The sequence below is a fragment of the Streptomyces sp. AB3(2024) genome (genome assembly GCF_041862025.1).
In the GTDB taxonomy this organism is placed as follows: Bacteria; Actinomycetota; Actinomycetes; order Streptomycetales; family Streptomycetaceae; genus Streptomyces.
Map to the genome: position 1 here is coordinate 1 of NZ_JBGWAB010000062.1, position 43724 is coordinate 43724.

Here is a 43724-nt window from a genome sequence, read left to right on the forward strand (position 1 = left end):
GACTGGGTTGATAGGCCAGATGTGGAAGCCCGGTAACGGGTGGAGCTGACTGGTACTAATAGGCCGAGGGCTTGTCCTCAGTTGCTCGCGTCCACTGTGTTAGTTCTGAAGCAACGAACGGTTGCTGGTTTCTAGAGCTAGAACACAACTACAGAGTGTGCTTGTTCGCTCGAAACCGATAGGGTTTCGGTGGTCATAGCGTTAGGGAAACGCCCGGTTACATTCCGAACCCGGAAGCTAAGCCTTTCAGCGCCGATGGTACTGCAGGGGGGACCCTGTGGGAGAGTAGGACGCCGCCGAACAATCTTTCAAAGGACCCTTGGTCCAGCGTTCAACGCTGGACCAAGGGTCTTTTTTGTTTTTCACCTCTTTACGCCGAAGCGCGGCCATGGGTTGGTTGCGCGAGAATGACTAGCGGTACCCCGAAGACAGGAGTCACACCCATGTCCAACTCTCCCGACGATCGTCCGGAGCGCGAGCCTCGTCGCAACGACGGCGGTGACAGGGGCGGCTACCGCGGGGGCCGTGACGACCGTGGCGGTGACCGTGGTGGCTTCCGCCGCGACGACCGCGGTGGCCGTCCGACCGGTGGTGGCGGCGGTTTCCGCCGTGACGACCGTGGCGGGCGCCCCGCCGGCGACCGTCCCAGCGGCGGCTTCCGTGGTCGCGACGACCGTGGCGGCGACCGTCCCAGCTACCCGCGCCGTGACGACGACCGTGGCGGCCGTCCGACCGGTGGTGGCGGCGGTTTCCGCCGTGACGACCGTGGCGGCGACCGTCCGTCGTACCCGCGTCGCGACGACCGTCCCAGCTACCCGCGCCGTGACGACGACCGTGGCGGCCGCCCCGTCAGCGGTGGCTTCCGTGGCGGTCGTGACGACCGTGGCGGCGACCGTCCGTCGTACCCGCGTCGTGATGATGACCGTGGTGGTCGTCCGACCGGTGGTGGCGGCGGTTTCCGCCGTGACGACCGTGGCGGTGACCGTCCCTCGTACCCGCGTCGTGACGACCGTGGCGGCGACCGCCCGTCGTACCCGCGTCGTGACGATGACCGTGGTGGTTTCCGCGGTGGCCGTGATGACCGTGGCGGCGACCGTCCGTCATACCCGCGTCGTGATGACGAGCGCGGTGGTTTCCGTGGCGGTCGTGACGACCGTGGCGGTGACCGTCCCTCGTACCCCCGTCGCGACGACCGTGGTGGCGACCGTCCGTCGTACCCGCGTCGTGACGACGACCGTGGTGGTCGTCCCACCGGTGGTGGCGGCGGTTTCCGCCGTGACGACCGTGGCGGCGACCGTCCCTCGTACCCCCGTCGTGACGACCGTGGCGGCGACCGCCCGTCGTACCCGCGTCGTGACGATGACCGTGGTGGTTTCCGCGGTGGCCGTGATGACCGTGGCGGCGACCGTCCGTCGTACCCGCGTCGTGATGACGAGCGCGGTGGTTTCCGTGGCGGTCGTGACGACCGTGGCGGTGACCGTCCCTCGTACCCCCGTCGCGACGACCGTGGTGGCGACCGTCCGTCGTACCCGCGTCGTGACGACGACCGTGGTGGTCGTCCCACCGGTGGTGGCGGCGGTTTCCGCCGTGACGACCGCGGTGGCGACCGTCCCTCGTACCCGCGTCGCGACGACCGCGGTGGCGACCGTCCCTCGTACCCGCGTCGCGACGACCGCGGTGGCGACCGTCCCTCGTACCCGCGTCGCGACGACCGTGGCGGCGACCGCCCGTCGTACCCGCGTCGTGACGACGAGCGCGGTGGTTTCCGTGGCGGTCGTGACGACCGTGGTGGCGACCGTCCCTCGTACCCCCGTCGCGACGACCGGGGCGGCGACCGGGGCGGCGACCGCGGTGGCGACCGTGGTGGGTTCCGTGGTGGTCGCGATGACCGTGGTGGCTACCGTGGTCGCGATGACCGTGGCGGCGACCGCGACTTCCGCGCCGACCGCGACCCGGTCAAGCGGCTTCCGATCGACGAGGACGTCACCGGGCACGAGATCGACGCCGACGTGCGTCAGGAGCTCCTGAGCCTGCCCAAGGGCCTGGCCGAGGAGGTCTCGCGCAACCTGGTCATGGTGGCCCGGCTCATCGACGAGGACCCCGAGCAGGCGTACGCGTACGCCCGCATCGCCCTGCGTCTGGCCTCCCGCGTCGCCGCCGTCCGTGAGGCCGCCGGCTTCGCCGCGTACGCCACGCAGAAGTACAGCGAGGCCCTCGCGGAGTTCCGCGCCTCCAAGCGGATGACCGGCTCCGTCGAGCTGTGGCCCGTCATGGCCGACTGCGAGCGCGGCCTCGGCCGTCCGGAGCGGGCCCTGGCCATGGCCGGCGAGCCCGAGGTGCAGAAGCTGGACAAGGCCGGCCAGGTCGAGATGCGCCTCGTCGCGGCCGGTGCCCGCCGGGACATGGGCGAGCTCGACGCCGCCATCGTGACCCTGCAGAGCCCGGAGCTGGCCTCCAACACCGTCCAGCCCTGGACGGCGCGCCTGCGCTACGCCTACGCCGACGCCCTGCTGGCCGCCGGCCGTGAGGACGAGGCCCGCGAGTGGTTCGCGAAGACCCTGGAGGCCGACAAGGACGGGGCGACCGACGCCTCGGACCGCCTGGCCGAGATCGACGGGGTCGAGTTCGTCGACGCCGCCGCCGCCGAGGAAGAGGAAGCGGACCTCGCTGACGACCTCGTCCTCGACGAGGACGACGACGAGGACGAGGCCGAGGTGGCCGCCGCCGAGCGGGCCACCGACCAGGCCGAGTACTACGACGAGGACGACGAGGAGTACGAGCCCCTCGACGAGGCCGACGTCGACGCGACCGACGAGATCGTGGTCGTCGAGGACGACGAGCGTGACAGGGCGTAAGCCGTGACGAAAGGGCGGCACCCCCTCGGGGGTGCCGCCCTTTCGCATGTCCGGAGCAGTGCGCTCCAGGTCGGTCAGTCCACGCTGCGCAGGACCAGGCCGGTGGCCGGCTTCGGGCCGAAGGAGGTCGACTTCCGGGGCATCGTGACGCCCTGGCGGGCCAGGTCCCGGACCACCGCCTCCCGTACGGGGTGCAGCAGGACGGCCGTGCCGCCGTGGCGTTCGGCCATGGCGACGGTGGCGGGGGCGTCGTGGATGTACGTGATCTGGTCGGGGGTGTCCGGGATCTGCCACAGGGCGTCGAGCAGGGTCGCGTGCAGCACGGTCGCGTCCAGCCGGCGCCAGGCCTCGGGCCGGTCGTGGCGGACGGTGCGCTCGATGAGGTCCGGGTCCGGGTCGGTGGCCAGGTGGAAGGTGCCGTCGCCGGTGAGCAGGAAGGCGTTGCCGCGTTCCGAGGCGTCGGCGAGGGCCTCCAGGGCCAGCGGGAGCGGGCCGTCGACCGGGCGGACCCGGAAGGAGCCGTCGAGGGCGGCCAGCGCGCGCGACAGCGGCAGGCGGCGCAGCATCCGGTGGATGGCGCGGACCTGGAGCGGGTAGCGGGCGGTGTCCACGAGCAGGACCAGGCCGAAGTCCCACGGGGTGGGCGAGCCGTGCTCCTGCTGGAGGCGCAGGTACGTGGCCCAGCGGTGGTGGCCGTCGGCGATCAGGGCCTGGCGGTGGCCGAGGTCGGCGGTGACGGCGGCCAGTTCGGCGGGGTCGGTGATGGCCCACAGGCTGTGGCAGAAGCCGTCCTCGGTGACGGTCGACAGCAGCGGGGGCCGGTTGGCGGCGGTGGCCTCGACGACCGCGGCCGCTCCCGTGCCGGGGCCGTCGCCCAGGTACGTGAGGAGGAGGGGTTCGAGGTTGGCCGACGTGGCGCGCATCAGGCCCGCCCGGTCGGTGACCACGTCCGGCATGACGTCCTCGTGGGGCAGGACGATGCCGGCCCCGGCGTCGGACAGGGCGAGGGCGCCGATGATGCCGCGCTGGAGGACCCCTGCCCTGCGCTGCTCGTAGACGTAGAGCGCGGGCCGCGGGTCGGCGCTGAGGATGCCCTCGGCGAGCCAGTCCCGGAGGGTGCGGGCGGCCTGTTCGTTGCGTGCGGCCGGGGTCTCGGCCTGCGGCAGGATCAGCCGCACGATGTTGTGCGGATCGGCGGATTCGAGGTAGTCGACTCCGTCGGGGCGCACGACCACGTCGTACGGCGGGGAGGTCACGGCGGCGAGGCTGCCGACGCGCTGCGGGACGTAGCGCAGTCCGTGGAAGGGGATCAGTCGCAGCCCGTGCTCCGCGTTGCCAGGTGTGGTCATTGGTGCATGGTAAGACCCGTCTCGCGATGCGGGATGATCGGGTGAGTGACCAGGACCGGCGCAAAATCGGACAAGATCGATCCAAAGAAGCCCTGGATGTACGCGGGGCGCGGAATCAGCGAATGAGGAGCGGCCAGATGACCCCGCAGAGCAGGACCACCCCCGCCGGCAGTCGGCGCGGTCTCCACCAGGCCTACGACACGGCTCTGCTGGACCTGGACGGGGTGGTGTACGCGGGCGGTCTGGCCGTCGCGCACGCCGTCGACTCCCTCGCCGCGGCCCGGGCCGCGGGGATGCACCTCGCGTACGTCACCAACAACGCGCTGCGCACCCCGGACGCCGTCGCCGGGCACCTGGGCGAACTCGGCATCCCGACGGATCCGGCCGAGGTGATCACCTCCGCGCAGGCGGTGGCCCGGTTGATCGCGGAGCAGGTGGAGCCGGGGTCGAAGGTGCTGGTGATCGGCGGCGAGGGGCTGCGGGTCGCGCTGCGCGAGCGGGGGCTGGTACCGGTGGACTCGGCCGAGGAGGAGGGGCTGGCGGCCGTCGTGCAGGGGTACGGGGGACCGGACCTGACGTGGGGGCGGTTCGCGGAGGCGGCGTACGCGGTCAACCGAGGGGTGCCGTGGTTCGCGTCGAACACCGACCTGACGATCCCGGGGGCGCGGGGGATCGCTCCGGGCAACGGGGCCGCGGTGGAGGTCGTACGGATCGCGACGGGAGCGGAGCCGCAGGTGGCGGGGAAGCCGCTGCCCCCGATGCACCGGGAGACGGTGCTGCGGACCGGGGCGGAGCGGCCGCTGGTGGTCGGGGACCGGCTGGACACCGACATCGAGGGTGCCTTCAACGGCGAGGTGGACTCGCTGCTGGTGCTGACCGGTGTGACGGACGCGGCGCAGCTGCTGCGGGCCGTGCCGAAGCACCGGCCGACGTACGTGGACCGGGACCTGCGCGGGCTGCTGACCGGGCAGCCGGAGGTGGAGCCGGCCGGGGAGGGGGCCGGGGAGGGTTTCCGCTGCGGTGGGTGGACGGCGGTCGCGTTGGACGACGTACTGGACCTGCGGGGCGAGGGGGAGCCCCTGGACGGGCTGCGGGCGCTGTGCGCGGCGGCGTGGACGCAGGCGGGCGAGGGCTCCTGCGCCCTGGACGCGGGGAAGGCCCTCGACCTGCTGGGGCTCCAGGGGTTCCAGGGGCTTGAGGGGGCGTAGGGCCGCAGCGCCGGGAGCGTTCGCCCGCTCGATCGGCCGTTCGATAAGATCTTGCGGTCGGAGGGTAGGCTAACCTAACCTCCGTGTTGGTTGAGAGTTCCCCCGAACAGAGCACGGCGCCGCCCGCGGCCGCCCGTTCGCGCCACGGCGCCCGTGCCGCCGGTCTGCTGGCCGCCCTCGTCGTACTGGCCCTGGTGGTGGTGGCGAGCATCGCCGTCGGCGCCAGGGCGATGCCCCTGGAACAGGTCTGGCACGGCCTCTTCCACTTCACCGGGACCACCGAGGACGTGGTCGTACGGGACCTGCGGATCCCGCGCACCCTCCTGGGGGTGATGGTCGGGCTGGCCCTCGGCCTGTCCGGCGCGGTGATGCAGGCGCTGACCCGCAATCCGCTGGCCGAGCCCGGCATCCTCGGGGTCAACGCGGGCGCCGCGGCGGCCGTCGTCTCGGCGATCAGCTTCCTCGGGGCGGACTCCCTGGACGAGTTCGTGTGGTGGGCCTTCCTCGGCGCCGCGCTCGTCTCGGTCCTCGTCTACGTGCTCGGCGGCAGCCGCAGCGCGACGCCGGTGCGGCTCGCGCTCGCGGGTACGGCGGCCAGCGCGGCGCTCGTCGGCTACATCAACTCGGTCCAGCTGATGGACAGCAAGGCCCTGGACAAGCTGCGCTTCTGGACGGTGGGTTCGCTCGCCTCCGCCACCATGGACACCGTCACGCAGGTGGCGCCGTTCCTGCTGGCCGGGGCCGTGCTCGCGCTCGCACTCGGCCGGCCGCTCAACGCGATGGCCCTGGGCGACGACACCGCGCGGGCGCTCGGCGCCCACCTGACCCGGACCCGCGTCGCGGCCATGGTCGCCATCACCCTGCTGTGCGGGGCCGCGACCGCCGCGTGCGGGCCGATCGTCTTCGTCGGGCTGATGATCCCGCACCTGGTGCGCCTGGTCACCGGGCCCGACATGCGCTGGGTGCTCGCGTACTCGGCGGTGCTGTCGCCCGTGCTGCTGCTGGGTGCCGACGTGGTCGGACGGGTCGTCACCCGGCCCGGCGAGCTCCAGGTCGGCATCGTCACCGCGCTCATCGGCGGTCCCGTCTTCATCTACCTGGTTCGGCGCAAGAGGATGGCCCAGCTGTGACCGCGACCCCCCTCGCCCCGGCGAACACGACCGCGCAGGCGCCCGCGAAGGGCGTCCGGCTGCGCGCGCTGCGCGGACCCGGCGGCGTCTCGCTGCGCGTCGAGGGCCGCGCCCTGGTGACCGGCGTGGTACTGGCCGCCGTGGCGCTGGCCCTGGCGGTCGTGCTCATCGGCACCGGCGACTTCGAGATCGCCCCGGCGGACGTCGTACGGACGCTGCTGGGCAACGGCACCCCCGCCGACGACTTCATCGTCAACGACCTGCGGCTGCCGCGCGTGCTGGTCGCGGTGCTGGTCGGCGCGGCCCTCGGGATGGCCGGGGCGGTCTTCCAGTCCGTCTCGCGCAATCCGCTCGGCTCCCCCGACCTGCTCGGCTTCGGGTACGGCTCGGCGGTCGGCGCGCTCGCCGTCATCATCCTGTTCAAGGGCGGTGCGGCCGAGGTCGCGGCCGGCGCGGTGGCGGGCGGGGTGCTCGCCGGCGCCGCCGTCTACCTGCTCGCGTACAAGCAGGGGGTCCACGGCTACCGGCTGGTGCTCGTCGGCATCGGTTCCTCCGCCGTCCTCGTCGCCGTCATCCAGTACCTGATCGCCAAGGCGCAGCTCGTCGACGCCACCCGGGCGATGGTCTGGCTGACCGGTTCGCTGGCCGGCCGCGACTGGTCCCAGGTCTGGCCGCTGCTGGCGACCTGCGCGCTGCTGTTCCCGCTGGTCCTCGGGCAGAACCGGGCCCTGCGGATGATCGAGATGGGCGACGACTCCGCGTACGCGCTGGGCGTGCCGGTGGAACGGACCCGGATGCTGCTGATGCTGGCGGCGGTCCTGCTGACCACCGCGGCGGCCGCCGCGGCCGGCCCGATCAGCTTCGTCGCGCTGGCCGCGCCCCAGCTGGCCCGGCGGCTGACGCGCTCGCCCGGCCCGAACCTGCTCACCGGCGCGCTGATGGGCGCCGTCCTGCTGCTGGCCTCCGACCTGGCCTCGCAGCGGGCCTTCGGCGCCGACCAGCTGCCGGTGGGCGTGCTGACCGGCCTGGTCGGCGGCGTCTACCTGCTCTGGCTGCTCGTCACCGAGCGCAAGGCGGGACGGATATGAGCGCGCGGGGCGCCAGGCTCCCCGCGCCCGGCAACGAGCCCGGCAAGGCGCCGGGCCACACGAGGAGTACCCAAGTGCAGCGGCTGACCGCGGAGAACGTCACCCTCGGCTACGACCAGCGGGTCATCGCCGAGAACCTGTCGGTGGAGATCCCCGACCACTCCTTCACCGTGATCGTCGGCCCCAACGCCTGCGGCAAGTCCACGCTGCTGCGGGCCCTGTCGCGGATGCTGAAGCCGTCCGCCGGGCGGGTGCTGCTGGACGGCCAGGCCATCTCCTCGATGCCGGCGAAGAAGGTGGCCAGGACGCTGGGGCTGCTCCCGCAGTCCTCGATCGCGCCCGACGGGATCACCGTCGCCGACCTGGTCTCGCGCGGCCGGTACCCGCACCAGGGGCTGCTGCGCCAGTGGTCGGAGCAGGACGAGCGGATCGTCGCCGAGTCGATGGCCTCGACCGGGGTCGCCGAACTGGCCGACCGGGCCGTGGACGAACTGTCGGGCGGGCAGCGCCAGCGGGTGTGGATCGCGATGGCGCTGGCCCAGCAGACGCCGCTGCTGCTCCTGGACGAGCCGACGACCTACCTGGACATCCAGCACCAGCTCGACGTGCTCGACCTGTGCGCGGAGCTCCACGAGAACCAGGGCCGGACCCTGGTGGCGGTGCTGCACGACCTCAACCACGCGGCCCGCTACGCCACCCACCTGATCGCCCTGCGCGGCGGCGTCGTCGTCGCCGAGGGCCCGCCCGCGGAGGTGGTCACCGCCGAGCTGGTGGAGGAGGTCTTCGGGGTGCGCTGCCAGATCATCGACGACCCGGAGACCGGGACGCCGCTGGTGGTCCCCGCCGCCCGGCAGGCCCGCGCCAGGGCGGCCGTCTGAGGCCACCGCCGGTCCGGTCCGGTGCCTCAGAGCATGTTCTTGAGCCGCAGCAGGTCCCGGAAGCCGGCCTCCAGACGGACCCGGCCCGAGGCCCAGGCCTTGGCGAACTTCAGTTCGCCGGCGACCAGCGCGAGCAGGTCGTCACCGGCCATCGCGAGCCGTATCTCGGCCTTGGCGCGCGGCGGCCCCGGGGCGACCGCGTCCACCCGGATCCGGCCGTTGTCGAGACGTCCGGAGAAGGTCTGGTCGAGGTCGGTGATGTGACAGCTCAGGGACCGGTCGAAGGCGGCCGCGCCGCGCACGCCGTCATCGGCCCGCGCCAGGTTGTCGGAGAGTCGGTCGAGTGCGTCGCGGCACTCCTGGATCGTAGCCATGGTGATCACGACCGTACCGCAGAGCCCTGCGTGGCCGGACCCGCGCTTCGGGGTAGCGTCGGGGCATGACCGACGACGTGTCCGGGGGCCTTCCGGACGTCCCCGAGGAGCCCGGGGCGGAGCCCGCCGCGGAGCCCGCGGGCCCCGCTCCGCTGGGCCTCGTACGCACCCGCACCGGCCACGCCGGGGTCGACGCGCACCTGGAGCGGCTGGCCGACGCCGACCACCTGCCTGCGGACGAGCACGCCGCGGTGTACGAGGATGTCCACGGGGGACTGCGCGAGGCGCTGACCGCGCTGGACGCACCGCCCGTCCCCGGACCTTACGAAAACAGGAGCTGAACCGAACGTGGCAGGAGTGGCACGCCGCCGCCTGGACGCCGAACTGGTACGCCGCAGCATGGCCCGCTCGCGAGAGCACGCGGCCCAGCTGATCGCCGCGGGACGGGTCACCGTGGGAGGCACCACCGCGACCAAACCGGCCACGCAGGTCGAGACCAGCGCGGCCCTCGTCGTCCTCAAGGACGACAGCGACCCCGACTACGTCTCCCGGGGCGGCCACAAGCTGGCCGGCGCCCTCACCGCGTTCCGTCCTCTGGGGCTGGAGGTCGAGGGCCGGCGGGCGCTGGACGCGGGGGCTTCGACCGGGGGCTTCACCGACGTGCTGCTGCGCGCGGGCGTGGCCCACGTCGTCGCCGTGGACGTCGGCTACGGGCAGCTCGCCTGGTCGCTGCAGAGCGATGAACGGGTCACCGTCAAGGACCGTACGAACGTCCGCGAGCTGACGGTCGAGCTGATCGACGGGATCCCCGTCGACCTGGTCGTCGGCGACCTGTCCTTCATCTCCATCGGGCTGGTGCTGCCGGCGCTGGTGCGCTGCACCGCGCCCGGCGCGGACCTGGTGCTGATGGTCAAGCCGCAGTTCGAGGTCGGCAAGGAGCGCCTGGGCAGCGGCGGCGTGGTGCGCAGCCCCGAGTTGCGGGCGGAGGCCGTGCGGGAGGTCGCGGCGCATGCCTGGAAGCTGGGGCTGGGCGTGCTCGGGGTGACGGCGAGCCCGCTGCCGGGGCCGTCGGGGAACGTCGAGTACTTTCTGTGGCTCCGGGCGGGGGCACCCGCGCTCGACCCGGGGGATGTCGATCGTGCAGTGGCGGAGGGGCCGCAGTGACAGACGCGTCAGCAGGTTCAGCAGGTTCGGCAGGTTCGGCAGGTTCGGCAGGTTCGGGGGGCCCGGGGGACCGGGAGGGGGAGGTGCGGACCGTCTTCCTGCTCGCGCACACCGGGCGGCCGGCGGCCATCCGCAGCGCGGAGCTGGTCGTGCTCGGTCTGCTGCGCTCGGGCCTGCGGGTCAGGGTGCTGGAGCAGGAGGCGCGGGACCTGCCGCTGCCGCCCGAGGTGGAGCTCGTCGCCGAGTGCACGCCGAAGGTGTTCGACGGGTGCGAGCTGCTGATCGTGCTGGGCGGGGACGGGACCCTGCTGCGCGGGGCGGAGTTCGCGCGCGGTTCGGGGGTGCCGATGCTGGGCGTCAACCTGGGCCGGGTGGGCTTCCTCGCCGAGGCCGAGCGCGACGACCTGGACAAGGTCGTGGACCGGGTGGTGTCGAAGTCGTACGAGGTCGAGGAGCGCATGACCCTCGACGTCCTCGTGCGGACCAACGGTGACGTGGTCCACCGGGACTGGGCGCTGAACGAGGCCGCCGTCCAGAAGGTCTCCGCGGAGCGGATGCTGGAGGTGGTCCTGGAGATCGACGGGCGCCCGGTGACCGGCTTCGGCTGCGACGGGATCGTCTGCGCGACGCCGACGGGCTCGACGGCGTACGCCTTCTCGGCGGGCGGGCCGGTGGTCTGGCCGGAGGTGGAGGCGCTGCTGATGGTGCCGATCAGCGCGCACGCCCTGTTCGCGAAGCCGCTGGTGACCTCGCCCACCTCGGTGCTGGCGGTGGAGGTCCAGAACGGCACGCCGCACGGGGCCCTGTGGTGCGACGGGCGCCGGACGCTGGAGCTGCCGTCGGGGGCGCGGGTCGAGGTGCGCCGGGGCACGGTGCCGGTGCGGCTCGCCCGGCTGCACCACGCGTCGTTCACGGACCGGCTGGTCGCGAAGTTCGCGTTGCCGGTGTCGGGCTGGCGGGGCGCCCCGCACGAGACCGGCTGATCATGTAATAGCACATGCGTTCGGAGATCTCCGGGCGGGTGACGTCACATGGCACCCGGGAAACCTCGGTATCGTCGTCCCGTGCTTGAGGAGATGCGGATACGGTCGCTCGGGGTCATCGACGACGCGGTGGTCGAGCTGTCGCCCGGTTTCACCGCGGTGACCGGCGAGACCGGCGCGGGCAAGACGATGGTCGTCACCAGCCTCGGGCTGCTGCTCGGCGGTCGCGCCGACCCCGCCCTGGTGCGGATCGGAGCCAAGGCGGCGGTCGTGGAAGGGCGCGTCGTGCTGCGCCCCGACGCGCCCGCTGCGCTGCGCGCGCAGGAGGCCGGCGCCGAACTCGACGAGGGTGCCCTGCTGATCAGCCGGACGGTGTCCGCCGAGGGGCGTTCGCGCGCCCACGTCGGCGGCCGCTCCGTCCCCGTCGGCCTGCTCGGCGAGCTCGCCGACGACCTGGTCGCCGTCCACGGACAGACCGACCAGCAGGGGCTGCTGAGGCCCGCCCGGCAGCGGCAGGCCCTCGACCGGTACGCCGGGGACGCCGTAGCCGTCCCCCTGGAGAAGTACGCGGGCGCCTACCGGCGGCTGCGGGCCGTCGCCGTCGAGCTGGACGAGATCACCACCCGGGCCCGGGAACGGGCCCAGGAGGCGGACCTGCTGCGGTTCGGCCTCGACGAGATCGCCGCCCTGGAACCCCTGCCCGGCGAGGACGCCGAGCTGGCCGCGGAGGCGGAGCGGCTCGGGCACGCCGAATCGCTGGCCTCCGCCGCGCAGGCGGCGCACGGGGCCCTCGCCGGGGACGTGGAGGACCCGGAGGGCGTCGACGCCAACACGCTCGTCGCCGGTGCCCACCGCGCCCTGGAATCCGTACGCTCCCACGACCCGGTGCTCGGCGCGCTCGCGGACCGGATCGGGGAGCTCGGCATCCTGTTGGCCGACGTGGCCGGGGAACTCGCCGGGTACGCCGACGACCTCGACGCCGACCCGCTGCGGCTCGCCGCCGTGGAGGAGCGGCGGGCGGCGCTGACCCAGCTGGTGCGCAAGTACGGGGACGCCGACGGCGGGCTGGGAGCCGTACTGGAGTGGGCCGAGCGGGGATCGAAGCGGCTGCTGGAACTGGACGGCGACGACGAGCGGATCGACGAGCTCACCGCCGAACGCGACGGGCTGCGCGGCGAACTGTCCGCCCTGGCCCAGGCCCTGACGGACGCCCGGACGGAGGCCGCCGCGCGGTTCGCCGCGGACGTGACCGCCGAGCTCGCCTCCCTCGCCATGCCGCACGCCCGGGTGACCTTCGACATCCGTCAGACGCAGGACGCCGAGGGCGTCGAGGTCGGCGGACGCCCGGTCGCGTACGGGCCCTCGGGCGCGGACGAGGTCGAACTGCTGCTGGCGCCGCACCCCGGCGCCCAGCCGCGGCCGATCGCCAAGGGCGCCTCGGGCGGTGAGCTGTCACGGGTCATGCTGGCGGTGGAGGTCGTCTTCGCCGGCTCCGACCCGGTGCCCACGTACCTCTTCGACGAGGTCGACGCGGGCGTCGGCGGCAAGGCGGCCGTCGAGGTCGGGCGACGGCTGGCGAAACTGGCCAAGTCCGCCCAGGTCGTCGTCGTCACCCACCTCCCGCAGGTGGCGGCCTTCGCGGACCGGCAGCTGCTCGTGGAGAAGACCGTCGACGGATCGGTGACCCGCTCCGGCGTGACCGTCCTGGAGGGCGAGGACCGCATCCGCGAGCTGTCGCGGATGCTCGCCGGCCAGGAGGACTCGCAGACGGCTCGGGCCCATGCGGAGGAACTCCTGGAGGCGGCGCGCGCGGACGCGTGAGCGGACGCGCCCCGCACGGGGACGGATGCCCACGGGGGCCCGGAACGCATGGCGTTCCGGGCCCCCGTCGGTGTCCGAAAGGGCATCGGGATGACGCGAAACTAGCCCGTGTGGGTGAGGCTGGGGGGCGTACGACGGTATCCCGCACGGGATCCGCACCCGTATGGTCCCGGAACGCGCGTGCGGACTGGCATCCTGGGCGACGTCTCTGACCCCTCACCCTGGAGCTTCGGCCCGTGAGCAGCTCCCCGGCCTCCCTTCCGGTCCCCGCACAGCCGTACGGGCGGTCCCCGCTGCGTACCGTCCAGGTCCTCGGCGGCGCCGGTGCGGGCAGCTGCGCGCACGTGCGGTCCCTCGCGACCGGGCTCGCCGCCCGGGGCGTGCGGGTGACCGTGTGCGCCCCCGTCGCGGCCGAAGGCGAGTACGACTTCACCGGCGCGGGCGCACAGTTCACCCCGGACGCGGTGAGCGCCCTGCGGGCCGCCTGCGCCGGGGCAGACGTGGTGCACGCGCACGGCCTGCGGGCCGGGATGCGGGCCGCGCTGGCGCTGTCCGGCGGCGGGCGGCGGGTACCACTCGTGGTGACCTGGCACGGGGGCGCCCCGGAGCCCGAGGGCGCGCTCGGGCGGCTGAGCCGGCTGCTGGAGCGGCGCGTGGCACGGGCCGCCGCCGTGGTGCTGGGCGCCTCCACCGACCAGGTCGACCTGGCGCGGCGGCGCGGGGCCCGCGACGCCCGGCTGGCCGCCCCGGCCGTACCCGTCGCGGCGGCCGTCTCCCCCGCCCCGGCCGGGGAACCGGCGGCCGAAGCCGGCAAGACCCGGGCGGAACTGGGCGCCGTGGAGCGGCCCCTGGTGATCGCCGTGGGCAGTCTCGTGGCACGCCGCGGCTACTCCCTGCTGCTCGACGCGGCCCGCGCCTGGCGCGTGCTGGACCCGCTCCCGCTGCTGGTGATCGCGGGGGAGGGGCCGCTGCGGGCCGAACTCGCCCGGCGGATCGAGGCGGAGGGCCTCCCCGTACGGCTGCTGGGCCGACGCCGGGACGCGGACCGGTTGCTGGCCGCGGCCGACGTGGCGGTGCTGCCGAGCCGCTGGGAGGGCCGCTCGCTGCTGGCCCAGGAGGCGCTGCGGGCCGGGGTGGCGCTGGTGGCCACGGAGGTCGGCGGGGTACCGGAGCTGGTCGGCGACGCGGCCGTACTGGTGCCGTACGGGGACCCCGGGGCGCTGGCCGGCGCGGTGGCCGGACTGCTGGACGACCCGGACAAGCGGGCGGAACTCGCCGCCGCGGGCCGGGCCCGGGCCGCGACCTGGCCCTCGGAGGACGACACGGTGGCCCAGGTCCTGTCGGTGTACGACGAGCTGATGGAACGGCTGCGGGGTTAGGCCGGGGTCAGGCCCGGGTCAGGCCGTCCCCCCGGGCCGGGCGCGCGGGGCGGGGCCGGGCAGGGCGGCCCGGGCCGGTCCGGGTGCGAGGTGCCTCAGGAAGGCGTGGCGTGGCGGCGGGCGCGGAGGGCGAGGCTGAGGGAGAGGACCGTCTCCGGGTCGTCGAGATCGGTGCCCAGCAGCTCCGAGATGCGGGCCAGGCGGTTGTACAGGGTCTGGCGGTTCAGGTGGAGCTCCCGGGCCGTCTCCGCCTTGCGGCCCGCGTGGGCCAGGTACGTCTCCAGGGTGGGGAGGAGGGGCGGCCGCGAGTTCGCGTCGTGGACCCGCAGCGGGCCGATCGCCCGGTCCACGAACGCCGCCAGGTCGGGGTGCTCGCGCAGCCGCCACAGCAGCAGGTCGATGTCGAGGCGTCGGGCGTCGTACCAGGGGCGGGCCGGCAGCCCGTGTGCGGCCGTGGCCGTCTCGGCGGCGTGCCGCAGCCCGGCCGAGGCCGCCGCCCAGCTGCCCGAGACGCCGACGACCACCGCCGGCGGGGCGCCGGCCCGGTCGAGGCCGGCCCGTTCCACCCCGGCCCGCAGTGCGGCCGCGACCCGGTCGGCGACCGCCGCGCGTTCCGACTCGGCGCGCAGCGAGACCAGCAGCGGGACCCGCCCCTCCACCGGGCGGACGCCCAGCAGCACCGGGACCCCGACCGACGACAGCTCCTCCAGGACCGCACGGGCCAGCACGGCCCAGTTCCCCGAGGCGCCCAGGTCGGTGGAGAGCCTCATGACGATCGGCAGCAGCGGGCCCGTCCCGGGCCGGAAGCCCAGGACCCGGGCCTGCGCCGGGGCGTCCTCCGCCGAGATGCGGCCCTCCGCCAGGTCCGTCAGGAAGTCGCCCCGGCCGCGCGCGGCCAGCTCCTCCTCCTGCCGGGCCTGCATGAGGACGACCGCCAGGACCCCGGCCGTGCGCTCCGCCGCCATCCGGTGGACCGGCAGCAGCGGGGCCGACACACCGGCCAGGACGACCCGGGCCCGCACCGACCCCGTGCCGTGGCCGCCGCCGGGCACGTCGACCACGACCGCGGTCGCCGAGGGTTCGGCCGCGCGCTGGCCGCGCAGGCCCTCCCACACCTGGAGGGGGTCGGCGGCGGCGTCCCCGGTGCCCGGCCCGGCGGCGTACAGCAGCTGGCCGTCCGCGGTCTCCAGGAAGACGGGGTTCGAGGTGAAGTCGGCCAGGACGCGCAGCACCTGCGGGATCCCGCCGCCCCCCAGCAGGGCCTCGGTGCAGCGCCGGTGGACCTCCTCGGCCCGCTGGAGCAGCGCGTAGTGCCCGTTGACGATCTCGGTGTGGACCTCTTCGGTGACGGCCACGAAGGGCACCTCGCGGTGCAGCTGCACCAGCGGCAGCCCCGCGGCCTTCGCGGTCTCCACGATGGTGGCCGGCAGCCGCGTGAACCGCGGGCCGAGTTCCACCACCAGCGCGGCGATGCCCCGGTCCGCGAGACGGCGTACGAAGGCGCGCTGTTCGGCGGGCCGGGTGCCCAGCCCCAGTCCGGTGGTCAGCAGCAGCTCCCCGCCCTTGAGCAGCGAGGCGATGTTGGGGACCTCGCCGGCGTGCACCCAGCGGACGGTCCGGCCCAGCCGGTCGGCGCAGGCCACCACCTCCGGGAGACCGCCGCGCAGTCCCGGCAGCTCCAGTGCCCGCTGAACCGTGATTCCGCCCTGGTTGTCCATATCGCGGACGCTACCAAAGGGTCATGCGGGCCTGATGTTGTGGTTGAAGCGGAAGACGTTGTCGGGGTCGTAGTGCCGCTTCACCGCGCCGAGACGGCGCAGGTTCTCCTCGCCGAGCCCGGCCGCCACCCGCTCCGCGCCCTCGTCGCCGGTGAAGTTGAGGTACACCGCCCCGCTGCTCCAGGGCCGTACGTCGGCCCGTACGTCCTTCACCCACTGCCGGCACCGCTCGTCGTCGGCCGGATCCTCCCAGATGGCGAACGGGTGCACCGCCCACGGCGAGTCCCGGTACGGCACGGGGAACCCGTCCGGCGCCTCGGCGATCGCCCCGCCCAGCGGGAACAGGATGTGCTGGGTGCCGGTGGGGACCGGCATGGAACCCGCCCGGGAGCAGAAGACGTCCACCGCCTCGTCGGGCAGGCCCGTCAGGTACTCGGCGGACCAGTAGTTCCGCAGGCCCGGAGGGTCGTCGAGCATGCACTGGAGGTCGGCGTACGGGAGGGCCGTGACGACCTCGGCCTCGTGCGGCACCGCCAGCAGGGGCGCGGCGAGCCGGCGCATGGCCTCCTCGGGGCCGGCGTAGGTCAGCAGGACCGCGCACAGCAGGCTGCCGACCAGGTGGGGCGGGACGAACGGTTCGGGAGGGGCGGTCAGGAAGATCACGGCGCCGCTCGCCTCGCGCGGCCCGGACGCGATGAGCTCCCGGTACGCGCCCGTGACCTCGGCGCCCCGCTCGGGTGCGTACAGCAGCATCGCGATCGACATCGCGGGCAGCTCGTGCAGCCGCAGGGTCAGCGAGGTGACGACCCCGAAGTTGCCGCCGCCGCCGTGCAGCGCCCAGAACAGCTCCGGGTGGTCGGCGGCGGTCGCCGTCACGCACGTGCCGTCGGCGGTGACCACGTCCGCCCCGACGAGGTTGTCCACCGCCAGCCCGAACGCCCGGTCCAGCCAGCCAGAGCCCCCGCCGAGCACGAATCCGCCGACGCCGGTGGTGGAGGCCCGGCCGCCGGTGGTGGCGAGGTCGTGCGGCTGGCAGGCCCGGTCCAGATGGCTCATGGTGGCGCCACCGCCGACCCGGACGGCCTTCGCCGCCGGATGCACCGTCACCTCGTGCATCCGGCGCAGGTCCACGACCAGCGCCCCGTCGCCCAGGGCCATGCCGGCCACGCTGTGGCCGCCGCCGCGGACCGCGACCGGCAGGTCCAGCTCACGGGCGAAGCGGACCGCCGTGACCACGTCCGCCTCGTCCTCGCACTGGGCGATGACGGCCGGACGCCGGTCGACCATGCCGTTGAACACCCTGCGGACCTCGTCGTACCCGCCGTCGTCCGGGGTGAAGACCGTGCCGGCCAGATCCTCGCGGAGCGCGGCAAGAGCCGTGCCCGCCTTCGAGAGGGGTGCCATGGCCACCCCCCCTTCCCGAGAGGGGCGTTGGACCCTTCCAGACTAGGCGGGCACGTACCGGGCCGCGCGTCAGCCCCCGTAGGCCCCGCTCGCCGTCAGCCGCAGGGCCGTGTCGATCAGCGGGACGTGGCTGAAGGCCTGCGGGAAGTTCCCGACCTGACGCTGGAGCTTGGGGTCCCACTCCTCGGCGAGGAGTCCCAGGTCGTTGCGCAGGGCCAGCAGCTTCTCGAACAGGCGGCGGGCCTCGTCGACCCGGCCGATCATCGCCAGGTCGTCCGCCATCCAGAACGAGCAGGCGAGGAAGGCGCCCTCGTCCCCCTCCAGGCCGTCGACACCGGCCTCCTCACCGGCGGTCGGGTAGCGCAGGATGAAGCCGTCCGGGGTCGAGAGCTCGCGCTGGATCGCCTCGATCGTGCCGATGACCCGCTTGTCGTCCGGGGGCAGGAAGCCCATCTGCGGGATCAGCAGCAGCGAGGCGTCCAGCTCCCGCGAGCCGTAGGACTGGGTGAAGGTGTTGCGTTCCGGGTCGTAGCCCTTCTCGCAGACGTCCGCGTGGATCTCGTCGCGCAGCTCGCGCCAGCGCTCCAGAGGTCCGTCCGCGTCCCCGCTCTCGATCAGCTTGATCGTGCGGTCCACCGCCACCCACGCCATCACCTTCGAGTGCACGAAGTGGCGGCGCGGGCCGCGCACCTCCCAGATGCCCTCGTCCGGCTCGTTCCAGTGGACCTCCAGGTAGCGGATCAGCTTCAGCTGGAGGACCGAGGCGTAGTCGTTGCGGGCCAGGCCGGTCATGTGGCCCAGGTGCAGGGCCTCGGTGACCTCGCCGTACACGTCCAGTTGCAGTTGGTGCGCGGCGCCGTTGCCGACGCGTACGGGGGCCGAGTTCTCGTACCCGGGCAGCCAGTCCAGCTCGGTCTCGCCCAGCTCCCGCTCGCCCGCGATCCCGTACATGATCTGCAGGTTCTCCGGGTCTCCGGCCACCGCGCGCAGCAGCCAGTCCCGCCAGGCCGAGGCCTCCTCGCGGTAGCCGGTGCGCAGCAGCGAGGACAGGGTGATCGCCGCGTCGCGCAGCCAGGTGTAGCGGTAGTCCCAGTTGCGGCTGCCGCCGATCTCCTCCGGGAGGGAGGTGGTCGGCGCGGCGACGATCCCGCCCGTGGGGGCGTACGTCAGCGCCTTGAGGGTGATCAGGGAGCGGATCACGGCCTCCCGGTAGGGGCCGTGGTACGTGCAGTGGTAGACCCACTCCCGCCAGAAGTCGCTGGTGGCCTCCAGGGCCGCCTCGGCGTCGGGCGTCTCCGGGGCCCCCTTGTGGGAGGGCTGCCAGCTGATGGCGAAGGCCACCCGGTCGCCGGGGCCGACGGTGAAGTCGGAGTACGTCGTCAGGTTCTTGCCGTACGTCTCCGTACCGGAGTCCAGCCATACGGAGTCGGGTCCGGCGACGGCCACGGTGCGCCCGTCGACCTTGTGCACCCAGGGCACGACCCGGCCGTAGCTGAAGCGCATCCGCAGGGCCGAACGCATCGGGACGCGTCCGCTGACCCCCTCCACGATGCGGATCAGCTGCGGCGCGTGGTCCTCGCGGGGCGGCATGAAGTCGATGACGCGGACGGTCCCCCGGGGGGTGTCCCACTCCGACTCCAGCACCAGCGAATCGCCCCGGTAGCGGCGGCGGGCTGCCCGCGGGGGCTCCGTGCCCGGCGCGAAGGCCGGACCGATGCGCCAGAACCCGTGTTCCTCGGTGCCCAGAATGCTCGCGAAGACGGCATGGGAGTCGAAGCGTGGCAGGCACAGCCAGTCCACCGCCCCGTCCCGGCAGACCAGCGCCGCGGTCTGCATGTCCCCGATCAGTGCGTAATCCTCGATGCGCCCGGACACGTTGCTCTCCAGTCGAACGGCCACGTCCGCCCCGTAGGGCGCTTGCAATGCGCTGTTGCGCGGTCTCCTGTGCGCAGGGATCCCCGCGTTGAGCCCTAGATTGCCGGAAGTGGCGAGGTTACGCCGTTTGCCGGGCTGCTCGGCGGCGATGTGCAGCGGTATCCGAGCAGGGTATGACGGCACCCTAGTGATCTCCTGAAGTCTTGGGACAATGTGACTCGGCTGAACGGGTGAGCTGGGGTAATGCGCAGGTCAGGGCGGTCGTGAGGCGGTAAGGAGGGCGCCGTGGGCGGTGCTCGCGCCGCGCGCCCGGAGGCAGACCCGTCGAGGCGCTGATAGGCTGGTACCCCGTGGACCGGTGGTCTGCCTGTGCGAATCAGGAGCCCCGAAACCGCAGCTTCGGCGCCCCCTGAGACCCTCCCGGGATCTCCGCGGAACGGCGCCGGACGCACCTCACCTCGCGACCACGGGAGCCCCCTCTTGGCGATGCCGCCCAAATCCATGACGACCAAGCACATCTTCGTCACCGGGGGTGTCGCTTCGTCCCTCGGCAAGGGGCTGACGGCCTCCAGCCTGGGTGCGCTGCTGAAGGCGCGCGGCCTGCGGGTCACGATGCAGAAGCTCGACCCGTACCTGAACGTCGACCCCGGCACGATGAACCCGTTCCAGCACGGCGAGGTGTTCGTCACCAACGACGGCGCCGAGACCGACCTGGACATCGGCCACTACGAGCGCTTCCTCGATGTCGACCTCGACGGCTCGGCCAACGTCACCACCGGCCAGGTCTACTCGCAGGTCATCGCCAAGGAGCGGCGCGGCGAGTACCTCGGTGACACCGTGCAGGTCATCCCGCACATCACCAACGAGATCAAGCACCGCATCCGCCGCATGGCGACCGCGGACGTCGACGTGGTGATCACCGAGGTCGGCGGAACCGTCGGCGACATCGAGTCGCTGCCGTTCCTGGAGACCGTCCGCCAGGTCCGCCACGAGGTCGGCCGCGACAACGTCTTCGTCGTGCACATCTCGCTGCTGCCCTACATCGGCCCGTCCGGCGAGCTGAAGACCAAGCCCACCCAGCACTCGGTCGCGGCCCTGCGCAACATCGGCATCCAGCCCGACGCCATCGTGCTGCGCGCCGACCGCGAGGTCCCGACCTCGATCAAGCGCAAGATCTCGCTGATGTGCGATGTCGACGAGGCGGCCGTGGTCGCCGCGATCGACGCCAAGTCGATCTACGACATCCCCAAGGTGCTGCACACCGAGGGCCTGGACGCGTACGTCGTGCGCAAGCTCGACCTGCCGTTCCGCGACGTCAACTGGACGGTGTGGGAGGACCTGCTGGACCGGGTCCACAACCCCGACCACGAGGTCAAGGTCGCGCTCGTCGGCAAGTACATCGACCTGCCCGACGCCTACCTGTCGGTGACCGAGGCGCTGCGCGCCGGCGGTTTCGCCAACCGGGCCCGCGTCCAGATCAAGTGGGTCACCTCCGACGACTGCAAGACCCCGGCCGGCGCGGCGGCGGTCCTGGGCGACGTGGACGCGATCTGCGTCCCCGGCGGCTTCGGCGACCGCGGTGTCAACGGCAAGGTCGGCGCGATCACCTACGCCCGCGAGAACAAGATCCCGCTGCTCGGTCTGTGCCTGGGCCTGCAGTGCGTGGTCATCGAGGCCGCGCGCAACCTGGCGGGCATCGAGGAGGCGAACTCCACCGAGTTCGACGCCTCCACCCCGCACCCGGTCATCTCGACCATGGAGGAGCAGCTGGCCTTCGTCGAGGGCGCCGGCGACCTGGGCGGCACCATGCGTCTGGGCATGTACACGGCCAAGCTGGCCGAGGGTTCCATCGTGCGCGAGGTCTACGGCGACGCGTACGTCGACGAGCGCCACCGCCACCGCTACGAGGTCAACAACGCCTACCGCGGCGAGCTGGAGAAGAAGGCCGGTCTGGTCTTCTCCGGCACCTCCCCGGACAACAAGCTCGTCGAGTACGTCGAGTACCCGCGCGAGGTCCACCCCTACCTGGTGGCCACCCAGGCCCACCCGGAGCTCCGCTCCCGCCCGACCCGGCCGCACCCGCTCTTCGCGGGCCTGGTCAAGGCCGCCGTGGAGCGCCAGCAGTCGGGCAAGTGACCTGACCGCCTGAGCGCATAACGTAGACAGCCGGGGTACGGGGATCCGTACCCCGGCCGTCGCGCGTTGTGGGAGGACAATCGGCATGGGCATCGCCATCAAGGACACGTCGGAGACCTGGGAGACCCTGTCCACCCGGCGGCCGTTCCAGGGGGCCAAGACGGCGGTGGACTCCGACGAGGTCCGCATGCCCGACGGATCGGTCGCACGCCGCGACTACCAGGTGCACCCCGGCTCGGTGTGCGTGCTGGCGCTGGACGAGGACGGGCGGGTGCTGGTCATCCGCCAGTACCGCCACCCGGTGCGCCACCGTCTGTGGGAACTGCCCGCGGGCCTGCTGGACGTCCCCGGCGAGAACCCGCTGCACGCGGCGCAGCGGGAGCTGTACGAGGAGGCGCACGTCAAGGCGGAGGACTGGCGGGTGCTGGCCGACTTCTTCGCCTCGCCCGGCGGCTCCGACGAGGCGATCCGGATCTTCGTGGCGCGGGGGGTCGCCGAAGCGGAGGGGGAGCGGTACGAGGAGTCCTCCTCGGAGGAGGCCGACATGGAGGTCGCCTGGGTGCCCCTCGCGGACCTGGTCCGGGGAATCCTGGCGGGCGAGCTCGGCAACCCGGGACTGGTGACGGGGGTCCTCGCGGCCTCCGCCGCCCTGGCCGGCGAGGGCGGCCTGGAGTCCCTGCGCCCGGCCCTGTCCCCGTGGCCGGCCCGCCCCTATACGGCGTAGCCGGCGCCGCCCCGCGCCGGCTGCGTGGCCGCCGCCCCGCGCCCGTACGGGCCGCCCGGCGCCGGGATCCGGCCCCCACGAAGGGGCAGGTCGGAAAATAGGCCCATCCGCTGATCCGATCGGGCGATCTGTCAGCCGCGCTCCCCACGGGTCGTCGCTCTGCGTGAACTACGCTCGCAACCCGAAGGCAGGGAGAGGAGCGGATCCGTGGCGGATTTCGTCGGGCGGCGGCGTGAGCTCAAGGAGCTGCGCGAGGACATCGCACGGACCGGGCTCGACACCCTCTCGGGCCGCAAGGCCAAGGCGCCCCGCGCGCGGGTGCTGCTCGTCGCGGGGCGGCCCGGGTCCGGGCGGACGGCCCTCGCCGAGGCGTTCGTGCGCGAGGTCGCCCCCCAGTACCCCGACGGTCTGCTCCGGGTACGGCTCACCACCCCCGGCGGGGAGACCGTCGCCACCGAGCGGGCGGTGCGGACCCTGCTGGAGGGTCTCGGACACGCCACCCCGCCCGGGGCCTGCGAGGACGATCTGAGCGCGGTCCTGCGGGAGGCGCTCGCCGGGCGGCGGGTGATCCTGCTCGTCGACGACGCCGCCGACCCGCACCAGGTCGACGCCCTGCTCCCGGACACCCCCGAGTGCCTGGTGGTGGTCACCGCCGAAGGGCCGCTCACCGGGATCCCGGACGTCCGCCCCTGCACCCTGGGCGGCCTGGAGACCCCCTCCGCGGTCGAGCTGCTCACCCGGCTCATCGGGGACACCCGTGTCACCGTCGACCCGCGCGCCGCCGAGGACCTCGCCGAGGAGTGCGGCGGGCAGCCCGCCGCGCTGGCCCTCGCCGGGGGCTGGCTCGCCGCGCACCCCAAGGCCGCCGTCGCCGACGTGGCCAAGCAGCTCCACGACATGCCCGCCGGCGCCGCCGGCCCGCTGGCCCGTTCCTTCCGGCTGGTCTACGAGTCCCTCCCGCAGCCCGCCCAGCGCACCCTGCGGCTGCTGCCGCTCGCGCCGGCCGGGATCCTCGACTCGCACACCGCCTCGGCCCTCGCCGGCTGCTCGGTGGCCGCGGCGCAGTCCACCCTGGAGGACTTCGCCGGGCTGGGCCTCGTACGGCACGCACCCGACGGCCTGTTCCTGCTGCCCGGTTGCCTCGCCCCCCTCATCCAGGCCCTGCTGGAGGCCAAGGAGCGCCCCGCCGAGGTGCAGCTGGCCCGGGCGCGGATGCTGGAGCGGACCGTACGGCTGCTGACCTCCTGCCGGGCCACGGCCGAGGAGGACGAGGACCTGCTGCGCGAGCGCCTCGACGGGCTGCCGCGCGCCCTGCGCTTCCCCGACCGGCGCTCCGCCGCCACCTGGCTGGACACCCGGCTGCCCGCGCTGACCGCCGCCGCCCACCTGGCGGTGGCCGACGGCGGACTGGACACGCTGGCCCGCAGGCTGGTCGCCGCGCTGGTGCGGGCGCTGGCCGAGCACCGCGGTACGGGGGCCGCCGCCCCCGAGCTCTACGGCCTGCACCGGCTGGTCCTGGACGTGGCCGAGCGGCGCGGCCTGCACCGGGAGCGGGCCGCCGCGCTGCTGAACCTGGCCGATCTGGACGCGGAGACCGGGCGGACCGAGGAGGCCCTGGAGCGGTACCGGTCCGCGCTGGACGCGGGAAAGGCCGCGGCCGACCCGTACGCGACGGGCCGCGCGATGGAATCCGTAGGCGGCGCGTACCAGGAGCTGGCGGACTGGCCGCGGGCCTCCGACTGGTTCGGCCGGGCCCTGTCCCACGCCCTCGCGCGCGGGGAGCGTGCGGACGAGGCCAGGCTGTACGGGAGGCTCGGCAACGTGCACACCTACGCCGGCCGGTACGGGGAGGCGCTGCGCAGCTGGCGGGCGGCTGCCGCGGGGTACCGCAGGCTGGCCGATGTCCCGGGCCAGGCAAAGGCGTTGAGCGAGATGGCGCGGGTCCAGGAGTACGCCGGACGGCCCTCGGAATCGCTGCACACCTGCCGCGACGCGATCGAGCTCGCGCGCCGGGCCGGGGACCTGCGGCTTCAGGCCGCGCTTCAGGTCCGGCTGGCCGACACGCTGGACCGGCTGGGTGACCCGGCGGCCGCCAGGCTGCACCGGTCCGCGGCCGACAGATTGCTGGGAGATGACCCCGCAGCCTGCGAAATCCGTAGTGCTTCCGACTGAGATTATTGGTTTGCAAGGCTAGACAGTGACTCATCCTTCATTAGACTGGGTTCACCGCGGCTTCCCGTGGTGCATCCCGTTGCGCGTTCTTGTGGGCGGGTATGTATGGAAGTGACCCGTAATATCCCCTGAGCCAAGGACCGTGATCGACGATGAAGGTCGGCATCCCCCGCGAGGTCAAGAACAACGAGTTCCGGGTCGCCATCACGCCCGCCGGCGTGCATGAGCTGGTCCGCAACGGCCACCAGGTCTTCATCGAGCAGAACGCCGGTGTGGGCTCCTCGATCACGGACGCCGAGTACGTCTCGGCCGGTGCCGAGATCCTCGGCACCGCCGACGAGGTCTGGGCGACCGCGGACCTGCTGCTGAAGGTCAAGGAGCCCATCGCGGAGGAGTACCACCGCCTCCGCAAGGACCAGACGCTCTTCACCTACCTGCACCTCGCGGCCTCCCGCGAGTGCACGGACGCCCTGCTGGAGTCCGGCACCACCGCCATCGCGTACGAGACGGTCGAGACGGCGAACCGCGCCCTCCCGCTGCTCGCCCCGATGTCCGAGGTCGCGGGCCGCCTGGCCCCGCAGGTCGGCGCCTACCACCTGATGCGCTCGGCCGGCGGCCGCGGCGTCCTGCCCGGCGGTGTCCCCGGCACCCACGCCGGCGAGTGCGTGGTCATCGGCGGCGGCGTCTCCGGCTGGAACGCCGCGCAGATCGCCATCGGCATGGGCTTCCACGTGACCCTGCTGGACCGCGACATCAACAAGCTCCGCGAGGCCGACAAGATCTTCGGTACGAAGATCAAGACGATCGTCTCCAACGCCTACGAGCTGGAGAAGGCCGTCGTCGAGGCCGACCTCGTCATCGGCGCGGTGCTGATCCCGGGTGCGAAGGCCCCGAAGCTGGTCACCAACGAGCTCGTCGCCAAGATGAAGCCCGGAAGTGTCCTTGTCGACATTGCGATCGACCAGGGCGGCTGCTTCGAGGACTCCCGCGCGACCACCCACGCCGAGCCGACCTTCCAGGTCCACAACTCGGTCTTCTACTGCGTCGCCAACATGCCGGGCGCGGTGCCGAACACCTCCACCTACGCGCTGACGAACGCGACCCTGCCCTACATCGTGCAGCTCGCGAACCTCGGCTGGGTCGAGGCGCTGCGTCGCGACCCGGCGCTCGCGCTGGGCCTCAACACCCATGACGGCCAGGTCGTTTACGGTCCGGTCGCCGAGGCCCACGGCCTGCAGACCCTTGAGCTGAGCACGCTGCTCGGCTGAGTCGTCAACGACTGACGTCAATCTCACGTATCCGGCCGGACCTTGCTCGCAAGGTCCGGCCGGAGGCGTTTGCGGGGCCGCCGCCGACCCGGCTCAACTCGCCTCGAACGTAACCCTTTAACCCTTTCGCACACCCGCGAAACTTCGCAGCGACAGCTCGCACGCCCTTGACAGAGTGGTGTTCGGTTGCCGACACATCGTGCCGGGTCCGGCGGATTGTGTTGCCGCTGGGCGGTGACACGCCATAGAGTCGCCAACCGTCGGCATGGTGCAACGCTGACCTATCGATAAGTGTCCTGGTCACGTCCGAGGAGGTAAGACGACTTGTGAATGAGTCGACATTTGCTCCTGGGGGTGGTCGAGCAACCGTGCCCGAGCGGGGCCAGGGTCCTGCCGGGCTCGAAGCTGTCGGCTCCGTCGCAGTCCGCACCTTCGCAAACCACCAGCACATGACGACGCCCCAAAAGAGCATGGACGGCCTAGACGTGAACTCCAGGGCCGGCGACCTGAGCGGCGCAAAGCCCACTGGTTTCGCCGACTACGACAACGTGCCCGAAGGGCACTTCTACGACCCCGACGCGGAGTACGAACCGGACCCCGAGTACGCGGCCACCCTCGCCCCCGACGCTGCCCGCCAGCGCCGTGAGCGGATCGGCCCGACCGGACGCCCGCTGCCGTACTTCCCGATCCCGGGTCCGCTGACCGACCACGGTCCCGCGAAGATCATCGCGATGTGCAACCAGAAGGGCGGCGTGGGAAAGACCACGTCGACCATCAACCTGGGTGCCGCGCTCGCCGAGTACGGGCGCCGCGTGCTGCTCGTCGACTTCGACCCGCAGGGCGCGCTGTCCGTGGGTCTCGGCGTGAATCCGATGGAACTCGACCTGACGGTCTACAACCTGCTCATGGAGCGGGGCATGTCGGCCGACGAGGTGCTGCTCAAGACGGCGGTCCCCAACATGGACCTGCTGCCGAGCAACATCGACCTGTCCGCCGCCGAAGTGCAGCTGGTCAGCGAGGTCGCGCGCGAGTCGACGCTGCAGCGGGCGCTCAAGCCCCTGATGGCCGACTACGACTACATCGTGATCGACTGTCAGCCCTCGCTCGGCCTGCTGACCGTGAACGCCCTGACGGCGGCTCACAAGGTCATCGTGCCGCTGGAATGCGAGTTCTTCGCCCTCCGCGGTGTCGCGCTGCTGACCGAGACGATCGAGAAGGTGCAGGAGCGGCTCAACCCGGAGCTGGAGCTCGACGGCATCCTCGCCACGATGTACGACTCCCGTACGGTGCACAGCCGCGAGGTGCTCGCGCGCGTCGTCGAAGCCTTCGACGACCACGTCTACCACACGGTCATCGGCCGCACGGTGCGCTTCCCGGAGACCACGGTCGCCGGTGAGCCGATCACCACGTACGCCTCCAACTCCGTCGGCGCCGCCGCCTACCGCCAGCTGGCCAGGGAGGTGCTCGCCCGGTGTCCCGCCGAGTGAGTCTGCCCGGAGCGGACGAACTGTTCCGTACGACCGGGGGGATGGCCCTCCAGTCGTCCTCGCCGCGGCGGGGCGCCGAGGAGGCGTCCGCGGCCGGAGGAACGGAGCACGCGGCACCGGCGGACGGCACGACGAGGACGACGGGCGACGCACGCGGCGGCCGGGAGGCCGGCGATCCGGCGGTGGGCGCGCAGCGCAGGCCGCAGGAAGGTTCTGCCACCGCCGCCGGGGCGTCCTCGCCCCGGCCCGGCAAGGGGCAGGGCCGGGGCGCGAACCGGCGGCCCAGCGGGCGCGAACGGCACGACGAGAAGATCACGGTCTACGTCTCCGCCGAGGAGCTCATGGACCTGGAGCACGCCCGGCTGGTGCTGCGCGGGGAGCACGGGCTCGCCGTCGACCGCGGGCGCATCGTGCGCGAGGCGGTGGCCGTGGTCCTCGCGGACCTGGAGTCCCGCGGCGATGCGAGCATCCTGGTCCGCCGCCTGCGCGGCCGCTGACCACCCGCGGCGCTGCCGGTACCGCCCGGCGTTCCCGCCCCGGGATTCCGGGTGGCCCGGGTGACGGCGGTCCTGCGGCGGCTCCGCCCCGACGGTGTTCCATCCCGTCGGCCGGCCCGGGGGCCGGACGCCCTCCGGGCGGTCGGCGATCCACCCCGGACCCCGGCGGCGCCGCAGCTGGCCATTGCGGGAACAGGCCTTCCACGGACCCTCCGGACACGGGCAGGCCCGCACGTCCGCCCCGGGCCCCGGCGGGCAGGCCCGCACGTCCGCCCCGGGCCCCGGCGGGCAGGCCCGCACCTCCGCCCGGACCGGGCGCATGCGTGCCCCGTGCAGCCGTACGTCCGCCCGGCGGGCGTGGCCCGTGGATCCGTCGTCCGCCCGGACCCGGCGTACCCGTACATCCGCCCGGACAGGGCCTAGGCTGCTCGTGGCCGACCGGCCGTCCTCCGTACCACCCTGGACCGCGATGCCCCCGAACCACCCCGCCGCCCGCCCCGCCCGCCGGAGCCTGGGGCGCGGCCCAGGAGCGGCCGAGGAGCCGCAGCCGGCGGAATCCGCCGAGGAGCCCGCTGGGGGCCCCGGGCGGGCCGCGGGCGGGGATGGGGCCGCAGGGGCCCCGGGGGCCGCTGACGGGCCCGCCACGCTCCCGGAGGGGCCCGGGCGGGACGGTGCGGACGGACCGCAGCGCCGGCCGGCCGCCGCCACGGCCGCCCCCGCGGGCGGCGACGGGCGGTTCACCCTGCGGCTCGCGAACTTCGAGGGCCCCTTCGACCTGCTGCTCCAGCTGATCTCCCGGCACAAGCTGGACGTGACCGAGGTCGCGCTGTCGAAGGTCACCGACGAGTTCATGGCGCACCTGCGCGCCATGGGCCCCGAAGGCGACCTCGACCAGACGACCGAGTTCCTCGTGGTCGCGGCCACCCTGCTCGACCTCAAGGCCGCCCGCCTGCTGCCCGCCGCCGAGGTGGAGGACGAGGCCGACCTCGCCCTGCTGGAGGCGCGGGACCTGCTCTTCGCCCGGCTGCTCCAGTACCGGGCGTACAAGCAGATCGCCGCGATCTTCGAGACCCGTGCCGAGGACGAGGGCAGGCGCTACCCCCGCACCGTCGGGCTGGAACCGCACCACGCCGAGCTGCTGCCCGACGTGGTCATCGCCATCGGCGCCGAGGGCTTCGCCCGCCTCGCGGTGCGCGCCATGCAGCCGAAGGCGAAGCCCGAGGTCTACGTCGACCACATCCACGCCCCCCTCGTCAGCGTGCGGGAACAGGCGGGGCTCGTCGTCCGCCTGCTCAAGGCGCGCGGCGAGGCCACCTTCCAGGAGCTGACCGAGGACGCCCCGGACACCCTGACGGTCGTCGCCCGCTTCCTGGCCCTCCTGGAGCTCTACCGGGAGAAGGCCGTGGTCCTCGACCAGGAGGACGCCCTGCTCACGCTCACGGTCCGGTGGAGCGGCGGGGACGGCGACGGGATGCCGACGGTGACCGACGAGTTCGACCAGGTCGTGGAGGTACGCGAATGACGACGACGCAGGAGCTGGACCTGAGGGGGGCCCTGGAGGCCGTCCTGATGGTGGTCGACGAGCCCGCGACGGTGGCGCACCTGGCCAAGGTGCTGGAGCGCGCCCCGCGCGAGGTCGCCGCGGCCCTCGCGGCACTGGCCGACGAGTACACGGCGCAGCGGCGCGGATTCGAGCTGCGGGAGGTCGCCGGGGGCTGGCGCTTCTACACCCGGCCCGCCTACGCCGCCGCCGTCGAGGCCTTCGTCCTGGACGGCCAGCAGGCCCGTCTCACCCAGGCGGCCCTGGAGACCCTGGCGGTCGTCGCGTACCGCCAGCCGGTCAGCCGCTCCCGGGTCTCGGCGGTCCGCGGGGTCAACTGTGACGGGGTCATGAGGACCCTCCTGCAGCGGGGTCTGGTGGCCGAGGCGGGCACGGAACCCGAAACAGGTGCGATCCTGTACAGGACGACGAACTACTTTCTGGAGCGGATGGGCCTGCGCGGCCTGGACGAGCTCCCGGAGCTCGCGCCCTTCCTCCCCGAGGCGGACGCGATCGAAGCAGAGACGCAAGAGGGTGTTCCGTCGTTCGATCCGGACGCACCGGATACCGATGAAGACGACAAGACGACGGAACTTTGATGCGAAGCAGCGGCAACGGCAACGGCGGCGGCAACAGGAACAGCGGCGGCGGTGGTGGTGGCGGACGCGGTAACTCCCGTGGCGGCTCCTCCTCCGGCGGTGGCTACCGCGGCGGCTCCTCCTCCGGCGGCGGTAACTCCCGCGGTGGCTCCTCCTCCGGCGGGGGTGGCTACCGAGGTGGCTCCTCCTCCGGCGGTGGCGGCTACCGCGGCGGCTCCTCCGGCGGTGGCTCCTCCTCCGGCGGTGGCGGCTACCGCGGCGGCTCCTCCTCCGGCGGGTCCCAGGGTGGCGGCTACGACCGCGACCGCGACCAGGCGCCCCAGCGCCCCCGCAACCCCCGCCCCGAGGAGCGCCGCTACGACGTCGGCCCCGAGGGCGAGCGCAACGGCCGCAGCGGCCCCCGTGCCGGTGGCGGCGGCGCCCGCGGCGCGGCGGCGCGCGGCGGTGCCAAGGGCGGCCCCAAGACCTCCAGGACGCCCGGTATCGGCGGGGCCGGCGGCCCGCGCAGCGGTCCCGGCAGCCGCAGCGGCCAGTCCCGCCCCCGCGAGCTGGACGCGCGCATCGAGGAGCGCGTGCGCGACCGGTACGCCGACAAGCCCGTGATCAAGACCCCGAAGACCTTCCCGGGTGCCGAGGAGGAGGGTGAGCGCCTCCAGAAGGTGCTCGCCCGGGCCGGCATGGGCTCGCGCCGGGCGTGCGAGGAGCTCATCGAGCAGGCGCGCGTCGAGGTCAACGGCGAGATCGTGCTGGAGCAGGGCAAGCGCGTCAAGCCGTCGGACGAGATCAAGGTGGACGGCCTGACCGTCGCCACCCAGTCGTACCTGTTCTTCGCGCTGAACAAGCCGGCCGGCGTCGTCTCCACCATGGAGGACCCGGACGGCCGCCAGTGCCTGGGCGACTACGTCACCAACCGTGAGACCCGTCTCTTCCACGTCGGCCGCCTCGACACCGAGACCGAGGGCATCATCCTGCTCACCAACCACGGTGAGCTGGCCCACCGCCTCACGCACCCGAAGTACGGCGTCAAGAAGACCTACGTCGCCGCGATCACCGGCCCGCTGCCGCGTGACATCGGCAAGAAGCTCAAGGACGGCATCGAGCTGGAGGACGGCTACGCGCGGGCCGACCACTTCCGCGTCGTCGACCAGCTCGGCAAGAACTACCTGGTCGAGGTGACCCTCCACGAGGGCCGCAAGCACATCGTCCGCCGCATGCTGGCCGAGGCCGGCTTCCCGGTGGAGAAGCTCGTGCGCACCTCGTTCGGCCCGATCGAGCTGGGCGACCAGAAGTCGGGCTGGCTGCGCCGCCTGACCAACACCGAGGTCGGCATGCTGATGCGCGAGGTCGGTCTGTAGGACCCCGTAGGACCCCGCAGTACACCGGAAGCCCGCGACGCCCCCAGGCGCCGCGGGCTTCCGTCTTGTCCGGGACCCCCGATCCTGTTTATAGTCAGAGTGACTATTAAAGGAAGTGGGGCAACAGCCATGGGGTGGAGTACCAGCTGGACCGAGGTGCTCGGCTTCGTCACCGGAGCCGTGTGCGTCGTCCTCGTGGCCCGGCAGCACATCGCCAACTGGCCGGTCGGCATCGCCAACAACGTCTTCTTCATCGTGCTCTTCGCGCAGTCCGGCCTCTACGCCGACGCCGGGCTGCAGGTCGTCTTCATCGCCCTCGCCGCGTACGGCTGGTGGTCCTGGACCCACGGGGGTGGACCAGGAACCGCCGGAGCCCTGCCGGTGCGCCGCACCACGGCCACCGAATGGGCCTGGCTGCTCGCGGCGGGGGCGGTGGGGGTCGCCGGGCTGACCCTGCTGCTGGGCGGGGTCAGTGACTCCACCGTCCCCTTCGCCGACGCCCTCACCACCGGGCTCTCGCTCATGGCCACCTACGGGCAGTGCCGCAAGCTCCTGGAGTCCTGGTGGCTGTGGATCGCCGCCGACCTCGTCTACATCCCGCTCTACGCCTACAAGGGCCTGTACCTGACCTCGGTCCTGTACGTCGGCTTCCTCGCCCTGTGCGTGGCCGGCCTGGTCGGCTGGCGGCGCACCCTCCCGGCGACCGGCGCCCGTACGGCAGTGGGGGCGGCGGCGTGAGCGGCGGCAAGCGCTACCGGCACGGGCTGGTGCTGGGCAAGTTCTACCCGCCGCACGCCGGACACCACCACCTGGTGCGCACCGCCCAGGACCAGTGCGAGCGGCTCACCGTGCTGGTGTGCGCCGCCTCCGTGGAGTCGGTGCCGCTCGCCGACCGGGTGGCCTGGATGCGCGAGGCGCACCCCGGCGCCGAGGTGGTCGGCGCGGTGGACGACGTCCCCGTGGACCTGCACGACCCGGCCGTCTGGGAGGCGCACATGGCGATCTTCCGCAGCGCGGTGGGCCGGCGCGTGGACGCCGTCTTCACCTCCGAGGCCTACGGGACCGAGCTCGCGCGGCGGTTCGGTGCCGAGGAGGTCTGCGTGGACCCGGCGCGCACCCTGTTCCCGGTCTCGGGGACGGCCGTGCGCGCGGACCCGGCCGGATGCTGGGAGTTCCTGGGACCGGCCGTACGGGCCGCCCTGACCCGGCGGGTGGTGGTCCTCGGCGCCGAGTCCACCGGGACCACCACCCTCTCCCGCGAACTGGCCGCGCACTACCGGCGGCGCGGCGGGGTGTGGGCGAAGACCGGCTGGGTCGCCGAGTACGGGCGCGAGTACAGCGAGGAGAAGCTCGCCGCCGCCCGCGCGGCGGACCCGGCCGCCTCCTGGACGGACGTGGCCTTCACCTCGCAGGAGTTCCCGGTGATCGCCCGCCGCCAGGACGCGGCGGAGGAACGGGCGGCCCGGCTGGGCTCGCCGGTGCTGTTCTGCGACACCGACTCCTTCGCGACCGGCATCTGGCACGAGCGGTACACGGGCGGGCGCAGCCGGGAGGTCGAGAAGATCGCCGAGCTGACCCGGCGTGACCTGTACCTGCTGACGGACGACGCCGGAGTGCCCTTCGAGGACGACGGGCTGCGCGACGGACCGCAGCTGAGACCGTGGATGACCGGCCGGTTCCGGCGGGAACTCGCGCGCACCGGAAGGCGTTTCCTGGTCGTGAGCGGGGACCGGCGCACCCGGCTGGAGACGGCCGTGGCAGCGGTCGACACCCTGCTGGAGGAAGGCTGGCAGTTCGCGGCCCCCCTCCCGGAGCGGCGATGAGCGCGGGCGCGGGTGACACCGGGAAGCCGGGGCCGGACGGGCCCGCGCCCTACGACCCGTACGCCTTCGAGCCGTTCGCGGTGACCGTCGACCTCGCCGTCCTCACCGTGCGCGGCGGCGTCCTGCACGTCCTGCTGATCCGGCGCGGGCAGGAACCGTACGCGGGCGCCTGGGCCCTGCCCGGCGGCTTCGTCCTGCCGCGCGAGTCCGCCGAGACCGCGGCCCGCCGAGAACTCGCCGAGGAGACGGGCCTGGCCCCCTCCCTGGTCGCCTCCCTCCACCTGGAACAGCTGCGCACCTACAGCGAACCCGACCGGGACCCCCGCATGCGGGTCGTCTCGGTGGCCTTCACCGCGCTGGTCCCCGACATGCCCGAACCGGCCGCGGAGGGCGGCGGGGACGCCGACCGGGCGAGCTGGGTCCCCGTCGGGGAGGTGACGGAGCCGGCCTTCGACCACGCGCGGATCCTGGCGGACGCGCGGGAGCGGGTGGGCTCCAAGCTGGAGTACACCTGCCTGGCCACCGCCTTCTGCCCGCCCGAGTTCACCCTCGGGGAGCTCCGGGCCGTGTACGAGACCGTCTGGGGCACCGCCCTGGACCGCCCCAACTTCCGCCGCAAGGTCCTCGCCACGCCCGGCTTCGTCGAGGCCGTCCCCGGCGCCGCCCGCCTGACCGGCGGCCGCGGAAAACCCGCCGCGCTCTACCGGGCGGGACCGGCGACCGCCCTGCACCCGCCCCTGCTCCGCCCCACGGAAGGCCCCGCCCGATGACCAGCCCGACGCCGCCCCGCCCGATAGCGGACAAGCGCCCCGCCACCGGCGCCCTGATCGGCCTCGCCCTCGGCGACGCCCTCGGCTTCCCGACCGAGTTCAACGACGTGCCGTCCATCCTGGCCAAGACCGGGCCGTGGCGGCAGATGGCCCTGCCCCGCCCCGCCGTCGTCACCGACGACACCCAGATGACCCTGGCGCTGGCCCGGGGCATGCGCACCGCCGCCGAACGCGGCCCGGTCGGTCCGCTGCGGCTCGCCCGGCCGGTCCGCGAGGAGTTCGTCGACTGGTACCACTCCCCGGAGAACAACCGGGCCCCCGGCCGCACCTGCATGGTGGCCTGCAGCCTCCTCGACCACCCGGAGCGGGACTGGCGCGACGCCAGCCAGACCGGCTCCAAGGGCTGCGGTGCGAACATGCGCGTGGTGCCGGTCGGGCTGGTCCCCGGCTGGACGGAGGAGGAACGTGCGGGCGCCGCCCAGCTCCAGTCCGCCCTCACCCACGGCCACCCCACCGCCCTCGCCGCCTCCGACCTGACGGCCCGCGCCGTGTACCTGCTCGCGCAGGGCACCGAGGTGACGGGCCTGGTCGGACGGCTGCGCTCGTACGCCCTGGAGAACCGCACCCGCTACCACGAGCGCTGGCTCGGCGACCTCTGGATGCGCACCGCCTGCGACGCCTCGCCGGAGTCCTTCATCGCCCGGGGCTGGGACGACTGCCTGGCCGTCCTGGACCGCCTAGCGGCGGCCCTGCGGGCCCCTTCCCCGGAAACCGACCCCTGCCTGGCCACCGGTGAGGGCTGGATCGCCGAGGAGGCCCTGGCCACCGCCCTGCACTGCTTTCTCCTCTTCCCCGACGAACCCCTCCTCGCGCTGCGCCGCGCCGCCTGCACGGCGGGCGACTCCGACTCGATCGCCTGCCTGGCCGGCGCCTTCGCGGGCGCCCACCTCGGCGCGGACGTCTGGCCCCGGGACTGGGAGGGCCGCATCGAGTACCGCGACGAGCTCCTGTCCTTCGGCACCCTCTGGGACGCGTGACCCGTGCTCGACGCGTTCGTGGTCCGGTGCCGCGAGCCGCTGGTGGGATGACCGGGCGGCGGGGTCCGGCTAGGCGGCCGAGGCGCGGCGGGTGCGGTGGAGGTAGTCCGTCACGCGGGCGAGGTCCGGCTCCGCGGGGAGCGGGGTCGTGGTGAGGGCCGTGTCGGTCTCCTCCGTGAGGCGGGCCATCCAGGCGTCGACCTCCTCCCAGGTCCGCTCGCCGCGCTTGACCGCGAGGAGGCCCTCGCGGTCCGGGCCCGCCCCGATCGTCAGGCGGCCGGTGCGCAGCAGGTCGCGGCAGGAGATCAGCAGGCGCAGCAGGTGCATGGCGTGCTTCCAGCGCGGGGCGCCGTGCCGGCGGACGTCCGCGAGGAGCTTGCCGTGCTGGGAGGCGGCGTAGCGGCTGAAGCTGGTGTGGGCCCGGCGGGAGAGGAACGCCCCGCGCAGGGAGAGGAGTTCCTCGCCGGCCGGGGTGAGCCGTTCGACCAGGGGGGAGTGCAGGCACTCCAGGATGTTCGGGTTGGCGCGCAGGGCCAGTTCGCAGAAGCGTTCCAGCTCCCAGGAGAACTCCTCCTCCCGGGGCCCCTCCACGTGCGTCGGCGGCTTCTCGAACCGCCAGAACAGCGGGGTGGGGGCGAGGAAGACACCGCGCCGGTCGGTGTCGCTCGCCTCCGTCGCCAGCCCGAAGGCACGGGAGCCCATCACGCAGGCGTAGATCGTGTGGTCCCGTACCAGGGTGAGGTCGTCCATCCGGGGAGGTTAGGCGCCCCGGGCCGCGCTAGGCGAGCGAGATTACACCGTCGGACGCCACGGTGATCTTCTTCTCCGGGAGCGGCCGGGTGGCCGGGCCCTTGGCCACCGCGCCGTCCGAGGCCTGGAACTCGCTGCCGTGGCACGGGCAGTGCATCAGGCCGTTCTCGGGCTTGTTCACGAGGCAGCCCTGGTGCGTGCACACCGCGGAGAAGCAGCGGAAGGACCCGGCCGTCGGCTGGGTCACCACCAGCTTCTGCTCCTTGAGCACGACGCCACCGCCGACCGGGATCTCCGACGAGGACTTCATCAGGACCTTGCCCGCGGCGGAGCCGGAGGCCTCGCCGGGGGACTGCGCGGCGTTCGGCGCGCTGCCGGAGTCCTGGGCGGGCTTCTCCGTGCCGCCGCCGCCACCGCCGCAGGCGGCGAGCGTGCTGCCGGCGAGGGCGGCCGCGCCCGCCGCCAGTACCGTGCGGCGGGCGGCGGACGCGGTGTCGCTCATCGGATGGGTGTCGGTCATGGGGACTCCTCGATGGGGGGCCGGGATGGCGAGCAGCATCCTGGCGCGTGCCGGGCTCCGGGAGAAGCCCGCCACACCCTGCGGTTCCGCTCCACCCCGCACTACTGCCGCGGGCGAAGGTCCGCAGGGCCGTCCGGGACGCGTACCACCTCCCACACGCGTACCGCGGCGTCCCGGTTCAACGGCCCGTACACGTGGGGGTAGCGGCCGTCGGAACCGGACTCCCGGCGGACCTCGGCGGTCAGGGCCGCCTCGTCGAGCTCCACGGCGAGCAGGGTGCCGGGCGTGTTCCGGTAGCGGGCCTCCACGATGGCGAGGGCGGTCGGGCGGTCCGCAGAACAGTGCACGAATCCCTCCGAGGCCAGCGAGGGCGGGGCGTACGGGAGCTCGGGCGCGGCGCTCCAGTCGGCGAGCGGGACGATGTGGAAGATCATGCCGGTGGTTCTACCGCAGGGGGCGCCGAAGGGCGTGCGTCAGGTGGCGACATGCCCTGATACGGGTGACATTGTCCGTGTCTTCAAGTCGGGTGTGACGCCTGCGCGCGGCCCGGTCCCTCTGCGAAAGGCGTGACCATGGCGGGCAATGACCTCGGCTCCCTGCTCGGCGGACTCCTCGGCGGTGGCGGTCAGGGCGGTCAGGGCGGCGGCGCGGGCGACATCCTCGGCGCGCTGCTCGGGGCCCTCGGCGGCGGCAACGGCCATGCCGGTGGCGGCGGCGGGAACAACCCCCTCGGCGGGCTCATGGACATGCTGACCAGGTCCGGCCTCGCCGACCAGGCACAGTCCTGGCTCGGTACCGGGGAGAACCAGCCCGTCAGCGGCTCGCAGATCGCCGAGGCGCTGCCGGACGGGACCCTGCGCAAGGCCGCCGAACAGGCCGGCGTCAGCCCCGAACAGGCCGCCGACCAGATCGCGCGGTCCCTGCCGCAGGCCGTCGACAAACTGAGCCCCGAGGGGTCGATCCCCTCCGGCTCGCTGGAGGACATCATCAGGGCGCAGAACCTGTAGCGGGCCCCGCCGGGACCCGGCCGCCGTCCCACGGTCCGGCCGCCGGGCCCTCGCCGCGCACCGGGTGGCTACCCTGAGTCAGGACCCGCCGTCACGCGATCACCCTGGAGCGCCCCGTGAGAACCGCCGTCGTCATCGGAACCGGACTGATCGGCACCTCCGCGGCGCTCGCCCTGACCGCCCGCGGCATCGCCGTCCACCTGGTCGACCACGACCCGGCGCAGGCCCGTACCGCCGCCGCCCTCGGCGCCGGCAGCGACGACGCCCCCGAGGGGCAGGTCGACCTCGCGATCGTCGCCGTCCCCCCGGCCCACGTCGCCGCGGCCCTGGCCGACGCGATCGGACGCGGGCTCGCCCGCGCCTACGTGGACGTGGCCAGCGTCAAGGGCGGGCCCCGCCGGGAGCTGGCCGCCCTCGGCGCCGACACCTCCGCGTACATCGGCACCCACCCCATGGCCGGCAAGGAACGTTCCGGGCCGCTGGCCGCCACCGCCGACCTCTTCGAAGGGCGCCCCTGGGTGCTCACGCCCACCCGCGACACCGACCACGAGGTGCTGAACCTGGCACTGGAACTGGTCGCGCTGTGCCGGGCCGTCCCCGTCGTGATGGACGCCGACGCGCACGACCGGGCGGTCGCCCTGGTGTCCCACACCCCGCAGCTCGTTTCGAGCATGGTCGCCGCACGCCTGGAGGAGGCGGACGAGACCGCCGTGCGCCTGTGCGGACAGGGCATCCGCGACGTAACCCGGATCGCGGCCTCCGACCCCCGCATGTGGGTGGAGATCCTCTCGGCGAACCCGGGGCCGGTGGCCGACGTCCTGGCCGGGATCGCCGCCGACCTGGAGGAGACCGTCGAGGCCCTGCGCGGACTCCAGTCGGCCGACGAGGCCAAGCGCCGGGGCGGGGCCGAGGGCATCGAGGACGTCCTGCGGCGCGGAAACGCCGGCCGGGTCCGGGTCCCCGGCAAGCACGGCGCCGCCCCCACGGCCTACGAGACGGTCGGGGTGTTCATCAGCGACCAGCCCGGCGAGCTGGCGCGGATCTTCGCCGACGCGGGCCGGGCCGGGGTCAACATCGAGGACGTGCGGATCGAGCACGCCACGGGCCAGCAGGCCGGTCTGGTGCAGCTCATGGTGGAGCCCCGCGCCGTCGCCGGCCTGACCGCCGAGCTGCGCGAGCGGGGCTGGGCCCTGCGCCAGCAGTAGTCGCACCGGGCCCCCCGGCACCCCCCGTCCGTCCCGCCTCCGCACGGGGCGGGGACGCGGCGGAGTCAGGGGGCGCCGGGGGCCGGTAACCTGGGGGAGGGGCGCTCTTGGCGCGCCCGGACACGTACGCGCAACCAGGAAGGTGCCCGCACCGTGGAAACCGCCGCTCAGTCCGCCGTGATCGTCGCCATCGACGGTCCCTCCGGCACGGGCAAGTCCAGCACCTCCAAGGCCGTGGCCGCCAAGCTCGGGCTGCGCTACCTGGACACCGGCGCCCAGTACCGGGCCATCACCTGGTGGATGATCACCAACGGTGTCGACACCGACGACCCGCAGGCCATCGCCGTCGCGGCGGGCAAGCCCGCCCTCGTGTCCGGTACGGATCCGGCCGCGCCCACCATCACCGTCGACGGCCTGGACGCCTCCGGCCCGATCCGCACCCGGGAGGTCACCTCCAAGGTCAGCGCCGTCAGCGCCGTCCCCGAGGTGCGGACCCTGATCACCGAGCTCCAGCGCTCCATCGCCGTCGAGGCGGCCCGGGAGGCCGAGGGCATCGTGGTCGAGGGCCGCGACATCGGCACCACCGTCCTGCCCGACGCCGACCTCAAGATCTTCCTGACGGCCTCCGCCGAGGCCCGCGCGGCCCGCCGCAGCGGCGAGCTGCGCGGCAAGGAGGCCACGGACCTCGCGGCCACCAAGGAAGCCCTGATCAAGCGCGACGCGGCCGACTCCGGCCGCAAGACCTCCCCGCTGGCCAAGGCCGGCGACGCCGTGGAGGTGGACACCACCGAGCTCACCCTCGACCAGGTCATCGAGTGCGTCGTGACCCTGGTCGAAGAGCGGCGGAGCGCGACCGGCGGCACGGAACGGCGGGACAGGTGAGCGGTACGCCCTCCCTCAAGGGTGCGGCGGTCGGCAGGCGCATCGGCATCGGGCTCATGTACGGGCTGTGGAAGCCGCGCGTACTGGGCGCCTGGAAGGTGCCCGCCTCCGGCCCCGTCATCCTGGCCGTGAACCACGCCCACAACATAGACGGCCCCATGGTCATGGGCACCGCGCCCCGGCCCCTGCACTTCCTGATCAAGAAGGAGGCCTACATCGGCCCCCTCGGTCCCTTCCTGCAGGGGATCGGCCAGGTGAAGGTGGACCGGACCGGCACGGACCGCACCGCCATCACCCACGCGCTCGGGGTGCTGGAGCGGGGCGGCGCCCTGGGGATCTTCCCCGAGGGCACCCGCGGCGAGGGCGACTTCGCCTCCCTGCGCGCCGGGCTCGCGTACTTCGCGGTCCGCAGCGGCGCCCCGATCGTGCCCGTCGCGGTCCTCGGCAGCACCGAGGCCCGGGGGCGGCTCGTCAAGGGCCTGCCGCCACTGAAGAGCCGGGTGGACGTCGTCTTCGGCTCCGCCTTCGACGCCGGGGACGGCACCGGGCGGCGTACGCGCACCGCGCTGGACCAGGCCACCGAACGCATCCAGGGACGGCTGACCGCCCACCTGGCCGACGCCAAGCGCCTCACCGGCCGCTGAGCGAGACTTGACCTAGTAGTGGACCCGCGCTGCGCGGATGCCACCGATCACCACGAACGACGAGGAACGGACTTCATGAACGACCAGCACGACCACGGAGCACTTGGCGACGCCGAGTACGCGGAGTTCATGGAGCTCGCCGCGGAGGAAGGCTTCGACATCGAGGATGTCGAAGGCGCGATCGAGGCGGCCGGACACGGCCCGCTGCCCGTCCTCGCCGTCGTGGGCCGCCCGAACGTGGGCAAGTCGACCCTGGTGAACCGCATCATCGGCCGCCGCGAGGCCGTCGTGGAGGACAAGCCGGGCGTCACCCGCGACCGTGTGACCTACGAGGCCGAGTGGGCCGGTCGCCGCTTCAAGGTCGTCGACACCGGCGGCTGGGAGCAGGACGTCCTCGGCATCGACGCCTCCGTCGCCGCCCAGGCCGAGTACGCCATCGAGGCCGCCGACGCGGTCGTCTTCGTCGTCGACGCCAAGGTCGGCGCCACCGACACCGACGAGGCCGTCGTCAGGCTGCTGCGCCGGGCCGGCAAGCCCGTCGTGCTCTGCGCCAACAAGGTCGACGGCCAGAGCGGCGAGGCCGACGCGGCCTCCCTGTGGTCGCTGGGTCTCGGCCAGCCGCACCCGGTCTCCTCCCTCCACGGCCGCGGTACGGGCGACATGCTCGACGCGGTCCTGGAGGCCCTGCCGGAGGCCCCCGAGCAGACCTTCGGCGGCGCCGCCCTCGGCGGCCCCCGCCGCATCGCCCTGATCGGCCGCCCGAACGTCGGCAAGTCCTCGCTCCTGAACAAGGTCGCCCGCGAGGACCGCGTCGTCGTCAACGAGCTGGCCGGCACCACCCGCGACCCGGTCGACGAGCTGATCGAGCTCGGCGGCGTCACCTGGAAGTTCGTGGACACCGCGGGCATCCGCAAGAAGGTGCACCTGCAGCAGGGCGCCGACTACTACGCCTCCCTGCGCACGGCCGCCGCCGTCGAGAAGGCGGAGGTCGCGGTCATCCTGATCGACACGACCGAGCAGATCAGCGTCCAGGACCAGCGCATCATCACCATGGCCGTCGAGGCGGGCCGCGCGATCGTGATCGCGTACAACAAGTGGGACGAGCTCGACGAGGAGCGCCGCTACTACCTCGAACGCGAGATCGAGACCGAGATGCAGCAGGTCTCCTGGGCGCCCCGGGTCAACGTCTCCGCGCTGACCGGCCGCCACATGGAGAAGCTGGTCCCCGCGATCGAGACCGCCCTCGCGGGCTGGGAGACGCGCGTCCCCACCGGCCGGCTGAACGCCTTCCTCGGCGAGGTCGTCGCGGCGCACCCGCACCCGATCCGCGGCGGAAAGCAGCCCCGCATCCTGTTCGGTACCCAGGCGGGCAGCAAGCCGCCGCGGTTCGTCCTCTTCGCCTCCGGCTTCCTGGAGCACGGCTACCGGCGCTTCATCGAGCGCCGTCTGCGCGAGGAGTTCGGCTTCGAGGGCACCCCGATCCACATCTCGGTGCGGGTGCGCGAGAAGCGCGGCGCCCAGTACAAGAAGAAGAAGTAGCGGGTCGCCGCCGGGGTCAGTATCCCCGGCGCGGAGCGGGCGGCAGGGCCGCCGGGATGTGCTGCATCCCGGTCTGGTGCTGCCGCCCGCCGGCGTATCCGGAGGCGGCGGCGTGGGCGTAGGAGGGCTGCGGGGCCGGTACGGGCGGGTACGAGGGCTGCCAGGGCTCGCTCTGCTGCCATGCGGAACCGTTCCAGCCGCTCCCGTACGGGCTGCCGGTGTAGGAGCCGCCGTACGGGACCATGGGGTACGAGGAGCCGTACGAGAACGCGGTGAAGCCGAGGTGCTCCTCGCCGCTGCGGTCGCCCGGCAGCGCCCGGAAGGCGCGCATGTACTCCGAGCAGAGCGTGTCGTAGATCGGGGTGTGCGAAGCGGCCGGGGGGACGTCCCGGTCCCGTGCGGGGCGCATCGGGGGGACGCTGCTCGGATAGGACGGGGCGCGGGAGGGGTCGTATGAATGCACGTATCAGCCAACGAACCCGGGGCCCTGCGGATGCGGGGTGACGGGACGGAAAACGCAGATCGCCGGGGGTGCGCGGGACGGACCGCGCACCCCCGGCGCATACCGCCCGGCCCCAGCGGGCGGGGTGGGCGGTGGTTCCGGGATGGGGAGGGAAGGGCGGGTCAGGCGCCCGGAGCTCCGGCGAGAGGCATCGCGGCGGCGACCAGCTTGCCGTTGCTCGCGGCCTTGTCCAGGGCGTCGCGGAGCAGGTCCTCGCGGGGCTGCTGGCCGATGGAGCCGACCGGGGCGGCGTAGATGAGCACGCGCTGGGTCTTGTTGACGGCGGCCCGCCAGCCGTCGGTGACGCTCAGGGCCTGGTGCGCCTGCCACCACGCCACCTGCGGGCCGCCCTCGGCGCCGGGCTGGAGCACGGCGTGCAGCTGGCCTCCGGCCAGGAGCACGGACCAGCCCGGGAGCACGGAGGGGACCTCGTTGGTGTCCGTGACGGGGATGAAGCCCTGCTCGATGAGGAGAGGCAGGAAGTCGTCGCCGGGGCCGGTGGTGCCGGGGCGGGCGATCGGCGCGGTCGGCTCGACGACCAGGGCCGGGTGCAGCTCGCCGCGGATCAGGACCAGGCCGCTGGTGATCCCGAGGACGGCCTGGCCGCCGGGAACGGCGTGCGGGGCGTCGGCGGCCTCCGGGGCGGGGCTGTCGCCGGTGATGCTGCGGACGGCGCCCTGGAGCTGCTCCTCGGAGACCGTGACCACCTGGGAGGGGATGCAGCCGGCGTGGGCGAAGGCCAGCACCGCGGTCTCCTCGCCGACGAACAGCACCGTGCTCGTGGGGTCGGTCTCGGGGTCGCCGGGGGTGCGGCAGGAGGTGCAGTCGTAACTGCGCGGGGCATCGTCGCCGGTGAGCAGCCTGTCGGCTTCTTCGTCACCGATCTCGGCACGTACCTCAAGACTGACGTCGAGCATGCGCGGCACGGGGTGGCTCCTCATTCGTGCGGAGGCCGGGGGGTTCCCGGCTCGCCGGGCACAACGGAGCAGCGGTCGCCGGGGTCACGCCGTTTGAGGGAACGGAATCGAACCGGCCACCCGAAGGAGTGAACCCGGCGAGCGGCGCTTCCCTTTGGTGTCAACTGTTGTTTGTTTGTGCCCAGTTGATGGTCGCCGCTGGCCGCTTCCGGGAGGGGTCGGCGGGCGTCCGTCCGGGTGGGGCGCGGGGGAGCGCCGCGTGGCGGGCCGGGCGCGGGGAGGGGGCCGCGTAGCGTGACCCGATGCCCGAACTCCGCCTCCGGCGTGCCGTGTCGGCTGCCGCCGCCGTGGCCGTGCTGGTGCTCGTACCCGTGCCGGCCGGTGCCGTGAGTGCCTCCGGCGCCGGTGGTGCCGTCCGGGCCGGCGCCGCCGCCGTGCCGCCGCCCCCGGCGCCCGGTCCGCCGGGCGTGGCGGCCGGGCGCGGGCCGGGGGACTGCGGTCCGGGCGGGCAGTGGCCGTGGGACTGCGTCGCCGACTGCGAGAGCGGCGGGCGGTGGGCGGTGAACACCGGGAACGGCTTCTACGGGGGGCTGCAGTTCCGGCAGCCGACGTGGGAGGAGTACGGGGGCCTCGCCCACGCGGCGCGGGCGGACCTGGCGAGCCGGGAGCAGCAGATCCTGGTGGCCGAGGAACTGCTCGGCGCCCAGGGGTGGGGGGCGTGGCCGGTGTGCGCGAAGCGGTACGGGCTGGCGGGGCGGGTGCACGTGGTGCGGGTCGGGGAGACGCTGGACGCGATCGCGCGCAAGAGGCGGGTGCGGGGCGGGTGGCGGGCCCTCTACGAGGCGAACCGCGGGGCGATCGGGGACCGGCCGGAGCGCCTGCGGGCGGGCCTCTTCCTGACCCTCCCGACGGACCCGCCGACCCCGACGGACCCGCCGACCCCGGCGGACCCGACGCCGACGGACCCGACGCCGACGGGCCCGGCCCCGGCGGGCCCGGCACCGACCGCACCGCCGCCCCCTCCGGGTCCCGCGCCGGCCGGGCCCGCGCCGACCACGGTCCCGCCGCGTCCGGGGGCGGGGTCCCCTCCCGGGCCCGCGCCGGCCGGTCCCGTGTGGGCCACG

General features: G+C 73.6%; 39 protein-coding genes, 2 rRNA genes and 1 pseudogene. 32 read left to right on the forward strand and 10 right to left on the reverse strand.

The genetic code is table 11. The features are described 5' to 3' along the window. The 4 genes and pseudogenes from ACEPPI_RS23120 to ACEPPI_RS23135 all read left to right on the forward strand — a co-directional run. Nucleotides 1–79: ribosomal RNA gene (locus tag ACEPPI_RS23120) — 23S ribosomal RNA — on the forward strand; the annotation flags it as partial. A 106-nt stretch (nt 80–185) separates the two neighbouring features. After that, nucleotides 186–302, forward strand: a 5S ribosomal RNA gene (gene rrf / locus ACEPPI_RS23125). 156 nt (nt 303–458) lie between these two features. Next, nucleotides 459–1496, forward strand: a pseudogene (locus ACEPPI_RS23130) (hypothetical protein); the annotation flags it as partial. 513 nt (nt 1497–2009) lie between these two features. Continuing rightward, nucleotides 2010–2855, forward strand: a complete 846-nt coding sequence (locus ACEPPI_RS23135) for a hypothetical protein (RefSeq protein WP_373917193.1) — start codon at nt 2010–2012, stop codon at nt 2853–2855. Between the two features lie 74 nt (nt 2856–2929). On the opposite strand, the gene ACEPPI_RS23140 is transcribed toward ACEPPI_RS23135, so the two are convergent. After that, nucleotides 2930–4204, reverse strand: a complete 1275-nt coding sequence (locus ACEPPI_RS23140; RefSeq protein ID WP_373917158.1) for a DUF1015 family protein — start codon at nt 4202–4204, stop codon at nt 2930–2932. 137 nt (nt 4205–4341) lie between these two features. Here ACEPPI_RS23140 and ACEPPI_RS23145 point away from each other — a divergent pair, with 137 nt between their 5' ends. The 4 genes from ACEPPI_RS23145 to ACEPPI_RS23160 all read left to right on the forward strand — a co-directional run bounded on the left by ACEPPI_RS23145 (nt 4342) and on the right by ACEPPI_RS23160 (nt 8508). Next, nucleotides 4342–5412, forward strand: coding sequence for an HAD hydrolase-like protein (locus tag ACEPPI_RS23145; RefSeq protein WP_373917159.1), 1071 nt, complete (start codon nt 4342–4344; stop codon nt 5410–5412). An 83-nt stretch (nt 5413–5495) separates the two neighbouring features. After that, on the forward strand, nt 5496–6542 hold the full coding sequence (locus tag ACEPPI_RS23150; RefSeq protein WP_373917160.1) for a FecCD family ABC transporter permease: 1047 nt from the start codon (nt 5496–5498) through the stop codon (nt 6540–6542). Next, the gene (locus ACEPPI_RS23155; RefSeq protein WP_373917161.1) at nt 6539–7630 is read left to right on the forward strand and encodes a FecCD family ABC transporter permease; all 1092 of its coding nucleotides are present in this window, start codon (nt 6539–6541) and stop codon (nt 7628–7630) included. Before ACEPPI_RS23150 ends, ACEPPI_RS23155 begins: the two co-directional genes overlap by 4 nt. Beyond that, a complete protein-coding gene (locus tag ACEPPI_RS23160; RefSeq protein ID WP_373917162.1) occupies nt 7627–8508 on the forward strand; it encodes an ABC transporter ATP-binding protein in 882 nt (293 codons plus the stop codon). The genes ACEPPI_RS23155 and ACEPPI_RS23160 overlap by 4 nt, the downstream gene beginning before the upstream one ends. A gap of 26 nt (nt 8509–8534) precedes the next feature. Here ACEPPI_RS23160 and ACEPPI_RS23165 read toward each other — a convergent pair whose 3' ends face one another. Next, nucleotides 8535–8882: an SCP2 sterol-binding domain-containing protein gene (locus tag ACEPPI_RS23165; RefSeq protein ID WP_373917163.1), complete on the reverse strand. Its 348-nt coding sequence runs from the start codon at nt 8880–8882 to the stop codon at nt 8535–8537. Between the two features lie 65 nt (nt 8883–8947). Here ACEPPI_RS23165 and ACEPPI_RS23170 point away from each other — a divergent pair, with 65 nt between their 5' ends. The 5 genes from ACEPPI_RS23170 to ACEPPI_RS23190 all read left to right on the forward strand — a co-directional run bounded on the left by ACEPPI_RS23170 (nt 8948) and on the right by ACEPPI_RS23190 (nt 14229). Beyond that, a complete protein-coding gene (locus tag ACEPPI_RS23170; protein WP_373917164.1) occupies nt 8948–9223 on the forward strand; it encodes a hypothetical protein in 276 nt (91 codons plus the stop codon). 7 nt (nt 9224–9230) lie between these two features. Further along, nucleotides 9231–10046, forward strand: coding sequence for a TlyA family RNA methyltransferase (locus ACEPPI_RS23175; RefSeq protein ID WP_373917166.1), 816 nt, complete (start codon nt 9231–9233; stop codon nt 10044–10046). An 83-nt stretch (nt 10047–10129) separates the two neighbouring features. Continuing rightward, nucleotides 10130–11029, forward strand: a complete 900-nt coding sequence (locus tag ACEPPI_RS23180; RefSeq protein ID WP_373917167.1) for an NAD kinase — start codon at nt 10130–10132, stop codon at nt 11027–11029. A gap of 93 nt (nt 11030–11122) precedes the next feature. Further along, entirely contained in the window at nt 11123–12850 is a 1728-nt protein-coding gene (gene recN, locus ACEPPI_RS23185) for a DNA repair protein RecN (RefSeq protein WP_373917194.1), read from the forward strand. Between the two features lie 236 nt (nt 12851–13086). Further along, entirely contained in the window at nt 13087–14229 is a 1143-nt protein-coding gene (locus tag ACEPPI_RS23190) for a glycosyltransferase family 4 protein (protein ID WP_373917168.1), read from the forward strand. A 95-nt stretch (nt 14230–14324) separates the two neighbouring features. On the opposite strand, the gene ACEPPI_RS23195 is transcribed toward ACEPPI_RS23190, so the two are convergent. The 3 genes from ACEPPI_RS23195 to ACEPPI_RS23205 all read right to left on the reverse strand — a co-directional run bounded on the left by ACEPPI_RS23195 (nt 14325) and on the right by ACEPPI_RS23205 (nt 19226). Continuing rightward, nucleotides 14325–15947 carry a PucR family transcriptional regulator gene (locus ACEPPI_RS23195; RefSeq protein ID WP_373917169.1) on the reverse strand — a complete coding sequence of 541 codons (1623 nt, stop codon included), beginning with the start codon at nt 15945–15947 and terminating at the stop codon, nt 14325–14327. Nucleotides 15948–15968: 21 nt separating this feature from the next. Continuing rightward, nucleotides 15969–17351: an FAD-binding protein gene (locus ACEPPI_RS23200; RefSeq protein WP_373917170.1), complete on the reverse strand. Its 1383-nt coding sequence runs from the start codon at nt 17349–17351 to the stop codon at nt 15969–15971. A gap of 69 nt (nt 17352–17420) precedes the next feature. After that, entirely contained in the window at nt 17421–19226 is a 1806-nt protein-coding gene (locus ACEPPI_RS23205; protein WP_371681319.1) for a glycoside hydrolase family 15 protein, read from the reverse strand. A 486-nt stretch (nt 19227–19712) separates the two neighbouring features. On the opposite strand from ACEPPI_RS23205, the gene ACEPPI_RS23210 reads away from it, so the two are divergent. From ACEPPI_RS23210 to ACEPPI_RS23270, 13 genes are all read left to right on the forward strand, one after another. Then, on the forward strand, nt 19713–21362 hold the full coding sequence (locus tag ACEPPI_RS23210) for a CTP synthase (RefSeq protein WP_373917171.1): 1650 nt from the start codon (nt 19713–19715) through the stop codon (nt 21360–21362). 85 nt (nt 21363–21447) lie between these two features. Further along, nucleotides 21448–22086, forward strand: coding sequence for an NUDIX domain-containing protein (locus tag ACEPPI_RS23215; RefSeq protein WP_373917173.1), 639 nt, complete (start codon nt 21448–21450; stop codon nt 22084–22086). 207 nt (nt 22087–22293) lie between these two features. Then, on the forward strand, nt 22294–24258 hold the full coding sequence (locus ACEPPI_RS23220) for a tetratricopeptide repeat protein (RefSeq protein ID WP_373917174.1): 1965 nt from the start codon (nt 22294–22296) through the stop codon (nt 24256–24258). Between the two features lie 152 nt (nt 24259–24410). Next, nucleotides 24411–25526, forward strand: coding sequence for an alanine dehydrogenase (gene ald / locus ACEPPI_RS23225; RefSeq protein ID WP_356214631.1), 1116 nt, complete (start codon nt 24411–24413; stop codon nt 25524–25526). A gap of 368 nt (nt 25527–25894) precedes the next feature. Continuing rightward, nucleotides 25895–27013 carry a ParA family protein gene (locus ACEPPI_RS23230; protein ID WP_266838295.1) on the forward strand — a complete coding sequence of 373 codons (1119 nt, stop codon included), beginning with the start codon at nt 25895–25897 and terminating at the stop codon, nt 27011–27013. Next, nucleotides 26998–27510 (forward strand): hypothetical protein, encoded by a 513-nt coding sequence (locus ACEPPI_RS23235; RefSeq protein WP_373917175.1) that lies wholly within the window; start codon nt 26998–27000, stop codon nt 27508–27510. The genes ACEPPI_RS23230 and ACEPPI_RS23235 overlap by 16 nt, the downstream gene beginning before the upstream one ends. A gap of 469 nt (nt 27511–27979) precedes the next feature. Next, nucleotides 27980–29032, forward strand: coding sequence for a ScpA family protein (locus ACEPPI_RS23240; protein ID WP_373917176.1), 1053 nt, complete (start codon nt 27980–27982; stop codon nt 29030–29032). Continuing rightward, the gene (scpB, locus tag ACEPPI_RS23245; RefSeq protein WP_373917178.1) at nt 29029–29649 is read left to right on the forward strand and encodes an SMC-Scp complex subunit ScpB; all 621 of its coding nucleotides are present in this window, start codon (nt 29029–29031) and stop codon (nt 29647–29649) included. Before ACEPPI_RS23240 ends, scpB begins: the two co-directional genes overlap by 4 nt. Beyond that, a complete protein-coding gene (locus ACEPPI_RS23250; RefSeq protein ID WP_373917179.1) occupies nt 29649–31004 on the forward strand; it encodes a pseudouridine synthase in 1356 nt (451 codons plus the stop codon). The genes scpB and ACEPPI_RS23250 overlap by 1 nt, the downstream gene beginning before the upstream one ends. A gap of 129 nt (nt 31005–31133) precedes the next feature. Then, nucleotides 31134–31742 carry a nicotinamide riboside transporter PnuC gene (pnuC, locus tag ACEPPI_RS23255; protein ID WP_373917180.1) on the forward strand — a complete coding sequence of 203 codons (609 nt, stop codon included), beginning with the start codon at nt 31134–31136 and terminating at the stop codon, nt 31740–31742. Further along, complete coding sequence (locus ACEPPI_RS23260) at nt 31739–32827, forward strand: AAA family ATPase (protein WP_373917181.1); 1089 nt, start codon at nt 31739–31741, stop codon at nt 32825–32827. Before pnuC ends, ACEPPI_RS23260 begins: the two co-directional genes overlap by 4 nt. Further along, entirely contained in the window at nt 32824–33597 is a 774-nt protein-coding gene (locus ACEPPI_RS23265; protein ID WP_373917183.1) for an NUDIX domain-containing protein, read from the forward strand. Before ACEPPI_RS23260 ends, ACEPPI_RS23265 begins: the two co-directional genes overlap by 4 nt. Continuing rightward, nucleotides 33594–34634, forward strand: a complete 1041-nt coding sequence (locus ACEPPI_RS23270; protein ID WP_373917184.1) for an ADP-ribosylglycohydrolase family protein — start codon at nt 33594–33596, stop codon at nt 34632–34634. Before ACEPPI_RS23265 ends, ACEPPI_RS23270 begins: the two co-directional genes overlap by 4 nt. A gap of 69 nt (nt 34635–34703) precedes the next feature. Here the strand turns inward: ACEPPI_RS23270 and ACEPPI_RS23275 are convergent, their stop codons facing one another. The 3 genes from ACEPPI_RS23275 to ACEPPI_RS23285 form a co-directional block, all read right to left on the reverse strand. Next, nucleotides 34704–35384 (reverse strand): DNA polymerase beta superfamily protein, encoded by a 681-nt coding sequence (locus ACEPPI_RS23275; RefSeq protein WP_373917185.1) that lies wholly within the window; start codon nt 35382–35384, stop codon nt 34704–34706. Between the two features lie 28 nt (nt 35385–35412). After that, a complete protein-coding gene (locus ACEPPI_RS23280; RefSeq protein ID WP_373917186.1) occupies nt 35413–35904 on the reverse strand; it encodes a Rieske (2Fe-2S) protein in 492 nt (163 codons plus the stop codon). Nucleotides 35905–36005: 101 nt separating this feature from the next. Beyond that, nucleotides 36006–36338, reverse strand: coding sequence for a DUF952 domain-containing protein (locus ACEPPI_RS23285; RefSeq protein WP_373917187.1), 333 nt, complete (start codon nt 36336–36338; stop codon nt 36006–36008). Nucleotides 36339–36476: 138 nt separating this feature from the next. Between ACEPPI_RS23285 and ACEPPI_RS23290 the strand changes: the two genes are divergently transcribed. The 5 genes from ACEPPI_RS23290 (at nt 36477) to der (ending at nt 41181) form a co-directional block, all read left to right on the forward strand. Continuing rightward, nucleotides 36477–36911 carry a YidB family protein gene (locus tag ACEPPI_RS23290; RefSeq protein WP_373917188.1) on the forward strand — a complete coding sequence of 145 codons (435 nt, stop codon included), beginning with the start codon at nt 36477–36479 and terminating at the stop codon, nt 36909–36911. 116 nt (nt 36912–37027) lie between these two features. Then, on the forward strand, nt 37028–38116 hold the full coding sequence (locus ACEPPI_RS23295) for a prephenate dehydrogenase (protein WP_266838283.1): 1089 nt from the start codon (nt 37028–37030) through the stop codon (nt 38114–38116). Between the two features lie 153 nt (nt 38117–38269). Continuing rightward, a complete protein-coding gene (gene cmk, locus ACEPPI_RS23300; RefSeq protein ID WP_373917189.1) occupies nt 38270–38998 on the forward strand; it encodes a (d)CMP kinase in 729 nt (242 codons plus the stop codon). A gap of 56 nt (nt 38999–39054) precedes the next feature. Continuing rightward, nucleotides 39055–39642 (forward strand): lysophospholipid acyltransferase family protein, encoded by a 588-nt coding sequence (locus ACEPPI_RS23305; RefSeq protein WP_373917195.1) that lies wholly within the window; start codon nt 39055–39057, stop codon nt 39640–39642. A 75-nt stretch (nt 39643–39717) separates the two neighbouring features. Then, nucleotides 39718–41181, forward strand: a complete 1464-nt coding sequence (der, locus tag ACEPPI_RS23310) for a ribosome biogenesis GTPase Der (RefSeq protein WP_356214659.1) — start codon at nt 39718–39720, stop codon at nt 41179–41181. 16 nt (nt 41182–41197) lie between these two features. On the opposite strand, the gene ACEPPI_RS23315 is transcribed toward der, so the two are convergent. Together ACEPPI_RS23315 and ACEPPI_RS23320 are read right to left on the reverse strand one after the other, a co-directional pair. Then, nucleotides 41198–41590, reverse strand: coding sequence for a hypothetical protein (locus ACEPPI_RS23315; RefSeq protein ID WP_373917190.1), 393 nt, complete (start codon nt 41588–41590; stop codon nt 41198–41200). Between the two features lie 215 nt (nt 41591–41805). Further along, nucleotides 41806–42609, reverse strand: a complete 804-nt coding sequence (locus ACEPPI_RS23320) for a hypothetical protein (protein ID WP_373917191.1) — start codon at nt 42607–42609, stop codon at nt 41806–41808. A 293-nt stretch (nt 42610–42902) separates the two neighbouring features. On the opposite strand from ACEPPI_RS23320, the gene ACEPPI_RS23325 reads away from it, so the two are divergent. After that, nucleotides 42903–43724: transglycosylase family protein (locus tag ACEPPI_RS23325; protein WP_373917192.1), on the forward strand; the 822-nt coding region annotated here is incomplete at its 3' end.

Excerpts from the sequence above, each read along its gene's own strand:
- ACEPPI_RS23165 (WP_373917163.1), bottom strand. The coding sequence starts at position 8,882 with ATGGCTACGATCCAGGAGTGCCGCGACGCACTCGACCGACTCTCCGAC.
- ACEPPI_RS23280 (WP_373917186.1), bottom strand. The coding sequence starts at position 35,904 with ATGACCGACACCCATCCGATGAGCGACACCGCGTCCGCCGCCCGCCGC.
- ACEPPI_RS23240 (WP_373917176.1), top strand. The coding sequence starts at position 27,980 with ATGCCCCCGAACCACCCCGCCGCCCGCCCCGCCCGCCGGAGCCTGGGG.
- ACEPPI_RS23270 (WP_373917184.1), top strand. The coding sequence starts at position 33,594 with ATGACCAGCCCGACGCCGCCCCGCCCGATAGCGGACAAGCGCCCCGCC.
- ACEPPI_RS23215 (WP_373917173.1), top strand. The coding sequence starts at position 21,448 with ATGGGCATCGCCATCAAGGACACGTCGGAGACCTGGGAGACCCTGTCC.
- ACEPPI_RS23140 (WP_373917158.1), bottom strand. The coding sequence starts at position 4,204 with ATGACCACACCTGGCAACGCGGAGCACGGGCTGCGACTGATCCCCTTC.
- ACEPPI_RS23210 (WP_373917171.1), top strand. The coding sequence starts at position 19,713 with ATGCCGCCCAAATCCATGACGACCAAGCACATCTTCGTCACCGGGGGT.
- ACEPPI_RS23315 (WP_373917190.1), bottom strand. The coding sequence starts at position 41,590 with ATGCGCCCCGCACGGGACCGGGACGTCCCCCCGGCCGCTTCGCACACC.
- ACEPPI_RS23265 (WP_373917183.1), top strand. The coding sequence starts at position 32,824 with ATGAGCGCGGGCGCGGGTGACACCGGGAAGCCGGGGCCGGACGGGCCC.
- der (WP_356214659.1), top strand. The coding sequence starts at position 39,718 with ATGAACGACCAGCACGACCACGGAGCACTTGGCGACGCCGAGTACGCG.
- ACEPPI_RS23250 (WP_373917179.1), top strand. The coding sequence starts at position 29,649 with ATGCGAAGCAGCGGCAACGGCAACGGCGGCGGCAACAGGAACAGCGGC.
- ACEPPI_RS23195 (WP_373917169.1), bottom strand. The coding sequence starts at position 15,947 with ATGGACAACCAGGGCGGAATCACGGTTCAGCGGGCACTGGAGCTGCCG.
- pnuC (WP_373917180.1), top strand. The coding sequence starts at position 31,134 with ATGGGGTGGAGTACCAGCTGGACCGAGGTGCTCGGCTTCGTCACCGGA.
- scpB (WP_373917178.1), top strand. The coding sequence starts at position 29,029 with ATGACGACGACGCAGGAGCTGGACCTGAGGGGGGCCCTGGAGGCCGTC.
- recN (WP_373917194.1), top strand. The coding sequence starts at position 11,123 with ATGCGGATACGGTCGCTCGGGGTCATCGACGACGCGGTGGTCGAGCTG.
- ACEPPI_RS23200 (WP_373917170.1), bottom strand. The coding sequence starts at position 17,351 with ATGGCACCCCTCTCGAAGGCGGGCACGGCTCTTGCCGCGCTCCGCGAG.
- ACEPPI_RS23275 (WP_373917185.1), bottom strand. The coding sequence starts at position 35,384 with ATGGACGACCTCACCCTGGTACGGGACCACACGATCTACGCCTGCGTG.
- ACEPPI_RS23145 (WP_373917159.1), top strand. The coding sequence starts at position 4,342 with ATGACCCCGCAGAGCAGGACCACCCCCGCCGGCAGTCGGCGCGGTCTC.
- ACEPPI_RS23160 (WP_373917162.1), top strand. The coding sequence starts at position 7,627 with ATGAGCGCGCGGGGCGCCAGGCTCCCCGCGCCCGGCAACGAGCCCGGC.
- ACEPPI_RS23170 (WP_373917164.1), top strand. The coding sequence starts at position 8,948 with ATGACCGACGACGTGTCCGGGGGCCTTCCGGACGTCCCCGAGGAGCCC.
- ald (WP_356214631.1), top strand. The coding sequence starts at position 24,411 with ATGAAGGTCGGCATCCCCCGCGAGGTCAAGAACAACGAGTTCCGGGTC.
- ACEPPI_RS23285 (WP_373917187.1), bottom strand. The coding sequence starts at position 36,338 with ATGATCTTCCACATCGTCCCGCTCGCCGACTGGAGCGCCGCGCCCGAG.
- ACEPPI_RS23305 (WP_373917195.1), top strand. The coding sequence starts at position 39,055 with ATGTACGGGCTGTGGAAGCCGCGCGTACTGGGCGCCTGGAAGGTGCCC.
- ACEPPI_RS23290 (WP_373917188.1), top strand. The coding sequence starts at position 36,477 with ATGGCGGGCAATGACCTCGGCTCCCTGCTCGGCGGACTCCTCGGCGGT.